Origin of the sequence: Streptomyces rubellomurinus, from assembly GCF_000961885.1 — a bacterium.
GTDB lineage: Bacteria > Actinomycetota > Actinomycetes > Streptomycetales > Streptomycetaceae > Kitasatospora > Kitasatospora rubellomurina.
Genome location: NZ_JZKH01000042.1, coordinates 1 through 55,259, shown reverse-complemented (window position 1 = coordinate 55,259; position 55,259 = coordinate 1). Strand labels below are relative to the sequence as shown.

The 55,259-nt window shown below is 75.3% G+C and carries 54 protein-coding genes and 1 pseudogene (1 of these 55 running past the window's edge); 31 read left to right on the top strand and 24 right to left on the bottom strand.

What is annotated here, in order from left to right; genetic code table 11:
* A protein-coding gene (locus tag VM95_RS20895; RefSeq protein ID WP_045699088.1) for an alpha/beta fold hydrolase crosses the window boundary here: on the top strand, nucleotides 1–534 show its 3' portion. Its footprint begins 288 nt before the window's first position; only the last 534 of its 822 coding nucleotides appear in the window; its start codon lies beyond the left edge, outside the window; the stop codon is at nucleotides 532–534.
* On the opposite strand, the gene VM95_RS20890 is transcribed toward VM95_RS20895, so the two are convergent.
* Nucleotides 518–1,354, bottom strand: a complete 837-nt coding sequence (locus VM95_RS20890; protein ID WP_045699087.1) for a hypothetical protein — start codon at nucleotides 1,352–1,354, stop codon at nucleotides 518–520. The two genes, VM95_RS20895 and VM95_RS20890, sit on opposite strands and share 17 nt — an antisense overlap.
* 290 nt (nucleotides 1,355–1,644) lie before the next feature.
* Here VM95_RS20890 and VM95_RS20885 point away from each other — a divergent pair, with 290 nt between their 5' ends.
* Together VM95_RS20885 and VM95_RS20880 are read left to right on the top strand one after the other, a co-directional pair.
* Nucleotides 1,645–2,337 (top strand): DUF4937 domain-containing protein, encoded by a 693-nt coding sequence (locus tag VM95_RS20885; RefSeq protein ID WP_045699086.1) that lies wholly within the window; start codon nucleotides 1,645–1,647, stop codon nucleotides 2,335–2,337.
* Nucleotides 2,338–2,355: 18 nt separating this feature from the next.
* Entirely contained in the window at nucleotides 2,356–2,724 is a 369-nt protein-coding gene (locus VM95_RS20880) for a hypothetical protein (protein WP_045699085.1), read from the top strand.
* A gap of 39 nt (nucleotides 2,725–2,763) precedes the next feature.
* Here VM95_RS20880 and VM95_RS20875 read toward each other — a convergent pair whose 3' ends face one another.
* A complete protein-coding gene (locus tag VM95_RS20875) occupies nucleotides 2,764–3,072 on the bottom strand; it encodes a hypothetical protein (protein WP_045699083.1) in 309 nt (102 codons plus the stop codon).
* Nucleotides 3,073–3,147: 75 nt separating this feature from the next.
* On the opposite strand from VM95_RS20875, the gene VM95_RS20870 reads away from it, so the two are divergent.
* Entirely contained in the window at nucleotides 3,148–4,053 is a 906-nt protein-coding gene (locus tag VM95_RS20870) for a SecDF P1 head subdomain-containing protein (protein ID WP_157882157.1), read from the top strand.
* A gap of 64 nt (nucleotides 4,054–4,117) precedes the next feature.
* Here VM95_RS20870 and VM95_RS20865 read toward each other — a convergent pair whose 3' ends face one another.
* The 4 genes from VM95_RS20865 to VM95_RS20850 all read right to left on the bottom strand — a co-directional run bounded on the left by VM95_RS20865 (nucleotide 4,118) and on the right by VM95_RS20850 (nucleotide 5,880).
* Nucleotides 4,118–4,399, bottom strand: coding sequence for a hypothetical protein (locus VM95_RS20865; RefSeq protein WP_045699080.1), 282 nt, complete (start codon nucleotides 4,397–4,399; stop codon nucleotides 4,118–4,120).
* Between the two features lie 157 nt (nucleotides 4,400–4,556).
* Nucleotides 4,557–4,748: a DUF397 domain-containing protein gene (locus VM95_RS20860; RefSeq protein WP_045699078.1), complete on the bottom strand. Its 192-nt coding sequence runs from the start codon at nucleotides 4,746–4,748 to the stop codon at nucleotides 4,557–4,559.
* A 65-nt stretch (nucleotides 4,749–4,813) separates the two neighbouring features.
* Nucleotides 4,814–4,999, bottom strand: coding sequence for a DUF397 domain-containing protein (locus tag VM95_RS20855; RefSeq protein WP_045699076.1), 186 nt, complete (start codon nucleotides 4,997–4,999; stop codon nucleotides 4,814–4,816).
* Nucleotides 5,000–5,001: 2 nt separating this feature from the next.
* On the bottom strand, nucleotides 5,002–5,880 hold the full coding sequence (locus VM95_RS20850; protein WP_045699074.1) for a helix-turn-helix domain-containing protein: 879 nt from the start codon (nucleotides 5,878–5,880) through the stop codon (nucleotides 5,002–5,004).
* Nucleotides 5,881–6,005: 125 nt separating this feature from the next.
* Between VM95_RS20850 and VM95_RS20845 the strand changes: the two genes are divergently transcribed.
* From VM95_RS20845 to VM95_RS20830, 4 genes are all read left to right on the top strand, one after another.
* Complete coding sequence (locus tag VM95_RS20845; protein WP_045699072.1) at nucleotides 6,006–6,476, top strand: ATP-binding protein; 471 nt, start codon at nucleotides 6,006–6,008, stop codon at nucleotides 6,474–6,476.
* A gap of 236 nt (nucleotides 6,477–6,712) precedes the next feature.
* Nucleotides 6,713–7,180 (top strand): hypothetical protein, encoded by a 468-nt coding sequence (locus VM95_RS20840; RefSeq protein WP_045699070.1) that lies wholly within the window; start codon nucleotides 6,713–6,715, stop codon nucleotides 7,178–7,180.
* Between the two features lie 119 nt (nucleotides 7,181–7,299).
* A complete protein-coding gene (locus VM95_RS20835) occupies nucleotides 7,300–8,295 on the top strand; it encodes a hypothetical protein (RefSeq protein ID WP_045699067.1) in 996 nt (331 codons plus the stop codon).
* Between the two features lie 38 nt (nucleotides 8,296–8,333).
* Nucleotides 8,334–9,422 (top strand): ABC transporter substrate-binding protein, encoded by a 1,089-nt coding sequence (locus VM95_RS20830; RefSeq protein WP_045699065.1) that lies wholly within the window; start codon nucleotides 8,334–8,336, stop codon nucleotides 9,420–9,422.
* Between the two features lie 80 nt (nucleotides 9,423–9,502).
* On the opposite strand, the gene VM95_RS20825 is transcribed toward VM95_RS20830, so the two are convergent.
* Complete coding sequence (locus VM95_RS20825) at nucleotides 9,503–10,702, bottom strand: lipase family protein (protein WP_052707473.1); 1,200 nt, start codon at nucleotides 10,700–10,702, stop codon at nucleotides 9,503–9,505.
* A gap of 326 nt (nucleotides 10,703–11,028) precedes the next feature.
* On the opposite strand from VM95_RS20825, the gene VM95_RS20820 reads away from it, so the two are divergent.
* From VM95_RS20820 to VM95_RS20805, 4 genes are all read left to right on the top strand, one after another.
* Complete coding sequence (locus VM95_RS20820; RefSeq protein WP_045699063.1) at nucleotides 11,029–11,481, top strand: hypothetical protein; 453 nt, start codon at nucleotides 11,029–11,031, stop codon at nucleotides 11,479–11,481.
* Nucleotides 11,478–15,566 (top strand): WD40 repeat domain-containing protein, encoded by a 4,089-nt coding sequence (locus VM95_RS20815; RefSeq protein ID WP_045699061.1) that lies wholly within the window; start codon nucleotides 11,478–11,480, stop codon nucleotides 15,564–15,566. Before VM95_RS20820 ends, VM95_RS20815 begins: the two co-directional genes overlap by 4 nt.
* A 147-nt stretch (nucleotides 15,567–15,713) precedes the next feature.
* Nucleotides 15,714–16,940: a glycosyltransferase gene (locus VM95_RS20810; protein ID WP_045699059.1), complete on the top strand. Its 1,227-nt coding sequence runs from the start codon at nucleotides 15,714–15,716 to the stop codon at nucleotides 16,938–16,940.
* A gap of 189 nt (nucleotides 16,941–17,129) precedes the next feature.
* Nucleotides 17,130–17,477, top strand: coding sequence for a hypothetical protein (locus tag VM95_RS20805; protein WP_052706915.1), 348 nt, complete (start codon nucleotides 17,130–17,132; stop codon nucleotides 17,475–17,477).
* A 63-nt stretch (nucleotides 17,478–17,540) separates the two neighbouring features.
* On the opposite strand, the gene VM95_RS20800 is transcribed toward VM95_RS20805, so the two are convergent.
* Nucleotides 17,541–18,422, bottom strand: coding sequence for a hypothetical protein (locus VM95_RS20800; RefSeq protein ID WP_045699057.1), 882 nt, complete (start codon nucleotides 18,420–18,422; stop codon nucleotides 17,541–17,543).
* Nucleotides 18,419–18,952 carry a SigE family RNA polymerase sigma factor gene (locus VM95_RS20795; protein ID WP_045699055.1) on the bottom strand — a complete coding sequence of 178 codons (534 nt, stop codon included), beginning with the start codon at nucleotides 18,950–18,952 and terminating at the stop codon, nucleotides 18,419–18,421. The genes VM95_RS20800 and VM95_RS20795 overlap by 4 nt, the downstream gene beginning before the upstream one ends.
* 185 nt (nucleotides 18,953–19,137) lie before the next feature.
* Here VM95_RS20795 and VM95_RS20790 point away from each other — a divergent pair, with 185 nt between their 5' ends.
* From VM95_RS20790 to VM95_RS41695, 4 genes are all read left to right on the top strand, one after another.
* On the top strand, nucleotides 19,138–19,494 hold the full coding sequence (locus tag VM95_RS20790; protein WP_045699053.1) for a hypothetical protein: 357 nt from the start codon (nucleotides 19,138–19,140) through the stop codon (nucleotides 19,492–19,494).
* Nucleotides 19,495–19,702: 208 nt separating this feature from the next.
* Entirely contained in the window at nucleotides 19,703–20,443 is a 741-nt protein-coding gene (locus tag VM95_RS20785; protein WP_045699051.1) for a dienelactone hydrolase family protein, read from the top strand.
* Nucleotides 20,444–20,535: 92 nt separating this feature from the next.
* Nucleotides 20,536–21,594, top strand: coding sequence for an urea transporter (locus tag VM95_RS20780; protein WP_045699049.1), 1,059 nt, complete (start codon nucleotides 20,536–20,538; stop codon nucleotides 21,592–21,594).
* Between the two features lie 374 nt (nucleotides 21,595–21,968).
* Nucleotides 21,969–24,869, top strand: a complete 2,901-nt coding sequence (locus VM95_RS41695; RefSeq protein WP_045699047.1) for a hypothetical protein — start codon at nucleotides 21,969–21,971, stop codon at nucleotides 24,867–24,869.
* 19 nt (nucleotides 24,870–24,888) lie between these two features.
* Here the strand turns inward: VM95_RS41695 and VM95_RS20770 are convergent, their stop codons facing one another.
* The 4 genes from VM95_RS20770 to VM95_RS45250 form a co-directional block, all read right to left on the bottom strand.
* Nucleotides 24,889–25,680, bottom strand: a complete 792-nt coding sequence (locus tag VM95_RS20770) for a class I SAM-dependent methyltransferase (RefSeq protein WP_107073030.1) — start codon at nucleotides 25,678–25,680, stop codon at nucleotides 24,889–24,891.
* Nucleotides 25,681–25,774: 94 nt separating this feature from the next.
* Nucleotides 25,775–26,152, bottom strand: coding sequence for a hypothetical protein (locus VM95_RS20765; RefSeq protein ID WP_045699045.1), 378 nt, complete (start codon nucleotides 26,150–26,152; stop codon nucleotides 25,775–25,777).
* A gap of 74 nt (nucleotides 26,153–26,226) precedes the next feature.
* Nucleotides 26,227–26,685, bottom strand: a complete 459-nt coding sequence (locus VM95_RS20760) for a protein-tyrosine phosphatase family protein (RefSeq protein WP_045699044.1) — start codon at nucleotides 26,683–26,685, stop codon at nucleotides 26,227–26,229.
* Nucleotides 26,686–27,101: 416 nt separating this feature from the next.
* On the bottom strand, nucleotides 27,102–28,487 hold the full coding sequence (locus VM95_RS45250; RefSeq protein WP_279616839.1) for a LuxR C-terminal-related transcriptional regulator: 1,386 nt from the start codon (nucleotides 28,485–28,487) through the stop codon (nucleotides 27,102–27,104).
* 174 nt (nucleotides 28,488–28,661) lie between these two features.
* Between VM95_RS45250 and VM95_RS20750 the strand changes: the two genes are divergently transcribed.
* The 3 genes from VM95_RS20750 (at nucleotide 28,662) to VM95_RS20740 (ending at nucleotide 31,346) form a co-directional block, all read left to right on the top strand.
* Nucleotides 28,662–29,630, top strand: coding sequence for a quinone oxidoreductase family protein (locus tag VM95_RS20750; RefSeq protein WP_045699042.1), 969 nt, complete (start codon nucleotides 28,662–28,664; stop codon nucleotides 29,628–29,630).
* Between the two features lie 76 nt (nucleotides 29,631–29,706).
* Nucleotides 29,707–30,489: an SDR family NAD(P)-dependent oxidoreductase gene (locus VM95_RS20745; protein ID WP_045699040.1), complete on the top strand. Its 783-nt coding sequence runs from the start codon at nucleotides 29,707–29,709 to the stop codon at nucleotides 30,487–30,489.
* Nucleotides 30,490–30,566: 77 nt separating this feature from the next.
* Entirely contained in the window at nucleotides 30,567–31,346 is a 780-nt protein-coding gene (locus tag VM95_RS20740) for a GNAT family N-acetyltransferase (RefSeq protein WP_045699038.1), read from the top strand.
* 283 nt (nucleotides 31,347–31,629) lie between these two features.
* On the opposite strand, the gene VM95_RS20735 is transcribed toward VM95_RS20740, so the two are convergent.
* The 5 genes from VM95_RS20735 to VM95_RS20720 form a co-directional block, all read right to left on the bottom strand.
* On the bottom strand, nucleotides 31,630–32,094 hold the full coding sequence (locus VM95_RS20735; protein WP_045699036.1) for a hypothetical protein: 465 nt from the start codon (nucleotides 32,092–32,094) through the stop codon (nucleotides 31,630–31,632).
* Nucleotides 32,095–32,250: 156 nt separating this feature from the next.
* Nucleotides 32,251–32,985: an ABC transporter ATP-binding protein gene (locus VM95_RS20730; protein ID WP_063773536.1), complete on the bottom strand. Its 735-nt coding sequence runs from the start codon at nucleotides 32,983–32,985 to the stop codon at nucleotides 32,251–32,253.
* Between the two features lie 84 nt (nucleotides 32,986–33,069).
* A complete protein-coding gene (locus VM95_RS45525) occupies nucleotides 33,070–33,792 on the bottom strand; it encodes an ATP-binding cassette domain-containing protein (RefSeq protein ID WP_167352941.1) in 723 nt (240 codons plus the stop codon).
* 181 nt (nucleotides 33,793–33,973) lie between these two features.
* Nucleotides 33,974–36,022, bottom strand: a complete 2,049-nt coding sequence (locus VM95_RS20725) for a branched-chain amino acid ABC transporter permease (protein WP_341846025.1) — start codon at nucleotides 36,020–36,022, stop codon at nucleotides 33,974–33,976.
* 12 nt (nucleotides 36,023–36,034) lie between these two features.
* Nucleotides 36,035–36,739: a hypothetical protein gene (locus tag VM95_RS20720; protein WP_341846024.1), complete on the bottom strand. Its 705-nt coding sequence runs from the start codon at nucleotides 36,737–36,739 to the stop codon at nucleotides 36,035–36,037.
* 147 nt (nucleotides 36,740–36,886) lie between these two features.
* Between VM95_RS20720 and VM95_RS42680 the strand changes: the two genes are divergently transcribed.
* Together VM95_RS42680 and VM95_RS20710 are read left to right on the top strand one after the other, a co-directional pair.
* Nucleotides 36,887–37,498: an MTB12 C-terminal domain-containing protein gene (locus VM95_RS42680; RefSeq protein ID WP_045699033.1), complete on the top strand. Its 612-nt coding sequence runs from the start codon at nucleotides 36,887–36,889 to the stop codon at nucleotides 37,496–37,498.
* A complete protein-coding gene (locus VM95_RS20710) occupies nucleotides 37,489–38,973 on the top strand; it encodes an ABC transporter substrate-binding protein (RefSeq protein ID WP_078860264.1) in 1,485 nt (494 codons plus the stop codon). The genes VM95_RS42680 and VM95_RS20710 overlap by 10 nt, the downstream gene beginning before the upstream one ends.
* Before the next feature lie 99 nt (nucleotides 38,974–39,072).
* On the opposite strand, the gene VM95_RS20705 is transcribed toward VM95_RS20710, so the two are convergent.
* From VM95_RS20705 to VM95_RS20695, 3 genes are all read right to left on the bottom strand, one after another.
* A complete protein-coding gene (locus VM95_RS20705; RefSeq protein WP_063773535.1) occupies nucleotides 39,073–40,332 on the bottom strand; it encodes a PP2C family protein-serine/threonine phosphatase in 1,260 nt (419 codons plus the stop codon).
* Between the two features lie 161 nt (nucleotides 40,333–40,493).
* Nucleotides 40,494–40,916: a MarR family winged helix-turn-helix transcriptional regulator gene (locus VM95_RS20700; RefSeq protein ID WP_045699031.1), complete on the bottom strand. Its 423-nt coding sequence runs from the start codon at nucleotides 40,914–40,916 to the stop codon at nucleotides 40,494–40,496.
* 30 nt (nucleotides 40,917–40,946) lie between these two features.
* Entirely contained in the window at nucleotides 40,947–42,224 is a 1,278-nt protein-coding gene (locus VM95_RS20695; RefSeq protein WP_078860260.1) for a M48 family metalloprotease, read from the bottom strand.
* Nucleotides 42,225–42,478: 254 nt separating this feature from the next.
* Here VM95_RS20695 and VM95_RS20690 point away from each other — a divergent pair, with 254 nt between their 5' ends.
* Nucleotides 42,479–43,270: a glycerophosphodiester phosphodiesterase family protein gene (locus tag VM95_RS20690; RefSeq protein WP_045699029.1), complete on the top strand. Its 792-nt coding sequence runs from the start codon at nucleotides 42,479–42,481 to the stop codon at nucleotides 43,268–43,270.
* A gap of 14 nt (nucleotides 43,271–43,284) precedes the next feature.
* A complete protein-coding gene (locus VM95_RS20685; protein ID WP_078860258.1) occupies nucleotides 43,285–44,703 on the top strand; it encodes an MFS transporter in 1,419 nt (472 codons plus the stop codon).
* 132 nt (nucleotides 44,704–44,835) lie between these two features.
* On the opposite strand, the gene VM95_RS45665 is transcribed toward VM95_RS20685, so the two are convergent.
* Both VM95_RS45665 and VM95_RS45660 read right to left on the bottom strand, forming a co-directional pair.
* The gene (locus VM95_RS45665) at nucleotides 44,836–45,192 is read right to left on the bottom strand and encodes a dsRBD fold-containing protein (protein WP_279616840.1); all 357 of its coding nucleotides are present in this window, start codon (nucleotides 45,190–45,192) and stop codon (nucleotides 44,836–44,838) included.
* A pseudogene (locus tag VM95_RS45660) lies at nucleotides 45,178–45,618 on the bottom strand (universal stress protein); the annotation flags it as partial. The pseudogene VM95_RS45660 and the gene VM95_RS45665, both read right to left, overlap by 15 nt.
* A 306-nt stretch (nucleotides 45,619–45,924) precedes the next feature.
* Here VM95_RS45660 and VM95_RS20675 point away from each other — a divergent pair.
* From VM95_RS20675 to VM95_RS20645, 7 genes are all read left to right on the top strand, one after another.
* Nucleotides 45,925–47,088, top strand: a complete 1,164-nt coding sequence (locus VM95_RS20675) for a CapA family protein (protein WP_045699028.1) — start codon at nucleotides 45,925–45,927, stop codon at nucleotides 47,086–47,088.
* A 260-nt stretch (nucleotides 47,089–47,348) separates the two neighbouring features.
* Nucleotides 47,349–48,128, top strand: coding sequence for a 2,3-dihydro-2,3-dihydroxybenzoate dehydrogenase (locus tag VM95_RS20670; RefSeq protein WP_107073027.1), 780 nt, complete (start codon nucleotides 47,349–47,351; stop codon nucleotides 48,126–48,128).
* A gap of 146 nt (nucleotides 48,129–48,274) precedes the next feature.
* The gene (locus tag VM95_RS20665) at nucleotides 48,275–49,558 is read left to right on the top strand and encodes an isochorismate synthase (protein WP_425265335.1); all 1,284 of its coding nucleotides are present in this window, start codon (nucleotides 48,275–48,277) and stop codon (nucleotides 49,556–49,558) included.
* 101 nt (nucleotides 49,559–49,659) lie between these two features.
* A complete protein-coding gene (locus VM95_RS20660) occupies nucleotides 49,660–51,345 on the top strand; it encodes a (2,3-dihydroxybenzoyl)adenylate synthase (protein ID WP_045699104.1) in 1,686 nt (561 codons plus the stop codon).
* A 29-nt stretch (nucleotides 51,346–51,374) separates the two neighbouring features.
* Entirely contained in the window at nucleotides 51,375–52,040 is a 666-nt protein-coding gene (locus VM95_RS20655) for an isochorismatase family protein (protein WP_045699022.1), read from the top strand.
* Nucleotides 52,037–52,270: a phosphopantetheine-binding protein gene (locus tag VM95_RS20650; protein ID WP_045699020.1), complete on the top strand. Its 234-nt coding sequence runs from the start codon at nucleotides 52,037–52,039 to the stop codon at nucleotides 52,268–52,270. Before VM95_RS20655 ends, VM95_RS20650 begins: the two co-directional genes overlap by 4 nt.
* Nucleotides 52,270–53,103 (top strand): AMP-binding protein, encoded by an 834-nt coding sequence (locus VM95_RS20645; RefSeq protein ID WP_045699019.1) that lies wholly within the window; start codon nucleotides 52,270–52,272, stop codon nucleotides 53,101–53,103. Before VM95_RS20650 ends, VM95_RS20645 begins: the two co-directional genes overlap by 1 nt.
* A 151-nt stretch (nucleotides 53,104–53,254) precedes the next feature.
* Here the strand turns inward: VM95_RS20645 and VM95_RS20640 are convergent, their stop codons facing one another.
* Nucleotides 53,255–54,445, bottom strand: coding sequence for an amidohydrolase (locus VM95_RS20640; RefSeq protein ID WP_045699017.1), 1,191 nt, complete (start codon nucleotides 54,443–54,445; stop codon nucleotides 53,255–53,257).
* Nucleotides 54,446–54,597: 152 nt separating this feature from the next.
* Between VM95_RS20640 and VM95_RS20635 the strand changes: the two genes are divergently transcribed.
* On the top strand, nucleotides 54,598–55,259 hold a 662-nt coding region (locus tag VM95_RS20635; protein WP_045699015.1), incomplete at its 3' end, for a condensation domain-containing protein.

Sequence of the window (55,259 nt, the reverse complement as noted above, 5' to 3'; positions counted from 1 at the left end):
CAGTCGCTGGGCGGCCACACCGCCATGCTCACCGCCGCCGCCCACCCCGGCCTGGCGCGCGCACTCGTCCTCGTCGAGGCGGGCGCGGGCCGCGCCGCGCCCGGCCTGCCGGCCGAGATCGGCGCCGCGCTCGACGCGTGGCCGACGCCGTTCCCCTCCCGCCCGGCCGCCGTCGAGTTCTTCGGCGGCGGCGAGGTCGGCGAGGCCTGGGCGGCCGGCCTGGAGGAACGCGACGGCGGCTGGCGGCCGCGCTTCGACCGGGACGTGATGGTCGACGCGCTGGCCGAGAACACCCGGCGCTCCTACTGGGACGAGTGGACGGGCATCGCCTGCCCGACGCTGCTCGTCCTCGGCCGCTCGGGCATCATCCCCGCCGCCGACACGGCGGCCATGCTCGACCGGCGCCCGGAGACCGTGGCCGCCAGCGTCCTCGCGGCCGGCCACGACGTCCACCTCGAACAGCCGGACGCCCTGCGGCAGTTGCTCCGCGCCTTCCTCGACGGGCCCGCCGCTGACCTCACGCCGGGGGGATGAGGGACCCCAGCGGCGGGCACGGGCCGGGAACGGTGCTGACGCCCGGCCGCTCCACGAACGCCCGGGCGGCGGCGGCCTGTTGGCGGTGGGAATCGAGCTCGTCGGCACGCCAGGCGTCGCGGCGGGCGCGGGCGAAGTCCCAGTCGTCGGAGACGAGGTCGAGGGCGACGTTGCCGGAGGCGCGGCTGGTGTCCGCCTTGATCGCGGCCCGCTGCAGGGCGGTCTGGACGGCCGAGAGTTCGAGCCGGGTGACCAGGACGCCGGGGGTGTTCGGCACCCGGGTCGGCAGCGGCGCCTGGGGGAGCGCCGAGATCCCGGTGTCCAGGCGGCCGATGTTGTCGACGGACGCCCGCGTGGCGTCCCGGGACATCAGCAGGATCTCCCGGTGCGCCCAGGTGACCTCGTCGAGGTCGGCGGGGGAGATGACCATCCGCTGGTAGGCGTTGCGGAACGCCGGGTCGGCGTGGAACGGGCGCAGCGCCTCCCCGTGCAGGGCGAGGCAGTCGTTGAACCCGTAGGAGACCGCGGCGTTGAGGTGGTACAGGCCCTGGTCGGACTGCCCGCGCTCGAACGCCATGCCGGCCAGGCCGCTGTGCCCGGCGGCGACGAGCCACGCCGAGTCCGGGCCGAGCCCGGCGGCGCGGGCGATGACGTCGTGGAAGCCCGCCGCGGGGTCGACGCCCTGCGGAGCGCCCAGGAACGCCCGCGCGAGCGAGGCGAACACGCCCTGCCCGGGAACGGCCGCGGCGGCCGGGCTGGTCAGGTTCGCCACCAGCAGCTCGTGGACGCGCGCGGCGAGGGCGCTGACGGTGTCGGCCACGGGGCTCCTCGGACGTCTTTTCCTGGACGCGGTGGGCGCGGTAGGCCCTGACGGTACGGCACCGGCCCGCCGCGCGGAAGCGGCGGTCCCTGCCGCTGCCGGGAGTTGCGCGGAGCGCGCGGCGCGGGGTCGTACGTCGGGTTCGTACGTCGGGTTCGTACGTCGCCGGTCCCGGATCCGCTGCGCCCGACGCCCGATTGACGGCCGTCCGGGTGCGCGGCCGATGATGCAGAACCGGTGCCGGTCGTGCCGGATCGTCGGGTGCCGTACGGCTGGGAGGACGCCTGCGCATGTGGGGCAAGTGGATCGGTTGCGAGGTGCCGGACGCCGCGCGCGGGCGGTTCTGGGCGGCCCAGCGGGCGTGGGAGGCGATCGGCGACCAGCCGGGCCTGGTCGGGCAGGTGGGCGGCTGGGACCATGCGGCCGGGCGCGCGCACGTGCTGGGCCTGTGGCGCGACGCGGACGCCCACGGGCGCTTCCTGCGCGAGCGGCACGACCAGGTGCTCGCCGGCTCCGGGCAGCGCGGCGCCTACACGGCCATCGAGACCGCCACCGGCGAGGTCGTCCTCACGATGGAGGGGGAGGAGCCCGACCTGCCCGGGGCGCTCGCCCGCGCGGCCCTGCTCCGCGTCGCCGACTGCCGCCTGCTGCCCGGCCGCGAGGAGCACTTCCTGGACGTCCAGCGCCAGGTGTGGGCCCCCGGCATGGCGGCGGCCGGCGGCCTGCTCGGCGGCGTCGTCACCCGCCTCGACGAGGCCCGCCACCTGGTCGCCACCCTCTGGTCCGACGCCGCCGCCCACCGCCACTACACCGCCGAGTACCTGCCCGGCCTGCGCTCCCGCGCCGGGCTCGCGGGCGACGTCCGGTCGCTGACCGGCCACGTGCTCACCCTCGAACCGGCCTGGCGCGTCCTGCCGGAAGCCCGACCGGGCGGAAAACCACCGGCGCCGGGCACCGGATCCGTGGCACCATGCACCGCATGACGACCAACCGAAGGGCCCATGCCGCGTAGCCGGCCGGACCAGGTCCGGGCCCGGCTCCCCCGCCACCGGACGCACGGCGCACAACCGGTGATCGACGGCGTCTCCGCCCGCACGCTGTCCGCGATCGCCCACCTCGAACGCACCCGCACCCACCTGCAACCGGGGGCCGTCGCCCGCGCCCTGCGCCTGTGGCAGGAGTACGTCCACCGCCCCGAGCGCGACCTGTGGGACGACTACGAGGACGGCAGCGCCGAATGCCACTGCTGCGGCGACCCCCTCGAAGCCCGCGCCCTCCTCGACACCGTGCAGAACGCCCTGCCCCCGCGGGCCGCCCGCGAGCTGCGGAGGATCATCGACAGGTCCGACGCCCTGTGGGGCTCCTGGTGATCACGGCCGCTGCGCCACCGTGTGATGCTGTGGTTCAGGTCAGGGGTCGCGCCGCTCCTGGATCGCCGAGGTGGTGAAGGCGGCCGCCAGGACGACCGCGAGGGCCAGCACGACGGCTCCGATGCCGATGGCCGTCCAGCCGCCGCTGGTCAGGCTGTCCAACTGCTCCGCGTAGGTGGAGTCCTGGGGCTTCGGCATGCCCTCGGTGACCTCGACCGGGCGGGCGTGGCAGACGTCGCCGGGGGACATCGGCTTGCCGAAGCAGGTCGGCACGGCGGTGTGCAGCTTGTCGTAGCCCATCAGCAGCAGGCCGGTGCCCGCGACGAGCAGGACGAGGACGATGAACACGGACGGCTCCGCTCCGAGATCACATGTCGGTCAATCCGATTTATGGCAGGGGTAGCGGCCGGGAGGATGGTCGGTATGAGAATCAGGTACGGCGTTTTCCTGTCCGGTGCGGCGATGCTGCTGGCGGCCTGTTCGGGCTCGGACGGCGGTGGCGCACGTCCGGCCCCTTCCACGCCGGCGGTGGCGTCGACGGTTCCCGGCGGTCCCACGACCACGGCCACCTACACGCCCCGGCGGGTCGTCACCTCGGTCGAACTGGACCAGACCGCCGCGAAGTTGAAGCACCGGGCGGCGGCGCTGGGCCTGGGCGACCCGAAGGTCGAGGTCGGTGGCGACGGCACGCTCACGGTGACGGCGGTCGGCGGGACCAAGGAGAAGTTCACGGCGCTGGCGGCCCAGGGCCAGCTCGGCTTCCGCCCGGTGGTCGCGCTCGCCCCGAGCGGAGTCACCCTGCCGACCGGGCCCGGGGCGGCGGAGGCGGTGACCCAGGGCGCGGTGCCGGCCGCGCTGGCCGGCCAGTTCAACGCGCTCGACTGCGCCGATGCGGCGCAGCGCGGCGCGCTGACGGCCGACCCCGGGGCCGAGGTCCTCGCCTGCTCACCTCAGAAGCCGAGCTTGTGGGAGAAGCTGGTGCTCGCCCCGGTCGTGGTCGACGGGCAGAACCTGACGTCGGCGAAGGCCGTGAACGACGAGCAGAACGGCGCCGGCTGGCAGATCCAGCTGACCTTCGACCCCACCGGCACGGCGGCGTTCGCCGACATCACCGGCAAGTTGGCGCCCCAGCCCACGCCGACCAACGAGTTCGCGATCGTGCTGGACGGCCGGGTCCTGTCGCACCCGGCCGTGCGCAGCTCCATCCCCGGCGGCACCGCGGTGATCAGCGGCTCGTTCACGAAGGACGAGGCCCAGCAGCTCGCCGCCCAGATGTCCGACCGGCTTGCGGTCGGCCTCACCCTGGCCGGAACCACGGCCCCGAGCTGAGCGGTTCGCGGCAGCGCGGGAAGTCGGCCGGTCCGACGTCCCGCGCGGCAGCGGTTCTGGCGGACTACTCCTGGGGGGCCTGGCGGCACCCGTTGGCCGCGATGACGGCGGGGACGTAGTCGTCCCGCAGGATCCGGTAGCAGGCCCGGAAGGCCTCCTCGCCGCCGGCCGCCCCGACCTCGCAGGCGTCCTGCACGAGCAGCTTGTCGGCGTCGGGCTTGTTATCCAGGACGTAGGAGAAGCACGCGTGCGGGGTGGCGCTCGCGGCCGGGGCGAGGGCGATGACACCGCCGAGGGCGAGGGCGAGGGTGCAACCGGCGGCGGCGACCCGTCGTGCCAGCTTCATCGTGGGTGGATCCTTTCGGTCAGCGTGGAGTTGACGGCCGGCGCGGGCGTCCTTCGCCCACGAATCCCAGCCGTGCCCATGCCTACCGGAAGGCTCGAACCGCCCGGCCCGATGCCGCGCCGCGCCCGATCGAGATCACCCTCAAGGGCGCACCTGCCTAGTCCGGAACGGCGGCGGTGGCGGCGGCGTAGGTGAGGAAGGACTGCCAGGCGGCGGGGGAGAAGGCGAGGTGGGGGCCGGTCAGGTCCTTGGAGTCGCGGACGAGGACGGCCTCGGCGGTCTCGGCGATCTCGACGCAGTTGGCGCCTTCGTTGCCGCTGTAACTGCTCTTGAACCAGAGGAGTTCCATACCGGTTGACGGTACGCCAACGGCCCGCCGCTCGGAAGCGGTGGGCCGTTGAGGGGAGGTCCGGATCAGACCTCGTGGATGGCGGCGAACTTCACGAACGCCTCCCACGCGGCCGGCTCGAAGGCCAGCTGGGGGCCGCTCTTGTCCTTGGAGTCACGCACGTGGACGACGCCGGGGGTGTCGGCGACCTCGACGCACTGCGCTTCCTCGTTGGTGCTGTAGCTGCTTTTGAACCACGTCAGCTCGGACATGCTCACCGCTCTCCCAGGATCTTCTCGATCAAGGCAAGGGACTCCGCCAGGCTGAGAGCCTGCGCCCTGATGCTGCTGTACCGTGCGGCCATATTACGGACTTCCACCGGGTCCGTGATCAGCCGGTTCACGTGCTGTGCGGCCGCGTAGCAGACCTGCGGTCGGTTCGGAGGCGTCAGGAGCGTGAACGAGCCTCCCATGCCGGCGTGGCTCATTCGGTCGAGCGGCATCACCTGCAGCTCGGGGCCTCTCATCTGCCCCACGTCGAGCAGGTGCCGGAGCTGGTCGGCGTGCACATCCCACCCGCCAAGAGGGCGCCGAAGAACGCTCTCGTCCAGCACCCACGTAACCACCGGCAGGGGCCAGCGGTTCAGGATCTCCTGCCGAGCCAGTCGTGCCGCCAGCCACTTGTCGATCTGTTCGGGAGAGAGGAGCGGGCGCCGCATCTCGTACAGCGCGCGGATGTACGCCTCGGTCTGCAAGAGCCCAGGAATAACCATCGTGCTGTACTCGTGGATCTCCAGGGCCTTCGCCTCCTCAGAGGTGAAGGCCCTGTTGAAGGCCGGGTGGCGCTCGCTCATCCGGACCTTCGCCCTCATCACGTCGTCCGCGACGACCTTCAGCGCACCCTGCGCGTTGAACAGGTCGTCGACCACCGTCAGGTACTCGACCCTGGCGGTTCGGACACCTCGCTCCATCGAGCCGATCTGGTCCTCGCTGTAGCCGGTCAGCTTGGCCACCTGCTTCTGCGTGTAGCCGGCCCGCTCCCGGAAGAACTTGATCAGCTTTCCGACCGCGCTGTAGAGCTCCGCCACCCCGTCCGACAGGACCTCCTTCTCGCCGTCCTCGAAGACCGTCCCCGTGACACCGTCAGCCGCCATCTCCCGTCCTTTCGATCGATTGATCTGCGCCCGCCCGTCGGGCGAACCGTGAGCACCCGTACAGCCACTCTCCGTGCACGCCGGATGCATGGTCAGAGTACGTTCGCGCCACCACGCTTTTCCCCATGACGACGGAAATCCCCCTCGACAGCCCCGACAGCCACACCAGCCTCCTCGACGCCACGCCCAAGGGCGCCGCCATCTGCCGGCGCATCGCCAGACGTCAACTCGCTACCTGGGGGCTGGACTCCACGCACACCGAGCCGTTCCACTGCGCGCTCCTCATCGTCACCGAGCTCGCCGCGAACGCGATCACGCACGGACGCATCGCGGGGCGCGGCTTCGAACTTCACCTCTCCCTCACCACCTCCGCGCGCCGGGGCGGCGCCACCCTCCGCATCGAGATCAGCGACCCCCGGGGCGACCGCCTGCCCGCCCTGCCGACCGTCCACGTCGCCGACGCCCAGTCCGGGCGCGGCCTCACCCTCGTCGACGCCCTCTGCGACCGCTGGGGCACCATCCCGCGCTTCCCCAACTCCAAGACGGTCTGGGCCGAACTCGACCTCACCGCCCCCGACGCCACCGATGCGTCCTGAACCCCGCGATACCCCCGGCCAGGCGACTCTCTGCACGATCCTCCCCTTCGCCCTGCTCCTCGCCCTCCTGGCCTGGATCCACCCCCTCACCGAGCCCCGTCACCCTCGACCCGCCCCCGCCGCCACGGCCTCACCCTCCCCAACTCCCTGACAAGAACCCAGGAGTGGGAAGTCGACCCCACCGACTTCCCACTCCTGGCAGAATGTCCCCGTGACCACCACCTGCCGAAAGGCCCATGCCGCGTAGACGGCCGCGCGCACTGCGCGCCCAGGAGCCCGCGCCCCGCGTCTGGGCGCCCACCCCGCCCCAGCCGATCCCGGGGCTCTCCCTCCGCGCGAGCCGGGACGTCCGCCGCGTCGAGCGGCTGTACCCGGACTTCCACATCGGCCTCGGCGCCACCAGCCAAGCCCTGCACGGCTACCGCGCGTTCCTGCACCCACCAGGCCGCCGCCCGCTCTACCCCCGGGAATCGCCGTGCCCCTCCTGCCCCGGCTGCGCCTTCGACGACGTCCGGCACTGCCGCGACGTCCTGGACTCCGTCCTGGAACGGCTGCCGCCGCGCTCCCGCGCCGAACTCGCCCGCCTCCTCCCCTTGGACGCGGAGTACCGGCGCCGCACCCTCCCCGACCCCTTCGCGGACCGGCGCACGTGGACGGCCCACCTCTGGTGGCACCGCCGCCTGGCCGAGCCCGCAGGCGGATGAGCCCTCACACGGATGAGCTTGCTGGGGGATGGGCCGCCGCGATTCCGGGACCGCCGTTGTCGGCGGCGGCGGATAAGGTCCGTTCGTCAGCGAATTCCGCCGCCCTCGAAGGGAATCCGATGTCCCGCACGACCCCATCGCGCCGGGTGGACATAGCCGCGGTCTTCCCGGAACTGGCGCCCCTGGCGCGCCGGACGGTGCGCCTGCACCCGCGCCTGGGCGCGCCGGGCGTCCGGGACAGTTCGGTCGGCGGCCCGCTGCTGTGGCCCGCCGACGAGCCGTGGCCGGTGTGCGAGGGCCCGCACCCCGAGGAAGGGGACGACGAGCTGCCGGTGTCGCCGGCCTGCGTCCGGCTGCGCCGCGGCCTCTACGCGCGGATGTCGGCCGGCCACCAGCTCGACGACCAGGAACGGGCGGCGCTGGACGCGACGTACGAGGGGCACGCGTGGGGCCGGGAGCCGAACGCGCTCCTCCCGGTGGCGCAGCTCTACGCGCGCGACATCCCGGGCCTGCCCTGCCCGGACGGGGCGGACCTGCTCCAGGTGCTGTGGTGCCCGCTGGAGCACGAACCGGAGGAGCTGCCGGCCGCCCGCCTGGTGTGGCGTTCCGCCGCCGAGGTCGGCGCGGTGCTGCCGGTGCCGCCCGAGCCCGCCCACCTGTCGAACCACGGCGACTACGTGCCCGAGCCCTGCGTCCTGCACCCCGAGGTGGTGACGGAGTACCCGGCACCGGGGGAACTGGAGCCGGGGCTGGCCGAGCGGATCGAGGACTGGTGCGTGCGGGAGCTCACCGGAGCCGACCCGAGGTACCAGCAGGAGTACCAGTTCCGCGCCTACTACAGCTTCGAACTGTCGGTCGCCCCCGGCTGGAAGGCCGGCGGATGGGGGCCGTGGGGCTTCCGCGATCCGTGGGTCATGCGCTGCGGCGCGTGCGAGTCGGTCATGAGCCCGCTCCTGACGATCAGCTCCGGCCAACTGGACGGCAGCGGCTGGGATCCCGTGGAAGACCGGGACGCGGAGGAGGACCTCGGCGTCAAGATCGGCCGCAGCTACTCGATGCAGCTCTACCACTGCCCGCAATCCTTCGAGCACCCGCACCTGGAAGTCATGCAGTAGGCGCCCGGCCGTGCGGCCGGTGGTGGAGACTCGCCCGCATGACCACTCCACCACCACCGCTGCACAGTGACGGGCCGTCCGTCCGGATCGGCGCCCTCGCCCCGCTCACCCGGCCCGGCTGGGCCGAGGCCGGGCGGCACCTGCTCGCCGGGCTCGAACTGGGCGTCCGCGACGTCAACGCCGTCGGCGGCATCGCCGGGCGCCCGCTGGAACTGCTCGTCCGGGACACGGCGGCCGATCCGCGGCGGGCCGAGGCGGCCGTCGACGAACTGGCCGCGCTGGGCGTGGTCGCGCTCGCGGGGGAGTACCACAGCGTCGTCGCCCGCGCCGTCGCCGCCCGGGCCGCAGGGCTCGGCCTGCCGTACCTCTGCTCGTCGGCGGTCCTCGACGCGCTCACCGACGAGCCGGCCGACCGGGTCGCGCGGCTGTGCCCCGCGCAGTCCCACGGCTGGCGGATCTACGCCGACCACCTCCTCGCCGCCGGCCACCGCGACATCGCCGTGGCGACCCAGCCGAGCGTGTACTGGGCCGCCGGAACCCGCATCCTGCGCGAGCACCTCGCCGCGCGCGGCGGCACCGTCGCCGAACTCGACCTGACCGCGCTCGACCCGGCCGCCGTCTGCGACGAACTCGCCCGACGCGGCGCCACCGCCGTCCTCCTGCTGGCCGGACACCCGGAGCCGGCCGCGTCGCTGGTCAGGGCCGTACGGGCCGACCAGCGGCTCGCCGAGGTCCTGATCGGCGCGCCGGCCGGGCAGCCGGAGTTCGCCGAGTGGGCGGCGCTGCTGGGCGCGGACGGCTCGGGGATCCCGTTCCTGCGCTACCGGCCGGAGGAGCTCGACCCGCTCGGCGCGCGCGTCGAGGCGGAGCTGCGCGAAGGGTTGGGCGGCGCGCCGTCGTTCGTCGCCTTCGAGGGGTACGACACGGTTGCCGTCCTCGCGGACGTGCTGCGCTCGGGCGGCAGCTCCGGGGCCTGGTCGGGCGTCGACGTCGAGGGCACGCGCGGGCGGATCCGGTTCTCGCGCGTGCCGGGCGTGAGCGTGTGGCAGTGGGCCTGGCCGCCGGTCCAGGTCGTCGACCGGGACCCGGCGGACACCGGGCGCTTCCGGGTCCTGCACTCCGGCTGACCCGGCACCGGCCGACGCGGCCGGGTCCGGCCCCCACCACGTGCGGTGGTGGGAGCCGGACCGGGCGCGGACTCGCGGGGTCAGTTGGGCAGGCGGTCCAGGATCCACTCACCCAGCTCCGCCGTCATGGCGGTGTGCCGGGTGTTGGTCGAGGAACAGACGAAGTCGTCGAAGTCGCTCTCCTCCGGCGGCAGCTGCTCGATGTCGGTGTAGACGTCCGCCTGCGTGTCCAGCTTGCGGACGGAGACGGCGCTGACCGAGGGGACGAAGCAGATCGACTCGGTGCCGGGCTCGATCTCGACCTTGCCGGTGACCTTCAGCTTCTGGCCGGCGATGCCGAAGCTCTCCAGGGTGCCGCCGGGGGCGCCGTCCAGCTCGGGCAGGTCGTTGGTGACCACGCGCTTCTCGGACAGCAGGCCCTTGAGGCGGGCTACCTCCTGGTCCTTGCCCGTCGACTGGGTGCGCAGCGTGGTGCCGTTGAACCAGCCGGAGGTGACCTTGATCGCGTCGATGCCGGGCTTCACGCCGTTGCCGCCGCCGTTCCCGGTGCCGTTGGCGACCGCGAGCTTGAGCGGGCGCATGGGCCAGCTGCCCATCTGCTCCAGTTCGGCCAGGAAGTCGGTGCGCAGCGGGTCCTCGCGGGGCGTGTCCTCGGGGGTCTCGATGTGCCGCCAGAGCAGCTGGCGGGCGGCCGGGCTGTTGATCTGCTTCGACAGCGCCGGGGTGGCCTTGAGGAAGTGGGCGAAGGCCTGGAGGGCGATCGGGATCCAGGCACCGCGCTGCGGGCTGTCGTAGGAGAGGTACACGGCGACCTGGTGGTCCATGCGCATCCGCTCCATCTTGAGCAGCGCGTAGCGGGTGACCAGACCGCCCATGCTGAAGCCGCCGACCACCAGCGGCGTGTCGCTGACGCGCTCGGCGATGGTCTGCATGATGCACGCCATCGCCGTCTGGGCGTTCTCCTGGATGAGGGCGCTGCGCTCGTCGTAGCCGAGGATGATCAGGTCGCGGCCGCGCCTGCGCAGCTCGCTGATGAACGGGAACTCGCCGCGCTCCAGGCCGTGGTAGAGCTCGTCGAGCTTGCTCGGGCCGGTGTTGAAGCCGTCCGAGAGGATGACCGGCCTTTCGATCTGGCCCTCGGGGTTCGCGAGGTACACCCAGGCCTTGCCGCCGGGCAGCTGCCAGGTCCGGTCGGGAGTGGGCGCGGCCGGGATCTCCGGCGGCGCGGGCGGCGCGAGGAAGCCGAAGGGCTCGATGACGGGCTCGTTCTCGGTGGTCAAGGCAAGTCCCTTTCAAGGGTGGGTAGGTCCCCGCAGCGATGTGGCGGGGGAGGACGGCCGAACCGGGGCCCCGGCCGTCCGGACCCGACCTACCCAGGCCATTCCGTGCATCATGCACGCGTCACTCCAACGAGTGAACTTCTGATGGTTCGTCGGACAATTGCGCGAAATCCCGTGCGTTGTTCGGCAATTCCTTCTCCTGCAGCCCCATCCGGTCCCGGCACCGGCCCCTGGCCAGGCAGGTTGTCAGCGGCGCCGACCACGTCCGAGAATGTCGCCGACCGCACGTCCACCCACCGCCCCACCGCACGCGCAGGGAGCCCGACATGGATCCGGAACTGGCGGCACTGGCCTCATCGGCCGCGACCGCCCTCGTCGGCCGGCTGGCCGCGGACGGCTGGGACCAGGCCCGGCAGGCCGTCGTGGCGCTCTGGCGTCGGCGCCACCCCGAGCGGCCCGAGGAGGCCGAGGTCGTCGAGGCACAACTGGTCGAGGCGCGCGAGGAGTTGCTGGCCGCAGGGGCGGCCGGGGAGGCCGGCGACGGCCGGGTCGGGCAGGAGCTGACCGTCGAGTGGCGCACCCGCCTGCGCGACCTGCTCCGCGCCGACCCCGCGCTCGCGGTCGAGCTGCGCCGCGTCCTGGCCGAACTCGAAGGCCGCGACGGCGAGTCCGGGGCCGGCGCCGCACCCGGCGGGAACCGGGTGACGATGCGGGCCACGGCCGCCGACCGGGCCAAGGTCTACATGGCCGGGAACGACCTGCACATCCACGGCCAGTGAGCCTGCCGGAGCCCGGCCCGGACGGGCTCCGCCAGGAGGCCTACGCCTCGGGCGACGCCACCGTCTACATGGCCGGCCGCGACCAGTTCATCGCCACGGGCGTCGTGCACGTCCACTACGGCGGCGACGGCCTGCGCCGCATCGAGCCCGCCGAGGAGGGCGGCGACGACTGCCCGTACCCCGGCATGGCGGCCTTCGAGGCCGCCCAGGCGAAGTGGTTCTTCGGCCGCGAGGCCGTCCTCGCCAAGCTGACCAGCCGCCTCGACGAGTGCCTGCGCGGCGGCGGCGCGGTGGGGGTGGTCGGCGCCTCCGGCTCCGGCAAGTCCTCGCTGCTGCGCGCCGGCCTCGTCCCCGCCCTGGGTGCCGGCGCCCTCCCCGGCTCGCGGCGCTGGCCCTGCCTGCTGTTCACCCCCGGCGAGCACCCGGTGGCCGCCCTCGCCGGACACCTCGCTGCTCTCACCGACAGCGAACCCGCCGCTGTCGAAGCCGAGTTGGCGGACGACCCGCCCGCCCTCGCCGCGCGCCTGCGGGCCGCGCTCGACCGGTACGGCGCCGACCGGCTGGTGCTCGTCGTCGACCAGGCCGAGGAACTGTTCACCCAGGTGGAGGCGACGGCGGAACGGGACCGCTTCGTCGACGCGCTCACGCAATTGGCGAACGGCGCCGGCGCGCCCGCCCTGGTCGTGTACGGCGTGCGCGCCGACTTCTACGGCCGCTTCGCCGAACACCCCGCCCTGCAGGCCGCGCTGGAACGCCGCCAGGTCTTCGTCGGCCCCATGTCGGACACCGAGCTCGCGGAGGCCGTCACCGCCCCCGCCGCGAGCGTGGGACTGACCGTCGAGCCCCGGCTCGTCGACGTCCTGCTGCGCGACCTCGGCGTCGACGCACTCGCCGCCGATCAGCCGGAGGAGGAAGAGGAGGCGGACGACGCCGAGCCCACCCGGCCCTGGCGCGGGTACGACGCCGGACGCCTCCCCCTGCTCGCCCACGCCCTGCGCGCCACCTGGCGGGCCCGCAGCGGCACGACCCTCACCCTCGCCGGCTACCGGGCCTCCGGCGGGATCCACGGCGCCATCGAGGCCACCGCCGAGGACGTCTACCGGGGGCTCGACGAGGAAGGGCGCCGCGCCGCCGAAACGATCCTCCGCAACCTCGTCCGGATCAACGAGGACGCGGAGGACACCCGCCGGGCCCTGCCCGCCGACCGGGCCACCGAAGGCGTCGCGCCGGACGTGGCCGAGGCCGTGCTGGCCGCCTTCACCGAGGGCCGACTGCTCACCCGCAACCGCACCACCGTCCAGATCACCCACGAGGCCCTGCTGAAGGCCTGGCCCCGTCTCCGTGGCTGGCTGGAGACGGACCGCACCGACCACCTCGTCCGCCAGCAGCTCAAGGACGCGGCCGCCGAGTGGGAGGACAAGCGCCACGACCGCTCGCTGCTGTACCGGGGCAACCGGCTGCAAGCCGCCCGCGACGCGACCGACCGGACCGGGGGCGACCCCGGCTCCACCGTCGCGGCCTTCCTGGACGCCGCGATCCGGCTGAAGCGACGCACTGCCGCGCTCCGCCGAGGCGCCGTCGCGCTGCTGGTGGTGCTCGCGGTGATCGCCCTGGCGTCCGCGAAGCTGGCCGGCGACCAGAAGGACCGGGCGGACCAGCAGCGCCGGGTGGCCGTCGAACAGGCGGACCTCGCCACGGAACGGCTGATCCAGGCCAAGGCCGACACGCTGCGCGAGTCCGACCCCCAGCTCTCCCTGCGGCTCAGCCTGGCCGCGCTGCGCCTGCACCCGACCCCGGAGGCCCGGTCGGGGATGCTCAGGACCCTGGAGGAGACCCACCTGGAGGGCAGTTCGGCCCGGGGCGCGGTCGGGTCGGGCGTGAACCTGGCCGCGTTCACCGGGGACGGCGGCATGCTGGCCGTCGTCCCGGACCACGAGCGCGGTACGGTCAACCTCTGGGACACCGCCGAACTCGGGCAGCCACTCCAACTCGCCTCCTTGAGAAGCGAGTCCACCTCGATCGAGGCGGTGGCCTTCAGCTCCGACCAGCGCCGCCTGGTCACCGTCGGCCGACAGGTCGAGAAGCGGTCGCCCTCCGATGTCGACGTCGCCCTCTGGGACCTGACGGATCGCCACCGTCCGCGCCGCCTGCCCTTCCACGCCGACCCGGGCGTGCGGGTGCGAGGCGCGGCCATCAGCCCGGACGGCCGGACCCTGGCCCTCGTGGCGGACGAACCGACGACCACGCTGGCCCTGTGGGACATCGCGAACGGTGACACTCCCCGGCGGCTGGGAAGCCCGGTGCCGGCGGTGCAGGCGGAGCACGTGATCTTCAGCTCGGACGGCCGCCTCCTGATCACCGGCGCCGGGTCGATCGAGTACCAGGGCGACGCGCTCACCTCGTCGTCGATCGTCCGCGGCACGGGCTGGCAGGTCTGGGACGTCGCGGATCCGGCCGCGCCGAAGGCGACGGCGGCCCACGGGCCGTGGAGCGGGCAGTTCGCGCTCAGCCCGACCGCACCGCTGCTGGCCGAGAACCGGGACCGGACGGTCACCCTCTGGGACCTCGCCGACCCGCGCACCCCCAGCAAGCGATCCACTCTGACCACCGCCGCCGACGTTTCGGCGTTCGCGTTCGGCCCGGACGGCCGGTCCCTCGTCACCTCCACCTCGAACGGAGGCTCCGTCCTCTGGGACATCACGGACCCGGCGAACCCGCGCTCCCGGGCCGAACTGGTCGGCTCGCACGGTGCCGCGCCCGGCTCCGGCGGCAAGGACCTCGGGACGACGTACGCCAGATCGTTCGACCGGATCCAGTCCGTCGCGTACAACGGGACCGGCGGCCGGATCGTCCTCGCGGCCGCGGACGGGACGCTCTCCCAGTGGTCGATCGACGGCCGCCCGCTACCGGCGAGGACCGCGACGCTGCCACGCACGAACCTGGCCGCTGCCGCGTACAGCGTGGACGGCAACCGGCTGCTGACCGGGGAGTGGTCCGGCGACGCCCGGATCTGGGACACCTCCGACCCGGCCCGGCCCAGGGAGTCGACGGTGCTGCCGGGCAAGGCCGACTGGCCCGCCGTGGCGGTGGCCTTCAACCGGGATGCCACCGTCGTGGCGGTGGGCACCCGGTACGGTGAGTCCGCCAGGCAGGGCGAGGTCGTGCTCTGGGACGTCTCCACGCCGGCCGCCCCCAGGCGGACGGCCACCCTGCAACTGCCGTCCGGCGTCGGGTCGATGGCCTTCAGCCCCACCTCCGACCTCCTCGTCGTCACCGGCGGCAGGTTCTTCGAGGACACCTGGGTGGGCTTCTGGAACACTCGCGCCCCCGACCCGCCCCGTCAGCTCAAGCTGATCGACCGACTCGGCGTGGCGGTGTCCGACGCCACGAAGAAGGCGCACCCCGACCGCACGCCACCCGCGTTCGACTTCGATCCCCAGCTGCTGATGGTCCACGAGCCGACCGTGTTCGGCCCGGACGGGCGGCGGCTGGTCCTCCCGTCCTCGCTGTGGGACGTCTCGGACCCGGCCGCACCGGTCCTGGTGCCCGTGGTCCAACCGGCCGGCCCGGCGCCTGCCGCAGCCCGCCCGTTCAGCGGACCGGGCGGGGCCGCGTTCAGCCCGGACGGACGGCTCCTGGCCGAAGGCTCCGGAGACGGCGTCAAGCTCTGGCCGCTGGGAGCGGGCATCGGGCCGTCCGCGACGGGCCTGCTGCCCGTCACCCCGAGCACCCACGAGGCCCACATCGACTACCACCCCGGCGGAAACCTGGTCGCGGTCGGCCAGGACAACGGCCTCGTCCGCCTCTACGAGGTCGCCGACCCGGCCCTGCCGGGCCTGGCCGTCGACCTGCCCGACTCCGCCGCCGACGTGCAGGCCGTCCGCTTCAGCCCCGACAAGAAGACGCTGCTCGTGCTCCGCACCGACGGCACAGCCCAGATCTGGGACCTAGGCGCGCTGCCCGCCATCGCCGCCGACCCGGTCGGCCTGGCCTGCCGGATCGCCGCGGGCGGACTGTCCAGGAAGGACTGGGAGGGCGGCTACGCCGCCGGCCTGCCCTACCAGGACACCTGCGCGCGGAGTTGACGGAGCCGGGCGGTACGGCACAGGAGGCAAACCCACTCCCCGCCACTCTCAACGTATAGCGCACCCGGGGCCTTGCCGCAAGACCCCCGGTGCGTCCCAGAATGTCCCACTCAAGGCCGGAGCAGGGCGAGTTGGGAGATTCACGAGATGCGAGTGGTGCTGTCCACGTACGGGTCGCGCGGGGACGTGCAGCCGTTGGCCGCACTGGCGGTGCGGCTGCGGGAGGCCGGGGTGCGGGCGACGGTGTGCGCGCCGCCCGACGAGGAGTTCGCGCGGCGGCTGGCGGCCGCTGGGGTGGAGATGGTGCCGGTGGGGGAGTCGGTGCGCTCGCTGGTGACCGGGCCGCCGCCGCAGCCCGGCGACTTCCCCAAGCGGGTGGCCGCGCTGGTGGAGCAGTTCCACGCGGCGGTCGGCGCGCTGGCGGGGCCGGGCGACACGGTGGTGGGCACCGGGCTGTTCCCGGCCATCGCCGGCGCACAGGCGGCGGCCGAGCGGGTCGGCGCGCGCTTCGTCTACGCCGCGCTGCAGCCCAACGCGCTGCCCTCGCCGCACCACCCGCCGCTGGAGTACCCGATGCACCCCTTCCCGCCGGGCGTGACCGACCCCCGGGAGCTGTGGGAGCTGAACGTCGGCGTGATGAACGCGCTGTTCGCCGAGCCCGTCAACGGCTTCCGGACCTCGGTCGGCCTGGCGGCGGTGGACAACGTCCGCGACCACGTGTTCACCGAGCGGCCGTGGCTCGCCACCGACGCCGTCCTCGGCCCCTGGGTGCAGCCCGCCGAACTCGCCGTCGTCCAGACCGGCGCCTGGCTGCTCGCGGACGAACGCCCGCTGCCCGCCGAGCTGTCGGCGTTCCTGGACGCCGGGCAGGCGCCGGTGTACGTCGGCTTCGGCAGCATGCCGCTGCGCGGCGCGCCCGACGCCGCCGAGGCCTGCGCCCGGGCCGGCGTCGCGGCCGCCCGCGCGCACGGGCGCCGGGTCGTCCTCGCGCGGGGCTGGGCCGGGCTGGACCGCGTCGACGACCGGGGCGACTGCCTCGTCGTCGGGGAGGTCAACCAGCAGGCGCTGTTCGCCCGTTGCGCCGCCGTCGTGCACCACGGCGGCGCGGGCACCACGACCGCCGCCGCGGCCGCCGGCGCGCCGCAGGTCGTGGTGCCGCAGATCGCCGACCAGCCGTACTGGGCGCGGCGGGTGGCCGAACTCGGCATCGGCGCCGCCCACGACGGGCCGGCGCCGAGCACCGACACCCTCACGGCCGCGCTCGCCCGGGCCCTCGACGGCGCCGTGCGCGAGCGGGCGGCCGACGTCCGGGGGCGGATCCGGACGGACGGGGCGGCGGTCGCGGCCCGGCTGCTGATCGACGGTCAGGGATGACGGGCGGGTGGTGAAGCCTGACGGGTGGTGAAGCCTGACGGGTGGTGGCCGGTGGCCGGTGGCCGGTGGCCGGGAGTCGGGAGTCGGGAGTCGGGAGTCGGGCGGTGGCCGGAAAGCCGGGGCCCGGCGACCTGGCGACCCGGCGAAATGTGCTGGTGCGCCGAGGCTCCCGGCGGCGAGACTGGGCGGATGGAGACCTCACTGCCCTCGACCACCCCCGCGGACGCCGAACTCGCCGAACTCTGGCGCCAGCACGGGGAGGCGCCGTTCCCGGACAGCGTCAAGCGCAACGAGATCGACGGCATCGACCTGGTGTACCTCGACTCCGCCACGGCCGGCCTGGTCACCAGCGAGGTCAACCACCGCGGCCTCGACCGGCAGGGCGTCGCCATGCTCCACCAGTGCTGCGCCGAACTCGACACCGTCGTCCCGCGGATCACCGACCCGGACGCCCGCGCCTACTACGAGCGGCTGCGCGTCATCGCCCGCCTCGTCGCGGCGCGGTACGTTCCCGAGCCGGAGCCCGAGGCGGTGTGACACCGCCGGGCGGCGGCGGTCCTTGAGGGCCGCCGGCGCCCGGTCGGCTCGGTGGCCTGGGCGTCAACGGAACAGCGTAGTGCCCTCGTTGGGCATCTTCTGGCCGTCCTGGTCGAAGAACTCCCACAGCGTCGACCGCTTGTCCTGCGGCTGCGCCAGCGCGACCACCCGGATCGGGGAGAAGGGCACGACGACGATCGGCACCTCCGTCCTGGTGCCGTCCGACCAGGTCACGAACACCTTGCCGACCCGGGGCCCGAGGTCGACCAGCCCGATCTCCGCCGGGAAGAACGGGCCCGGTTCGTCCTTGCCGTAGTGGCCGAGCATGCCGGCGCCGAAGGTGGTCTGGCGCGAGGCCTGCTCCGAGATGTGCCCGTCCGCGACGATGCTGCCGCCGCTGTCGTGGCCCTGCCGGACGCCGTCCACCTCGACGTAGTCGTTCACCAGGTCCGAGTCGGGCTGCCAGTACTGCCGGACGAACTCCTCGGTCGGCCTGGTCAGCCGCGGATCGTAGGCGCTGCGCTCCTGCCACAACGCGACCGCCTGCTCGTACGCGCGCTCCTTCGGCGCGAGCGGCCAGATCGCCCGCCACACCTTCCACGCGTGGCCGTTGGTGGTGCCCTCGGCGAGCAGCGTCCGGGCCGGCCTGAGCGGATCGCGCTTCGCCAGGGCGGCCGCCGGATCCGGCGCCGCCGCCGGCACCAGCGACGTCGCACTGCCGCTCCCCGTCGGCGCCGGACGCAGCTGCGCCAGCGCGCCGCCGCCCAGCGCCACCACCGAGGCCAGCGCCACCGCGCCGACCACCGTGCGGCGACGGCGCCGGATCCGGCGGCCGCCCTGCACGATGTCCGCCAGCGGCGCCGGGACGATCCTCGTCCCGGCCGCCGCCTGGGCCATGCCCAGGCCGATCCACACGTCCGCGTCGTGGTCACCGTTCGAGCTCATACCGCACCTCCGATGTGGGTCCTGTCCTTGAGTTCCACCAGCGCCGACACCTGGCGGAGCTTGGCGATGCCCTTCGCCGCGTGACTGCGCACGGCGCCGACCGAGCAGCCCATGGCCGTCGCCGTCTGGCTGTCGCTCAGGTCCTCCCAGTGCCGCAGCACCACCGCCTGGCGCTGGCGCGGCGGCAGGGTGGCCAGCGCGGCCAGCAGCGCCCCGCGCTGGTCGGAGCGGGCGTAGCCGTCCTCCGTGCCGGCCGCGTCCGGCACCGCCTCCACGAGCAGCTCCGGCGGCCGGCGCCGGGTGCGGCGGGCGTGCTGGTTCACCAGGATCCGCCGCACGTAGGCGTACGGGTCGTCGGCGCGGCGCACCTTCGACCACGACGCGCAGGCCCGCTCCGCGGCGGACTGCACCAGGTCCTCCGCCGCGTACTGCTCGCCGGCCAGCAGGTACGCCGTCCGCAGCAGCCGCGGCCAGACCGCGATGACGAACGCCTGGAACTCCTCGTCCCGGTCGCCCTTCGGTTCTCCCATCGAGCACCTCCTCACCCACCTAGAGCCCGGGGGCGGGGGAAAGCGCTTACCCGCCGCCCCGCCGCTCCGCCGCCCGCCCCTCTGCCCGGTGCCACGGCCCGGGGGGTGCGGCGGGCTCAGCGGGGTGCGGCGGGGCCGGCGGTGTGGGGGTGTGGGGTGTGTGGGGGCACCGTAGGGTGTCGGCCATGCACAGTACGCTGACGGAGTACGCCCGGTGCCTCTACGGGGACGAGTACGGGCCCGTGCCCGACTGCCCGGAGGAGCACTCGCGGGACTTCTTCGTCGAGCGGCTCACCTTCGCCGACGCGGACGCGATCCTGGCCATGCTGCGCGAACTGTGCCCGTACCTGGTCGACGGGCAACTGCCGGTGTGGGTGCGGAACCTGGCCTACCGGCTCGCGCTGCTGCAACGCCCCGACGACCCGGAGCTGATGCGCGAGGCCGCGCGGAGCCTGTGGTCGCACGGCCCGGACTGGGACGACATCGCGGCGGACCTGGAGCGGCGCGCCGACGCCCTGGAAGCGTCGAGTCCGGAGCGCTGAACCCCGCCGGACCCGTCGAGCCTGAGGCCCTCCGTACCTGAGGCTCCCGTACCTGAGGTCCCCCGTACCTGCGCCGCGTCCGGCCGACGCGCGCGACACCGGCCCGCCCCCGGCGTGAACGCCCGCACACGATACGTTGCTGGAGCGCCTGTTCGAGCGGCCCGGTCGGCCGGGTCCGGCAGGCGAACGGGACGGAGGGGGATCCATCGTGCGGATCGGTACGCGGACGTTCTCGGACGGTGTCGTCGAGTACCGCTTCACCCACGGCGACGTGCCCGGCGTGCTCTGGCGGCCCACCGGCCCGATGCGGTACGGCCGGCCGCTGGTGCTGCTCGGGCACGGCGGCGGCCAGCACAAGCTGGCACCGGGACTGGTCGAGCGGGCCCGCCGGTTCGTCGCGGACGCGGGCTTCACGGCGGTGGCGCTCGACGCGCCCGGCCACGGGGAACGGCCGCGCACGGCGGCGGACGAGCGGTTCGTCGGCGAGATCGCCGAACTGCAGGCCGCCGGCCGGCCGATCAGCGCCTGGGTCGCCCGGCACACCGCGGCCGTCGCCGAGCGGGCCGTGCCCGAGTGGATCGCCGTCCTGGACACCCTGGCGGAGGAACTCGAAGGCCGGGGCCCGATCGGGTACTGGGGACTGTCGCTGGGCAGCGTGATCGGCATCCCGCTCGCCGCCGCCGAACCGCGCATCGGCGCCGCCGTGTTCGGGCTGACCGGCCACGAGTCGCAGACCGAGCCGGCCGCCCGGGTCACCGCGCCGCTCGACTTCCTGGTGCAGTGGGACGACGCCCTCGTCCCGCGCGCCTGGGCACTCGGCGTCTACGACGCCTTCGGCTCCCCGGACCGCACCCTGCACGCCAACCCGGGCGGCCACGGCGACGTGCCCGAGCGGCAGCTGGCCGCCGCCGAGGGCTCGCTGCGGCGGCGGTTGCTCGGGGAGGAGTGAGCGCCGGTGCCGTGCGCCGGTGCTTCTGGGCGGGTGTCCGGGTGGTGACATCCGGGTGACCGCCGGGGCCGGGCGCCACTAGGGTGCGCGGCATGAGTGAGCACCAGGGGGCGGAGGGCCCCGCCGCGGCCGGCCGTGCGCTGCCTGCCTCGGCGCTGCCTGCCTCGGCGGTGTCCGCCTGGGCGGTCGCCGTCCTGCGCGGGTTCGGCCAGGTCGCGTTCCTGCGCTCCGCCGCCTGCGGACTCCTCTTCGCCGCCGCCCTGTTCGCCGCCGACTGGCACTACGGCGCCTACGGCCTGCTCGGCTGCGCCGCCGCCACCGCCGTCGCCCACGCCCTGGGCCTCGGCGGCGGGGCTGCCGCCGGAGTCGCCGATGCCGTCGATGCCGTCGATGCCGTCGAATCCGGGCTGTACGGGTACAACGGCTGCCTGGCGGCCCTGGCCTGCGCCGTCCTGCTGGACCCGGACCGCCCCGCCACGGTGGCCGTCGCCGTCCTCGGCGCCGCCGTCACCGTGGTGCTCTCGGCAGCCCTCGGCGCGCTGCTCGGCCCCCGGCGCCTGCCCGTCCTGACCGCGCCGTTCTGCCTGGTCGCCACCGCCGTGACCGTCGCCGCGCCCGGCTTCCGGCGCCTGTGGCCCGACCCCGCCGCCCCGGCCGCCGCCCTGCCGGCCCCGGCCGCCGGGCCGGGCGCACTGACCTGGGACCAGCTCTGGCACGGCTTCCTCGCCGACTTCGGGCAGGTCTTCCTGCTCCCGCAGTGGTACTGCGGCCTGCTGGTCCTGGCCGGCCTGCTCGCGGCGAGCCGGACCGCCGCGCTGACGGCTTGCGCGGGCAGCGCCATCGCCCTGCTCACCGCCTGGGCGCTCGGTGCGCCGGGGGAGCAGGTCGGCCAGGGCCTGTACGGTTACAACGGCGTGCTGACGGCCCTCGCGCTCTGCGGGGCCTGCCTCCCGCCCGGCGCGCGCAGCGGGGCGTACGCGTTGCTCGGCGCGGCGGCCGCCACCGTCCTCACCCCGGCGCTCGGCGCGATCGCCGCGCCCTCCGGCGGCCACGCCTTCACCTGGCCGTTCGTCCTGACCACCCTGCCGTTCCTGGCAGCCGTCCCGGCGATCCCGCGCCTGCGGCCGGCTCAGGAACCGGCACGCTCGTAGCCGCCCGCAACCGGCTCCCCGCCGTCGACGGACGTGCGTCCCGTACCGGCGCCCTCAGGGGTGTGGACGCCGGTACGGGAAGCCCCGGGCGCACGCCGGCCCCTCAGCACGCCGACGCCCGCGAACCCGCTCCACCCCTGTCCACGGACGCCGCGGCCCAACGGGTTCAGCACACCGACAGATTTTCTTCCACGGAGTCAAACCGCAGGTCAGCACGGGTAGTTATGGCCGCCCTCGATCACCTGCCCGGAGCGGACAGGCCCCTTCCGTTCCTCGATCGAGTCTGACAGCATCGTCCGCTATCCGGCGAACCGCCGCCGGTGATCCGTGCGCAGACGGGTCCCCAGCATTCGCCGAAAGCACCCGGAGGAGACGTGACCAGCACCGCGGCAGAGGACCGACGCCGCCGCGTGCGGTGGGTCCGCACCAGGCTGCGCGCCGACGTCCCGGCCGCGCTGCTCACGGCGGCCCTCGCCCTCGTCACCGTGTTCCTCGCGGCCGCCTTCCCGCGGATCCAGGACCGCGGCGCCGACGCCGCGCTGCGGGACTACGTGGGCCACCGCAGTCTCCACACGACCAGCCTGCAGTACACCTCCCGGACCCGCCCGGCCGACACCGCCGCCGACCTCGCCGCCCTGCACGACACCCTCGCCGCCCGCCTCGGCACCGCACTGACCCTGTCCCCGCCCGGCGAGGCCCACGGCGCCCGGGCCCTCGGCCAGGCCCCGCTGAACAACCCGGGCTACACCCGGATCGTCCAGAGCACCGCCCCGACGATGGACCTGCTCTACCTGCACGGCCTCGCCGACCGGGTGACCCTCACCGACGGCACCTGGCCCGGACCGGCCGCCGCGGACGGCCCGCTGCCGATCGTGCTGAACCGCCGCGCCGCCGAGACCATCGGCATCAGGATCGGCGACACCATCGACAACGGCACCGACAAGTCCGGTGCGCCGCGCAGCACTTCGGTGGTCGGCTTCTACCGGGTCAACGATCCGCAGGACCCGTTCTGGGACGACCTCGGCTGCCCGGACCGCGCCTGCCTGCGCCTCGACGGCCTGGGCAACAACTGGTGGCAGACCACCGCCTTCACCGGCGCCGACAGCCTCCCCGCCCTCGCCCGCTGGGGCGCGGGCGCCGAGGACTTCTGGCGGCTGCCCGTCGACCCCGCCGCCCTGCGCGCCGACCGGCTCGACCACACCCGCGCCGCCGTCCGCTCCTTCCTGACCGGGCGCGACGCCAAGACGCTCGTCGCCGCGACCGGCCGCACCGACCTGCGCACCGCCTCCTTCCTGCCGGACACCCTCGACCGCGCGGACGCCCGCTACCGCGCCGCCATGCCGCTGGGCACGATCGGACCGGCCGCCGTCGCGGGCACCGCCGCCGTGGTGCTGTGCCTGGCCGCCGCGCTCACCACCGACCGGCGCCGCGCCGAGATCCACCTGCTGCGGGCCCGCGGCGGCTCGCGCGGCGGCGTGCTGCTGCGGCTGCTCGGCGAGGGAGCGGTCACCGTCCTGCCCGCCGCCGCGCTCGGCACCGCGCTGGCCCTGGTGCTGCTGCCCACCCCGCGCTGGGGCCACGCGGTGACGGCCGCGCTCGCCGCGACCCTGCTCGCCCTGCTGGCCTTCCCCGCCCGGGCCGCGCTGCTGTGGTCCGGGCCGCGGGTGCGGGCGGGGGCGGGGGTGCGGGTGCCGTCGCGGGCGCGGTTGAGGACGAGGACGAGGACGAGGACGAGGACGAGGACGAGGACGAGGCCGAGGTCCCGGTCGGGGGCGGCCGGTGGACCGCGCCGGCTGGTCGGCGAACTCACCGTCCTGGCCGTGACCGTCGCCGCCGTGGCCGAAGCCCGCCGACGCGGCCTCGGCCACCCCGGCGCCGCCTCCGACCCCCTGCTGATCGCCGCGCCCCTGCTGATCGCCGTCACCGCCGGGCTCCTGCTGGCCCGCCTCCAACCGCTGCTGATCGGCCGACTGGCCGCGCTCGCCCGCCGGGGCCGCGGCCTGATCGGCTTCCTCGGCCTCGCCCGTGCCGCGCGCGGCACCACCGGCCGCCGCCGGGCCTCCGCGCTCCCGCTGCTCGCCCTGCTGATCGCCGTCACCGCCACCGGCTTCGGTGCCACCGTCCTCGACACCGTCGACCACAGCCGGCTCCGCGCCGCCCGCCTCGCCACCGGAGGCGACATCGCCGTCACCGTCCCCGACTTCGCCACCCTGCCCGCCTCGTTCACCGACGCCGCCGCCGACCTGCCCGGCGTCCGCGGCGCCACCGCCGTCCGGGTCGAACCCCGGGCCCTGTTCGTCGGCGCGGGCGCCGACTACACCAAGGTCATCGCCGTGGTCGCCGAACCGCAGGCGTACGCCGAACTCGCCCGCGCCGCCGGAACCGACACCTTCGACCCGGCCGCGCTCACCGGCACCCCCGGCGGCCCCGACACCCCGGTGCCCGCGCTCTTCAGCCGCGACCTGGCCGCCCGCCTCGCCGCCGGCCCGCCCACCCTGCACCTGCCCAGCGGCAGCGTCCTGCGCACCACCGTCGCCGGGACCGTCACCACCACCCCCGCCCTGCCGGACCCGGGCCTGCCGTTCGTTGTCGTCCCCGCCGGCCCCGCCGCCCACCGCCTGCCCGAACTCGCACCGCCCACCGCCTGGCTCGCCGCCGGCGACCCCGACCCCGAACAGGTCAGGACCCTGCTGCGCGAACGCGGCCTCACCCGGACCACCGGCATCATCGACCTCATCCAGGCCGACGCCACCGCCGCCGGCCGCGCCACCCACGGCCTCCCGCCCGGCTACGCCGTCCGCAGCAGCCGCGAGATCGCCGCCGACCTCGCCGACGACCCCCTCCAGCAGGCCGCCGGCCGCCTCTTCCGCCTCGCGGCCGTGGCCGCCGCCGGATTCGCCCTGCTCGCCGTCCTCCTGACGCTGCTGCGCGCCGCACCCGACCGCGCCGCCGTCCTCGCCCGGCTGCGCACCATGGGTCTGCGACCCCGGCAGGGCCTCGCCCTGATCGTCGCCGAAGCCCTGCCCGAGACCCTCACCGCCACCGCGGGCGGCGGCCTCGCCGCCCTCGCGGCCGTCGCCCTGCTCGGCCCCGCCCTCGACCTGTCCAGCCTGGTCGGCGCCCGCGTCGGCCACGCCCTGGCCCCCGAGCCGCTGCCCGTCCTGCTGCCCGCCGGCGGCCTGGCCCTGCTGGTCGGTCTCGCCGTCGTCCTGGAGACCCTGGTCGCCGGGCGGCGCCGACTCACCACCGAACTGCGCGCGGGTGAGCATCCGTGACGGCCGCCGCCGGAGGATCCTAGGCGGCCGGAGCGGTCGGCGGGCTCTCGACCGGGGCCTCGGACGGAGCCTCGATCGGGGCCCCGGACGGAGCCTCGACCGAAGCCTCGATCGGGACCTCGACGACGAAGAACAGGAAGCTCATCTTCGTCGACAGCGCCCGGAAGTCCTTGGGGAACAACTCGCGGGCGGCCGGGTCCGGTTGGGGCTCGCTGAGGACGGCGAGGCGGAAGCCGGCCGCCGTGAAGGCGTCGGTCATCGCGTGCAGCGGCCGACGCCAGAACGTCACCGGGAAGGAGCGCCCGTCGAACGTCCACTCGTCGGTGTAACTGGTGGTGGCGAAGTAGTCCGGGCGGGGGTCCTGGATCGCGTAGTCCACGAAGGGGTGCTGCACCGAGGCGATCAGCCGGCCGCCGGGCCGCAGCACGCGCCGCAGCTCGGCCAGGGCCGGCCCCCAGTCCTCCAGGTAGTGCAGCACCAGCGAGGACACGACGTCGTCGAACTCGCCGTCCTCGAAGGGCAGTCGGCCATTCAGGTCGGCCAGGTGAAGGTCCGCGTCCTCGCCCAGCCGCCGCCGCGCCAGCTCCAGCATCCCGGCGCTGGCGTCGACCCCGGTGACGACGGCGCCGCGCTCGCGCAGCGCGGCGGCCAGCGGCCCGGAACCGCAGCCGGCGTCCAGGATCCGGCGGCCGGTCACATCACCGGCGAGGGCGACGATCGCGGGCCGCGCGTGGTACGCGTTGAGGATGTTGTTCTCGGTCTCCGCCGAGTACGCCTCGGCGAAGGCGTCGTAGTCGTTCGCGGCATTCAACTCGTTCGCGTCGTTCGCGTCGTTCGCCCGGGCGGGAGTTGAGGGCTGGGCGCCGCCCTTGAGCGCGTCGATCAGGCTGTCCACCCGTCGCAGCCTAGCCCGCCGGCGCGGCCGGCGCGTCCGCAGGCCACGATCCCGTACGCACGACGTGCTCCACGATCCTGAACGCCTCCCCGACCGGCACGGTGTCCTCGTCCGGGTACGTGTCGTGCTGCCCGTTCGAGAGGACGAACCCCCCGCTCACCCCCTCGGCCCCCGGATCCACGGCCTGCCCACCGACGTCGCCCTCCCCGTCCACCAGCACCACCATCGCGCGCTCGCCGTTCGTGACGAACCCCAGCGAGCGCCCGCACGAACTCGCCAACCAGGTCTCCGGCCGCCCCGCCGCCGCCCTCGCCCGCAGCACCTCCACCGCCGCCCCGGAGGGGAGGGGTGCGGCACCGTCGTCATCGACCACCCACGTCTCGCTCATGGGCAGCACGATCCCACGGCCGGGTCCGGCGCGAGCCGTCCGGGCGCGGAGTCCCGGTGGGGGGCGTCCAGGCTTCAGCCCTCTGACGCCGGGCGCTGGCGTTCCACGAACTTCCGCTGCCAGGGCGTTTCGACGGCGTGCCGGTCGTAGTGCGTCCGCACATACGCCACCGCCTCGGCGGGCGGGACGCCGTCGAGGACGGCGATGCAGGCCAGGGCCGTCCCGGTGCGGCCCCGCCCGCCGGCGCAGGCGAGTTCGACGCGCTCGCCCGCACAGCGCTCCCAGACCTCGCGGAACACCTCGGCCGCGACGGCGCGGTCCGCCGGCAGCCGGAAGTCCGGCCAGCGCACCCACGTGCTCGGCCAGTCCATCGGGGCCGGCGGCCGCCCCAACAGGTAGTAGCCGACGTCGGGCCGGGGCCCGGGCGGCAGCGGGCGCAGCAGTCCCCGGCCGCGCAGCAGCCGGCCGGAGGGCAGCCGCAGCACGCCGGGAGCGGACGGGTCCCAGGTGCTGGGGGCGGAGGGCTCGGTCATGGTCTCGCTTTCCACGGTGTCGCCGGACGCCCACCCTCTCACTCCCGCCCGCGACGGAGGGCCCGGCCGCCGACGTTCGCTCGTGGCCGCCGGAGGGCTGTCCCCGGTCGCCACGGGGCGACGCGTGGTGCTGCCGCCGCCGGGCGAGCGCGGTCAGTGCCACCCGGATGATGACGGCGGATCCGGCGACGGCGACGGCGCCGAGGACTCGGGAACGACGGAACATGGTGGGGCTCCTCTCCCGGGGATCCGGACGGCCCCCGTGCAGTGCCCCAACGATGACCCCCGCCGCCTCCGTCGCACATGTACCGATCGGCACAACCTCAGCACCGGCAAACGCCGTGCCCCCTGCCGATCGGCAGGGGGCACGGCGCGAGCACGGGCACCGACCGGCACCAACGGGCGCGTCGGAGCCCTCAGGACGCCACGTGCAGCGCCGTCGCGCCCGGCAGGCCGGCGCGGTGGGCTAGGGCGGCCGCCTCGCCGCGGGTGGCGACGCCCAACTTGCCGAGGATGTTGGCGACATGGAACTTCACCGTCGACTCGCTGATGTGCAGCGCCTGGGCGATGTCGCGGTTGCGGCGCCCCTGGGCGAGCTCCAGCAGGACCTCCCGTTCGCGCGGCTGCAGGCCGTCCAACGGGTCGGCGGCGAGGGCCGGTTCGGGGGCGGTGAGCGGCAGGTCGACGGTGACGGTGGTGCCCCAGCCGGGGACGGCCTCGACGGCGCAGCTGCCGCCGAGCGCGGTGATCCGGTCGGCGGTGCGGTGGACGGCGAGGGCGTCGGCGGGCAGCAGGCCTGGGCCGTCGTCGCGGACGATCGCGCGCAGGGTGTCGCCGGTGAGCTGCCAGCTGACGTGCAGTCGGCTCAGCCGGTCCTGCTCCAGCATGACGAGCACGGCCGCCCGGACGGCGTCGCGGGCGGTGTGCGCGGTGTCGGCGGGGACGGTCCGGGCGCCGGTCCCGGCCGGGGGAGCCACGTCGAGCCGGACCCGGGTGTGCCGCAGCAGCGGCCGCAACTCCCGGTCGAGCCGGGCGAACGCGGCGTCGGCGGGCTCCTCGCTGAGCGCGCGGTCGAGGTCGGCGGCGCGGCGCAGGTCGAGCAGGGCGGTGACGGCCAGGTCGGTGGCGGCCCGCCGGGCGGTGGCGTCGTCGAGGGCGGCCGAGCGCAGCGGGGCGAGGACGGCGGTGAGCGCGGCGTTGTGCGCGCCGGTCAACTCGGCGATGGTGCGGGCGCGGGCGTTGGCGGCCGCGCGGGAGATCGCCGCGTGGGTGGGGGCGGCGTCGGTGGCGCGGTGCTCGGAGTGGGCGATGACGAGGTCCCACAGCTGCTGCAGGACGGCGAGCGCGCCGGGCCCGACCGGTTCGGCGTCGGCCCGGACAAGGACCAGCACCGCGCCGGGGGCGCCGCCCGGCGTCGTCGCGGCGACGACCACCGTCCGGGTGCGGCCGGCCAGTTCGGCCTCGCCCTGCCACGGCCGGCCCTGCGCGGTGGCGTCGGCGGCGAGGTCGGCCAGCCGGGACAGGTCGAGGCCGCTGATCGCGTCGGCGAGCTCGGCCGGGCCGTGGGTCCGGGCGGGGGAGAAGGTGCAGACGCCGTTCAACTGCGCGATCGCCTGGTGCGGGACGAGCGTGCCGAGCACCTCGGACAGCCGCGGCAGCACGTCCGGCCGGGGCGTGCGCAGGATCCGGACGGCCTGCGCGAGCGCGTCCTCGGGGCGGCTCCAGGGGCCCCGCCGGCTGCTGCCGTCCGTGCTGTCGCCCATCACGTCCTCGTTCGCTGCGTCGTCCCGCGTGTCGGCCATGGTGCCGAGCCTAGCCCGCCGGCCGCCCGGCGCGACCTGTCCTTCCGGCCAGGTGCAACCGTCCGAAAGGCCAGCCCGAGGCCCGCCGCCGAGGCCACAGGATGGAAGACGTCGGAGGAACACCAGCCACCGGCCGCAACCCGCCACAACCCGTTACGACCCAAGGGGATTCCCATGACCGAGACCACCTCCGCCACCCCGGCCGGCACGCCCACCAAGGCCATCGCGTTCGACCGGTTCGGCGACGCGGACGTGCTGGGCCCCGTCGAGATCGAGCTGCCCGCCCCCGGCCCCGGCCAGGTGCGGATCGCGGTCCGCGCGGTGGGCGTCAACCCGCTGGACCACAAGCTGCGCAGCGGCGCCATGGCCGGTTTCTTCCCGGTCGTCTTCCCCGCCGTCCCCGGCTACGAACTGGCCGGCGTGGTGGAGGCGGTCGGTGCGGAGGTGGCCGGATTCGCCCCCGGCGACGAGGTGTTCGGCGCGCCGATGGGCGGCGGCTACGCCGAGCACGCCCTGGTGGACGCCGCGACGCTGGCCCACAAGCCCGCCACCCTCGGCTGGGCGGAGGCCGCGGCGATCCCGGTGGCGGCCGAGACCGCCGAGCGGGCCCTGGACGTCCTCGGCGTGCGGTCCGGCGAGACGCTGCTGGTGCACGGCGCGGCCGGTGGCGTCGGCACCGTGCTGCTGCAGTTCGCCCGGGCGCGCGGCATCACCGTCGTCGGCACCGCGAGCGAGGCCAACCACGCCCACCTGCGCGACCTGGGCGCGATCCCGGTCACCTACGGCGAGGGCCTGGCCGAGCGGGTGCGCGCGGCCGCCCCGGGCGGCCGGGTCGACCGGGTGCTGGACGCCGCCGGGCAGGGCGGAGTGCTGCCGCTGTCGATCGAACTGGCCGGCGACGCGCAGCGCGTGCTGACCATCGCCGACCCGATGGGCGCGCCCGAGCACGGCGTGCGCTTCACCGGCGGCATGGAGGGCGGCGAGCCGTACCACCAGCGCGCCTACGCCGCCGCGCTCGCCCTGCACGAGGCGGGCACCCTGCGGCTGCCGCTGCACCGGGTGCTCCCGCTGGCGGAGGCGGTCGAGGCGCACCGGCTCAGCGAGCACGGGCACCTGCGCGGCAAGATCGTCCTGACGGTGTGACCGGTCGATCGGCCGTCCGCACCTCAACCGCCTGTCGTGACACGTCACCTGACGGCCGGTCGATAGAGTCCGCCGCATGACGATTGCGAGCGCGACGGACGGCGGACGGCTGGCGGGGCGGACGGCCGTGGTCACGGGCGCGGCCAGCGGGATCGGCCGCGCCGTCGCGGAACGGTTCGTCCGCGAGGGCGCGTCGGTGGTCGCGACCGACATCGACGAGGCCGGGTTGGACCGGCTCGTCCGCCAACTCCCCGGCGCCGTCAGCACGGTGGTCGGCGACGTGGCCCGGGACGAGGACGCCCGCCGGATGGTCGAGGCGGCCGTCGAGCGGCACGGGCGGCTCGACGTGCTGGTGGCCAACGCCGGGGTCATCCCGCTGATGGAGATCACCGAGGCCACCGCCGAGGACTGGGACCGGGTGATGGCCGTCGACGGCCGCGGCATGTTCCTCACCTGCAAGTACGCCATCCGGGCGATGACCGCCCAGGACCGGCCGGGCGGCTCGATCGTCTGCCTGTCCTCCATCTCCGGCGAGGCCGGCCAGCGCGGCCAGGCGGTGTACGGGCCGGCCAAGTTCGTCGCCTCCGGGCTGACCAAGCACCTGGCCGTCGAGTGGGCGGACCGCGGCATCCGGGTCAACGCCGTCGCCCCCGGCACCACCGCCACCGAGCGGGTCGCCCGGCTGCGCGACGAACCCGGCGGGCCCGAGTACCTGGCGGCGATCGAGCGGCTGCACCCGATGCGGCGCCTCGGCGACCCGGCCGAGGTCGCGGCCGCCGTGCTGTTCCTCGCCTCGGACGAGGCGTCCTTCGTCACCGGCGTCGTCCTGCCGGTCGACGGCGGGTACCTCGCGCAGTAGGCGGGTGCCCGGCACACGCCGTGCGACCTGCGGAAATTCGCTGGCGCGGGGGCGCCCGGCCGTGCTGGAGTGAGCGGATGGATCACGACGACGTACTCGCCCTGTTCGACCGCCGGCTCCGACGCGACGCGCGGCCGGACAGCGGCAGCACCCGCATCGAGCGCGACGGTGCCGTCCTGCGCCAGGTCGGCGCCGCGCACGACTGGAACGGCGTCCTCTGGTCGGACCTGGACGAGGCGGGGGCGGACGAGGTGATCGCCGCGCAGGTGCGGTACTTCGCCGGGCTGGGCCTCGAGTTCGAGTGGAAGACCTACGGCCACGACCGGCCCGCCGACCTGGGCGAGCGGCTGCTGGCCGCCGGGTTCATCCCCGAGGACGAGCAGTCGGTGATGGTGGCGGACATCCGCGACCTGCCCACCGAGGTCGTGCTGCCCGAGGGCGTCCGGCTGGTCCCCGTCACCGACGCGGCCGGCGTCGACCTGATGGCCGAGGCCGCCGAGCAGGCCTTCGGCAAGCCCAACCCGGCCCAGCGGCAGCGGCTGCTCGACCAGCTCGCCCAGGGCTCCGAGACCGTCACCATGACCGTCGCGATGGCCGGCGACCGGCCGGTGTCCGCGGCGCGGATGGAGCTCGTCCCCGGCACCGAGTTCGCCGGCCTCTGGGGCGGCGGCACCGCGCCCGACTGGCGCGGGCGGGGCATCTACCGCGCCCTGGTCGCCCACCGCGCGCGGCTCGCCGCCGAGCTGGGCTACCGCTACCTCCAGGTCGACGCGAGCGACCAGAGCCGCCCCATCCTGCAGCGCCTCGGCTTCGCCCGGCTGACCACGACCACGCCGTACGTGCGGGGCGTGTCCTGACGGTTCCGGTGTGACCGCCCGCGCACCGTGCCCCCTGCCGATCGGCAGGGGGCACGGCGTTTTCGGCGCCGGGGTTGTGCCGATCGGTACATGTGCGGCGGGGGTGGCGGGGGTCATGGTGGGGGCACTGCACGGGGGCCGTCCGGGCTCCCGGGGGAGGAGACCTACCGTGTTCCGTACGTTCCGCTTGTTCCGCTGCGCCCGTTCCCGTGTCGTCGGCGTCGCTGTCGTCGGCTCCGCCGCCACCGGGGTCGCGCTGGCCGCGCTCGCCCGGTGGCGGGGGTCACACCGTGAGCGAGGCCCGAGCGTCCCCTGCCGTGGCCCTGACCGGGTCGGCCGTCCCCGTGAGCCGGCCGAGCCCGAAGCAGGTGCTGTGCCGCGTCCCGGTGTCGTGCGCGGCGGTCCGCACGAGCGCGTACTGGACGGGCACGGCGAGGGCCGCCACCGGCAGCACCAGGCAAAGCAGGGCGCGCCCCAGGCCGGACCGGCGCTTCGCCCGGTGCCGCAGGCCGGTGGCGAGCTGCCAGCCGCCCCAGCAGACCGCGCCGACGCCCAGCGCCACGCCCGCCCAGGCGAGCGGCAGCACGTACACGGCGGCGCCGGGGCTGTCGTGGCAGGTGCTCACCAGCGCGCGGACGTCGTCGTCCGCGACGAGCGTCGGCACCGCGCAGGCCCAGCCGAGGCAGGCGAGCAGCAGTGGGCCACCGGCCCCGCGGAACGCGCCGGTGGGTGCGTGGACGTGGTTCATGACTCCCCCTGGCCCAAGCGTTCCGGCCATGGCCGTTCCGACCATGATCGACATGGGCTCGGCCATGGTACCGGCGGTACCGGCACCGGCACTGCCTGCGTCGGCGTCGGCGTCGGCAGGAGGAGGTCGGCGGGCCGTGGGGAGCCGGCTGCCGGGTCATCCGGCCGCTCGCGCCCCGGTCCGCCCGGCGGAGCCGCCGGCCCCGGTGAGGTCCGAGAACGCCGCGAGGTCCGCGAGAGCGGCCGCCTCCCCGGGTTCCCCGGCGAAGGCCACCCCACCCCGGTGCAGCACGTACACGGCCGCCGCCCCGGCGAGGGTGCGGGGCAGCCCCTGCGCGGCCACCACGACCGTCCGCCCGGCGGCCGCACCGGCCAGCAGGTGCGCGTGCAGCCGGGCCGCGACAGCGGGGGCCAGGCCGCGCTCGGGCTCGTCGAGCAGCAGCAGGGTCGGCCGCGCCGCCAACGCCCCTCCGATCGCCACGAGTTGCTGCTGACCGCCGGAGAGCTCGCCGGCCCGGCGGGTCAGCAGCGGTGCCAGCTCGGGGAAGAGCTCCAGCACCTCCTCCCGGCCGCGCCCGGACCTGGCCAGCTCCAGGTTCTCGGCCACGGTCAGCGAACCGAACACCCCGCGCTCGGCCGGCACCAGGGCCAGCCCCCTGCGCACCCGCTGATGCACCGACAGCCCGCTCACGTCCCGGCCCTGCCACAGCACCCGGCCACCCGACAGCCGCACCACCCCCGCCAGCGCGTTCAGCGCGCTCGTCCGCCCGGCGCCGTTGCGGCCGAGCAGGACGGTCACCGCGCCGGCGGGGAAGGCGAGGTCGATCCCGTGGAGGGCCTCGAGGGGGCCGTAGCGGACGCGGACGGAGAGGAGGGCTGCTGCGGGTGGCACGGGGTGGTCACCTCCGGGGCTGGCGGCGGGAGTCAGGGGTGTCGTTCGCTGGGGCGGCCGGCCCGGCGTGCGCAGCGGAGGAGGTCATGTCCGGGCTCCCCAGGCACCGGCGACCCGGGGGTCGGTGAGGACGGCCGCGGTCGGGCCGGCGGCGACCAGCCGCCCCTGGGCCATGGCGTAGACGGTGTCGGCGAGTTCGGCGACCAGGCCGGCGTCGTGCTCGACCAGCAGCAGCGCCAGGCCGCGCTCGGCGAGGCCCCGGAGGACGGCGACCAGGCGGGAGGTCTGCGCCGCGTCGAGTCCGGCGGCCGGTTCGTCGAGGAGCAGGACGCAGGGGTCGGCGGCGAGGGCACGGGCGAGTTCGACCAGGCGCAGGGTGCCGGTGGGCTGGGAGCCGGCGGGCTCGGCGGCGACGTCCCGCAGGCCGAGCAGGTCCAGCGCCCGGGCGGTTTGTGCGGCAACCGCGCGCGGGTCGGTACGGCCCTGCCGGTGCTCGGCACCGACGCGCACGTTGTCGCCCACCGAGAGGGTGGGGAAGACGGCGATCTGCTGGAAGGTCCGCGCCAGCCCGAGCCGGACGCGCCGGTGGGCGGGCAGCCGGGTGACGTCCCGTCCGTTGAGCAGCACCCGTCCGGCGTCGGGGCGGGCGGTCCCGGCGAGGCAGTCGAAGAGGGTGCTCTTCCCGGCGCCGTTGGGCCCGATCAGCGCGGTGATCCGTCCGGCCCGGGCGGTCAGGTCCACTCCGGCGACGGCCTCGATGCCGCCGTACCGTCGTACGATCCCGCGCGCGGTGAGCCGGCCGTTCACCGCGCTGCTCCGGCAGGGCTCCCGGCTGCCGCCGTGCGGGCGGGGCGTTGCGCGGGCTGCCCGCGCTCCGCCCGCCCGGACGGGGTGGGTTCTGCGCCTGCCGGTGTCGCTCGGGGCGGGCCGTGCAGGTCGCCGCCGTGCGGGGTTCCCCCGGGCGGGAAGGCGTCGGCCGGGGCCGGGTTCATGGCTGACGCTCCCGCGCGAGCCGGGCGGTGATCGCGGCGCGGGCGCGCAGCCCGGCGGGGGAGAGTCGACCGGGTGGCAGGGGTGCGGCGGAAGCGGGGCCGCCGGCGCCGCCGGGCCGACGACTGGTCGGGAGGGCGGCGAGCCCCCCGGGCAGGCGCCCGATGGCCGTGGCGAGGACGCCGATGGCGACGGCCGAGACGCCCGCGACGGTGCCGGCGTCCAGGCCGATCAGCAGCGCGGCGGCGAGGACGGCGCCGAGCGCGCTGTCGGCCCCGACGACGACCACGGCCGCGAACCACAGCAGCCCCCGCACGGGGTCGAAGGAGGCCGCGTCGAAGGCCCGCCCGGCGAGCCCCGTCAGCCCGCCGCCGAGCGCGGCCAGCGCCGCGCCGACGACGAAGGCGAACAACTTCAGCCCGGGCACGTCGACGCCGGCCGCGACCGCGCCCGGCTCGTGGTCGCGCATCGCGGTCAGCGCCCGGCCGAGTCGCCCTCGGTGCAGGGCCCGGACGGCGAGCAGGCCGGCGCCGAGCAGCAGCAGTTCGGCGAGGTAGAAGGCGCGGTCTCCGGAGAGGAAGGACGGTCGTTCGAGGAGGAGCCCGGTGGTGGCGTACGGCTGCTCGAAGACGAACCGGCTCATCGCCGTCCCGACCGCGAAGGTGACCAGGGCGAGCGCCAGCCCGCGCCGCCGGATCGCGGGCCACCCGGTGAGCAGGCCGAGCGGCGCGGTGGCGAGGACGGCGAGCAGCAGTGCGGGCCCGGCGGGCAGCGCCGGCAGGCCGGGGACGCGGCCGGACATCAGCAGCGCGGTGCCGAGCGAGCCGAGGCCCGCGTACCCGGCCTGCCCGAGCGAGATCTGCCCGCCGTAGCCGGTCACCACGACGACGGACAGCAGCACCAGCGCGAGCGCGGGCACCAGCAGGGCGCTGCGCAGGTCGTTGCCCCGGAAGCCGAACGGCAGCAGGAGCAGCACCAGGCAGACCGTCCCGGCGAGCCGCCCCCGACCGCCATCCCCGGCCCCGTCTCTGCCCCCGCTCCCAATCCCGACGCCGAGCGGCCGGACGGCCAGCGGTGCGCTCACCGTCCGCTCCTCGCCGGTGATGCGCGGCCCGGCCAGCAGCGCGGTGGCGAGCAGCGCCACCACGAACAGGTTGGACTGCACGGCCTCGACGAGCGGCAGCAGCTGCCCGGCCGGGCGCAGCCGGGTCAGTTCGGCCTGGGCGATGCCGAGCCCGAGCCCGGTGGCGACGGCGACCGGGATGCTGCGCAGCCGGGCGGCGACGGCGACGGCCATCGTCTCCATCACCAGCAACGGCAGCCCGTACGGGTCGAGCAGCAGGTAGGGCGCGAGGGCGATGCCGACCAGCCCGGCGGTGAAGGTGCCGAACGCCCAGCCGGCGGCGGAGACCCGGTCGGCGTCGACGCCGGAGAGGGCGGCGAGGCGCCGGTCGTCGACGACGGCGCGCAACCGCAGGCCGAACCCGGTCCAGCGGGTGGTGGCGGCGACGGCCAGGCCGAGCACCAGGATGGCAACCAACTGGGCGACGGTGTCGGGCCGCAGGCCGTGCCGGCCGGGCAGCCGGATCGGCGCGCCGCCGAACGGTGAGGGGGCACCGGCCAGCGGCGCCGCGCCCCACAGCAGGACGGCGGCGCCGATGAGCAGCACGAACACTCCGAGCCCGGCGACCATGGTCTCGGCCGGTCCGGCCCCGCGCCGTTGCAGCGGCCGGTAGACCAGGACGTCCAGCAGCACGCCGAGGGCCGGGGCGACCACCAGCAGGCAGAGTGCGACGGCCGGCCACATCGGCCAGTGCCGCACCACCACGAGGTCCCGCAGCAGGTAGGCGACGGCCATGGCCTGGGCGCCCTGGGCGATGTTGAGCACGCCGGTGGCGCGGTGGCAGACGACCAGGCCGATGCCGCTGAGCGCGGCGGCGCTGCCCACGGTGAGCCCGGCGAGCGCGAGGTCGACGGTGAGCGGGTCGGGGGCGGCGGCGAGCACCGCGAGCGGGGCGGTGCCCGGGCCGGGAAGGACGGTCAGCACGGGAATCGCCGTTCAGCCGGTCGGCGGGGCGGGTTCGCCCGGACGGGTGGGCCGGCCCGGTCCGGTGGGCGGGTCGGACGGCGACGGCGTGCCGGACGCGCCGGGCGTACCGGGCGGGCCCTGCGCGGCGGGTTCGCAGAGCGGGCAGGGCGTCAGCTCCCGGGCCCGGACGGCTTCCTCGTCCACCGCGGCCGCCCGGGCCTTGCCGGCGACCAGTGGGCACTGCGGCCGGTGGTAGTGGGCGCCCTCGGGCACGGCGAGCCAGCCCTCCTCACCGGCCTCACCGGTCGCCCCTCTCGCACCGCCCGCACCTCCGGCATCGGCCGTACCGGCGTCGTCGTCGGCCGTGCCGTCCGCCGGTTCGACCAGCAGCTCGTAAAGCCGCGCCACCCGCCGGTCGGTCAGATCGCCTTCGGAGAAACCGCCCCCCGAGCGGCCGCCGCCCGGCCGCAGCGCGACGAGCACCGCGCCGGCCACGATCAGTGCCGCGCCCGGCACCGTGGACGAGGCCAGGTAGGGGATCTGCTGCTCGGCGTAACGCTCGCCGGAGACCCCGTACCAGCCGAGCACGGACAGCACGGCGCCGACCGCGAGCACGACCCAGCCGGCCCACTCCCGCCCGCCCCGAGCCGTCCGCAGGAACCGGGCGGCGCGCCGGGCGGGCGGCATCCGCGCGGCATTGCGGGCGGTTTCGCCGCCGGATTGCGATTCGTCCATGGATCCGCCTTCATGGTGTCACTTGAGACGTTTCCAGGATCGGCCTGGAACAGCATCCGGGACACCGCGCACGGGCCCCGCGCACATCGACCCCGCGCACACCGCCCGCGCACACCCGGGCGGCGCAGCCGAGAGGGAGCACAGACCATGCACGTGACGCGAAGCGGAACCCCCGCGGGCGGCGGCCCGGCCCTGCGGACGGTGAGCGCACTGCTCGCCCTGATGCTGGCGGGCTCGGCGGCCGCGTGCAGCAGCAGCAAGTCCAGCTCCTCGGCGAGTTCGAGCGCCAGCGCCAGCGCCAGTGCGAGCGCGAGTGCCAGTGCGAGTGCCAGTGCCAGCGCGAGTGCCAGCTCCGCGAGCGCGTCGGCGGGCGCCGCCAACTCCGTGCCCGCCGACCCGGCCGCCGCCAAGACGGAGATCACCACCAACTGGGAGAAGTTCTTCGACCCCAACACCCCCATCCCCGACAAGGCCAAGCTGCTCCAGGGCGGCGACGTGCTGCTCCCGGCGCTGCAGGGCTTCTCGCAGGACCCGCGGGTCGGCCAGGTGCAGGCGAAGGTCAGCGACGTCGGGTTCATCGACGCCGCTTCCGCGACGGTCACCTACTCGCTCTCCCTCCAGGGCAACGTGGTCGAGCCGAGCGCGACCGGCCAGGCCGTCCTCGACAACGGGACCTGGAAGGTCTCCCGCTCGACGCTGTGCGGCCTGCTCACCCAGGCGGCCGGCGCCAGCGGCACCCCGATCCCCGGATGCAGCTGACCACCGCCCGGCCCATCGTCAGACTCGTTCCCCGGTCGGTCGCCCGCGCTGCCGCCGGCCGGCCGGGGGCTCCGGCGGCGGCGCGCCCGGCAGTCGTCCCGGCAGTCGTCCCGGCAGTCCTCCCGGCCGTGCTCCTGGCCGTCCTGCTGGTCCTCACCGGCTGCGGCACCCGGCTGCCGGACGGCGCCTTCACCGTCCGGCCCCGCCCCACCCCCGGCGCCCCCACCAGCGCTCCCACCGGCTCCGCCTCCACCGGCAACCCGGCCTCCGACACCGGCGTCACCGCCGACGAGATCCGGATCGGCGTCGTCACCTCGCTCACCAGCCCGGTCGGCAGCGAGGTGTTCAGCGGGCCCCGCTACGGAGCGCAGGCGTTCTTCCAGGCCCTCAACGACCGCGGCGGCCTGCACGGGCGCACCGTCCGGCTGGTCACCTGCGACGACGGCGGCAGCGGCATCGGCAACCAGGACTGCGTCCACCGGCTGATCGACCAGGCGCACGTGTTCGCCTTCGTCAGCGGCAGCGTCCTCGACTACGCGGGCGCCGCCTACGTGAGCGGCAAGGCGGTGCCGGACGTCGGCGGCCAGCCGATCGGCACCGCGTACGACCGCTGGCCGCACCTGTACGGGATCTACGGCAGCGCCGCGCCGCGCGACGGCCGCTCGGTCGGCTGGAACGGCACGCTCTACCAGAGCACCGAGGTGTTCCGGTTCTTCAAGCAGCGCCTGGGCGCGGCCAGCGCCGCCGTGGTGGCTTACAACCAGGCCGACTCGGCCCGGTACGCCGCGCAGCTGAAGGCCGGGCTGGAGGCCGAGGGGTACCGGGTGCTGCTCCAGACGGTGGACTTCGCGCTGCCGAACTTCCAGGCGGTGGCCGCGGCCGTCCGGGCGGACGGCTCGCAGCTGCTCTTCGACGCCATGGACACCCGGGGCAACGCGGCGCTGTGCCGGGCGCTGGACGAGGCGGGGGTGCAGGTGGCCGCGAAGGTCACCAACGTGCAGAACTGGTCCGAGTCGGTGCGCACCGACTACGCCTCCTCGCCGAACTGCCGCAACGCGCTGTGGGCGACGTCGTCGAGCCTGAACTACGAGGACGAGCAGTACCGGGCGGTGCACGACTTCCGCGCCGCGATGGCCCGTTACCTCCCGGACCGCGCCGGCCGGCTGTCCGCCTGGGAGCTGGAGGGCTGGGCCGGGGCGCAGTGGCTGGCCGACGCGATGGGCTCCTGCGGCGCCGCGCTGACCCGGGCCTGCGTGGAGGCGTTCATGAACCGCGCCGAGCCGTACGACGCGCACGGCCTGATCCTGCCCGCCTCCTTCGTCCCGCAGCCGCCGCCCACCGGCCCGGTCCACGCCTGCCTGAACGCGGCCCGCTGGCAGGACTCCGCCCGGGGCGGCCAGGGCGGCTGGGTGACCCAGGTGCCGTCGATGACCACCACCTGCTTCGACGTCCCGCAGCTGCCGTACCGGCCGTGAGCGGCACTGGAAGGCCCTGAGCGGCCGTGAGCGGCCCTGACCGGCCCTGGGAGGCCCCGAGCCGCGCTGACCGGCGCTGACCGGTCGGCACCCGGCAGGTCAGCCGGTATCGGCCGGAGGCCGGGGCTGGGCCTGGGTCTGGGGCTGGGGCTGGGTTCGGGTCCTGAGCGGGAGACGGAAGCGGGACGCGCCGTCGTCCGGGAGCCGTTCCACCAGGACGATCGCGGCGTCGTCGTCCAGATGCCCGCCGACGTACCCGAGCAGGTCGCGGCGCAGGTGCTGCAGCAGGGCGGCCGGGCGGTCCCCGAGCCAGGCGGTGACGCGCTCCTCGAGCGGATAGAAGCGGCGCTGCGCGTTCCGGGCTTCGATCACGCCGTCGGTGTAGATCAGCAGGCGGTCGCCGGGGACGAACGGGAACACCTCCACCTCGTAGCGGGTCGGGGCGAGTTCGCCGAGCCCGAGCGGCGGGGCCGGCCGGCGGGCGGCGACGGTGGTGACGCCGTCCGGGCGCAGCAGCAGCGGGGGAGGGTGGCCGCAGTCGATCAGGCTCACCTCGGTGCCGTCGTCGGGGATGTCCAGCAGGACGGCGGTGATGAAGGACTCGCCGGTGTCCTCGCTGCTCGCCCCGACCACCTCGGGCGAGGGCGAGGGGAGCAGCCGGGCCTGGCGGGACTGCTCGGCGAGCTGGGCGAGGTCCCAGCTGACGCTGCCGTCCAGGTAGGCGGCCAGTTCGGGCAGCTCGGCGTGCAGGTGGGCGGCGGCCCGGAAGGCGCCGAGCAGCAGCGCGGCGTCGCCGAGCGAGGACAGGCCCTTGCCGCGGACGTCACCGACCAGCAGCCGGGTGCCGGTGGCGGTGCGCGCGGCCGCGTACAGGTCGCCGCCGACCTGCGCCTCGGCCTCGGCGGCCAGGTAGACCGAGGCGAGGTGCAACGGCCCGATCTGCTCCGGCAGCGGGCGCAGCAGCACCCGCTGGGCGGCCTCGGAGACGGTGCGGACCCGGGCCAGTTCGCGCTCGTGCCGGTCGCGCAGCACCCGCAGGCCGACGATCAGCACCGAGACGACGAGCTGCGCGCCCAGCTGGGTCTGGTGGTTGGCGGTGGTGAGGCCGTCCCGGGCCACCCCGATCACGGTGAGCGCGGCGATGGCGAGCAGCGCGACGGCCGCGGTGCCGCGGGCGCCGGCGAAGGAGGCGGTCAGGGCGGGGGCCACGATCAGCAGCGGGCCGAGGTGGATGTGCGGCGGGGAGAGGATGTCCACGACGGTGATCAGCACGATCAGCACGAGGACCAGGGCCGTCAGGACGCGGCGGTCGGGGAGCCAGGTGCGTCGGTGGTCGCGGGGGCGCTGCCGGAGGGGCACTCCTCCTCTGTACACCGTCCGGACGGTGGGGCGCATTCCGGGCGGCCCGCGCGGGCGGGTGCCGGGCGCGCCCGGGCATTCGGGGCATTCGGGGCGGCCGAGGCATCCCGGGGGCGGGCGTCGGGCGGGCGGCCGGGCGGTGCGCCGGGGTCAGCGCGGGGTCAGCCCTCGGCGCCGTACCGCGCCAGGTAGGCGGCGAAGCGGGCGACGTCCTCGTCGGACCAGTCGGTGAACCGGGCGGTGAAGGCCTGACGGCGCTGCTCGTTGGCGTCCCGCAGCAGGGTCAGCCCGGCGTCGGTGGCGCGCAGGATCTGGCCGCGCTGGTCGTCCGGGTCGGCCTCGCGGGCCAGCAGGCCGAGCTTCTCCAGGGCGCCGACCTGCCGGCTGACGGTCGACTTGTCGAGCATGAAGTACGCCGCGACGTCGGCGGCCCGGCTGCCGCCGCGCTCGGTGATCAGGTCGAGGATGCTGTAGGTGACCAGCGAGAGGTCGGGGTGCAGCTGGGAGGCCTTGTGCCGGGCACGGCGGGCGAAGGCGGTCAGCTCGCGCTGGATGGTGTCGATGGACGACTCGCGGCCGGGCACGGCGTTCCTACCTCCTCGGAATTTGTTGCACTATACAACAGATCCGCCCGGTGTGGCGCCCGGCCCCCGAGGCCCCGGTCCTGGTTCCGGTCCCGGTCCCGGTCCCGGTCTCGGTCCCGGTCCTGGATCCGTTTCCGGTCCCGTGGCCCGCCAGGCCCGGGCGGCGGCGATCCGGCGCGCCGTACTCGGGTGAGTGGCGAACAGTAGCTCAAGCAGCCTCGGCGGGTCGACATCGGCGACGTTCGCCACCGCCAGTCTGCGCTGCATCGCGACGAACTGCTCGACGTCCCCGGTCAGTTCGAGGGCGTGCCGGTCCGCCCGCGCCTCGATCCGGCGGCTCACCGCGCACTGGGCCGGCCCCGACAGTGTCCCCAGCAGCACCGCCAGCGCGGCCAGCAGCGGCAGCGCCCGCGGATCCGCCGCGTCCGCGGCGCCGGCCGCGTCCAGCAGCGGCCGCCAGGCCGACAGCAGCCCGAGCAGGGCCACGGCGGCGGCCGCGCCCACCGCCCCCAGCGCCGTGCCGGTCGGCACGTCCCGGTGCTTGACGTGCCCCAGCTCGTGCGCCACCACCAGCTCCACCTCGCGCGGCTCCGCCGTCGACAGCAGCGTGTCGTACGCGACGATCCGGCGGGTCGAGCCGAAGCCGGAGACGTACGCGTTGAGCGCACTGGTCCGCCGGGAGGCGTCCGCCACCAGGACCTCCGCCACCCGCACCCCGTCCCGCTCGGCGAGCCCCAGCAGCGCGCCGCGCAGCTCGCCCGGCGGCATCGGGGTGAAGCGGTTGAACACCGGCTCGATCAGCAGGGGGTGCAGGAAGGACAGCGCCACGGTCAGCAGAGCCGCCGCGCCCGCCGCCGGCACCCACCACCGCGAGGGCGACCACCCGGTCAGCGCGAACAGCCCCAGCGCCAGCGGCAGGAACAGTCCGAGGGCGAGCGCCAGCCCGCGCAGCTCGTCCACCGCCCAGCCGCCCCACCCCTGCGTCACCAGGCCGAACCGGGCCCGCACCGCCCGCACCCGCGCACCGAACGGCAGCTGCAGCGCCTGCCCGAGCAGCACCAGCGCGGCCGCGCCCGCCAGCACCTCGGCGGCCCAGGAGCCGCCGAACCACCCGCCGGCCGCCGACACCAGGCCGGCCCCGGCCGACGTCAGGCCCAGGACGAGGCTGAGCGCCAGCCCCGCGGCCCGGCCGGCGAGCACCCACGGCACCTGTGCCCGGCGCAGTGCCCGCCCCCGGGCGCGCTCGGCGGGCGTGAAGTCGGGAGCGGGGGGCGGGGCTGCTCCGTCGCTTCCGTCGCTGGCATCCATGCTCGGCGCGCGCCTCCTCCTGGCGATCCGGTGCGTCGAGCCCCATCATCGCGCTCCCGGACTCGCGCCCGCCCCCTCGTTACTGCTTGACAGGGTGCGTAATACTGTAACGCGCGCGGCCCGGCACCCGTCGTGGCGTGGTCGGACGCGGCCGTGGGCACGGCCGGACGCGACCCTGACGCGTCCGGCCGCACCAACGCCGGCGTCAGCGCTGGGTCCGGCGCGCGCCCCCTCCCAGCAGTTCGGAGCACGACATGCATCCCTTCCTCGACCACCCGGGGCCGCTCGCGTTCGCGCACCGGGGCGGCGACCTCGGGCACCCCGAGAACTCGCTCGCCGCGTTCGAGGCGGCCGTCGCGCTCGGGTACCGCTACCTGGAGACGGACGTGCACGCCACCCGCGACGGGGTGCTGGTCGCCTTCCACGACACCCGGCTCGACCGGGTCACCGACCGCGGCGGTGCCGTCGCCGAGCTGCCCTGGGAGAGCGTCCGGCAGGCCCGGATCGGCGGCACCGAGCCCGTGCCGTTGCTGGAGGACCTGCTGGGCGCGTTCCCCGCCGCCCGCTTCAACATCGACGTCAAGGCGGCGCCCGCCGTCGCGCCGCTGGTCGAGACGATCCGCCGGACGAACGCCTGGGACCGGGTCTGCGTCGGCGGCTTCTCCGACTCCCGGCTCGCCGCCGTCCGCGCCGCCGCCGGCCCCCGGCTGGCCACCTCGCTCGGCCCGCGGGAGGTCGCCCGGCTGCGGCTGCGCTCCCTGGCCGGGCCGCTGCTGCCCGCGCGCGGGCCGTCCATCGGCGGGGCGCCGTACGCCGGGGTGTGCGCCCAGGTGCCGGAGCGGCACAAGGGCGTGCGGGTCGTCGACCGGGCCTTCGTCCGGGCCGCGCACCGCCTCGGCCTGCAGGTTCACGTGTGGACTGTGGACGATGCCACACGGATCAGGACTCTCCTCGACCTGGGTGTGGATGGCATCATGGCCGATCGCATCGACGTCCTGCGGGACGTCCTCGGCGAGCGCGGCTGCTGGACCGACGGCAGCGCCTAGGAGCCAGGAGCCCCATGAGCACCACGGACCACCTGCCGGACCACGCGCCGGACCACGTCCCGGACCGTCCGGCGACCGCCACCGACGACGCCGCCCGCGCCCTGCGCCGGATGCAGTTCGGCTGGTACATCAACGACTGGGCCAACGCCGCCTTCTCGGCGACCGTCCTGACGGTGTTCCTCGGGCCGTACCTCACCGAGATCGCCAAGAACGCCGCCGACGCGGCCGGCGACGTCCACCCGCTGGGCCTGTCCATCCGCGCAGGATCGTTCTTCCCGTACACGGTCTCCTTCTCCGTGCTGATATCGGTCGCGGCGATGCTGCTGACCGGCACCGTCGCGGACCGCACCGGGCGGCACAAGGAGCTGATGTGCGGCTTCGCGTACGTCGGCGCGCTCGCCACCATGGGGATGTTCTTCCTCGACGGCGACCGCTACCTGCTCGGCGGCGCGCTGCTGGTCGTCGCCAACATCTCGTACGCGGTGTCGGTGGCACTCTCCTACGCCTACCTCCCCGGCCTCGCCGCCCCCGACGAGCGCGACGCCGTCTCCTCCAAGGGCTGGGCCTACGGCTACGCGGGCGGCGGGCTGCTGCTGATCGCCAACCTGGCGCTGTTCCAGGGGCACGAGGCGCTCGGCCTGTCCTCCGGCACCGCCGTGCGGATCTGCCTCGCCTCGGCCGGCCTGTGGTGGGCGCTGTTCACCCTCGTCCCGCTGTTCCGGCTGCCGTCCAGAGCCGGCGCGGCGCCCGCCCGCACCGAGGCCGCCGCCGCGTCCGACCGGCCCGCCGCCGGCAGCAGCCTGCGCGAACTCGGCCGCACCCTGCGCAGCATGCGCGAGCACCCGCTCACCCTGCTCTACCTGGGTGCTTTCCTCCTCTACAACGACGGCATCCAGACCGTCGTCTCGCAGGCCTCGCTCTACGGCAGCGAGGAGCTCGGCATGGACCAGACCTCCCTGGTCACCGCCGTCCTCCTGGTCCAGATCGTGGCGATCGGCGGCGCGCTGCTGCTCGGCCGGATCGCCCGCCGTCACGGCGCCAAGCGCACCATCCTCGGCTCGCTGGTCGGCTGGGTGATCACCCTCGCCCTCGGCTACTTCATGCCCGCCCACCAGCCCGCCTGGTTCTACGCCCTCGCCTGCATGATCGGCCTGGTGCTCGGCGGCAGCCAGGCGCTCTCCCGCTCGCTGTTCTCCCACCTCATCCCGGCCGGCCGGGAGGCGGAGTACTTCAGCCTCTACAAGATCAGTGACCGCGGCACCAGCTGGATGGGCCCGCTGGTCTTCGGCATGGCGTACGAGATCACCGGTAGCTACCGCTCGGCGATCATTTCGCTGCTGGTGTTCTTCGTGATCGGGTTCGCCGCGCTGGCGAAGGTCCCGGTGCGCCGCGCCATCGAGGCGGTCGGCAACCCCGTCCCCGAGCGGCTGTAGCCCCGTCGCCCGATCATCCGGCCCGGCCGCGGCTCACCCCGCCTCGGCCGGGCCGGCGGCGTTCCGGCAGGTCACTCGGTCTCGGCCGATCGCCGGTCACTCCGTCTGGGCCCGTCACTCCGTCTGGGCCGGTCACTCCGTCTCGGCCGGGCCGGTGGCGTCCCGGACGCCGGCGCGCAGCAGCTGGTGGCCGAGGTCGACCAGGGCGCGGCCGACCGCGAAGTCGTCGCCGACCGCCGGGGCCGGGGCGTCGTGCGGATTGCGGCGGGCCAGGGTGTCGCTGTGCAGGACGTCGCCGTCCGCGTCGAGGACGGCGTGCACCCGGGTGGTGTCCTCGTCCTCGACCACGTGCAGGCTCAGCTGCCAGTCCTTCGTGCGGGCGACGGCCCCGGCCGTTGCTCCTGCGGCCGTTGCTCCTGCGGCCGTCGCTTCTGCGACCGTCGTGGCCCCGGCAGTCGCGGCCGCCGTGCCGTCCGCGCGGACGATCACTACCGGGCAGGCGCCGTGCACCGCGCAGCGGGTGCTGACCGAGCCCAGCAGCGTCCGGGCGAAGGTGCCGCGGCCCCGGCTGCCCAGCACCAGCAGGTCGGCGTCCTCGGCCGCCTCCAGCAGCACCTCGGCGGCGTGGCCGAGCACCAGGCTCTCCCGGACCTCCACCGGCCGGTCCGGGCCCACCACCTCGTCCACCTCGGTGGTCAGCGTGCGCAGCGCGGTCCGCTCGAAGCCGTCGTCCACCATCGGCGCGAACCACCCGTACAGCGACGGGTACTCCCAGGCCGCCACCGCGTGCACCGTCGCGCCGGTCAGCGCGGCCTGGCCGACCGCCCAGCGCAGCGCCGCTTTCGAGGGCGCCGAGCCGTCGATCCCGACCACGATCCGGCGGGCCCGGCCGGGGGCGGGTCGCTCGCTGTCCATCACGCACCACCTCCGGTGCCGCCGTGCCGCCGTGGCGTTGTGCCGTCGTGGCCGCCGTGGCGTTCCGCCGTCGTGCCGCTGCCGTGTTCCGCGCCCTCCTCCACGCTGCGCGCGCCCGGGCCCGTCGCGCCAGGGACGCGGTGGCCGGGTCGGGCGGGCGGACCGGGACGCGTTGGCCCGTTTCTGCATCCATTCGCGGCGATTTGCGTTCGATTGTGAACGGACTGTTGCTGAGGTGGACCGAATCGGTGCGGAAGCGGTGGCGTAGGCTGACCGTTCTTGTGCCGAACCCGGGGGGAACCAGTCATGCGCCGTGCCGCGGCCGCCGTCGCGCTGTTCGTCGGACTGAGCGCCGTCGCCGCCTGCGGGCCCGACGACCCGGCCCCGGCCAAGCCCGCCGCCCAGGGCGCGGCGCCCGGCACCGGGAGCCCGGCCGCCGCCGCACCCACCGGTCCGGATGCGGCGCCCGGCTCGGCCCAGACCCCGCTCCCCGCCAAGACCGGCCGCCCGCCCCGGCCGGACGGCACCATCACCGTCGCCTTCGCCGGCGACGTCCACTTCGAGGGCCGCACCGAGCCCCGGCTCGCCGTCAAGGCGCCCGAGCCGGCGCTCGGCCCGATCGCGAGCACCCTCGCCGGCGCCGACCTCTCCGTGCTCAACCTGGAGACCGCGATCACCGGGCGCGGCGCGCCGGAACCCAAGACGTACACCTTCCGCACCTCACCCAAGGCGCTGTCCGTCCTCAAGGACTCCGGCGTCGACATCGTCTCGATGGCCAACAACCACGCCGTCGACTTCGGTCCGGACGGCCTCGCCGACACCCTCGCCGCCAAGGACTCCTCGCCCATCCCCGTGATCGGCGTCGGCCACAACGCCAAGGAGGCCTACGCCCCGTACGTCACCACCGTGCGCGGCGTGAAGGTCGCGGTGGTCGCCGCCAGCCAGGTCGAGGACATCACCAACCAGAAGTGGCGGGCCGGCGCCGACAAGCCCGGCATCGCCTCCGCGCTCGACGTCCCCGCACTGGTCAAGGCCGTCGAGACGGCCAAGCAGCAGGCGCCCGTCGTGCTCGTCTACCTGCACTGGGGCGAGGAGGGCAAGGCCTGCCCCACCAGCGCGCAGACCGCCGTCGCCAAGAAGCTCGCCGGCGTCGGCGCCACCGCGGTCGTCGGCACCCACGCGCACACCATGGTCGGCTCCGGCATGCTCGGCAACACCTACATCGGGTACGGCTTCGGCAACTTCCTCTGGTACGGCACCTCCAACTACGCCAACTCCAACGAGACCGGCGTCACCACGCTCACCATCACCCCGGACGGCAAGGTGAAGGGCGAGGCCTTCGCCCCGGCGACGATCGACGACAAGGGCATACCCCAGCCGGTCACCGGCGCCACGGCGGCCGCCGCGCTCAAGCGCCGCGACGGACTGCGCGGCTGCGCCGGGCTCACCCCGCCGCCGGCCGCGGGCTGAGGCCTCGCCGGGGCGGGGTATCAGGGGTTCCAGGGCAGGTTTCAGGGCGGGTTCAGGGCGGGTTTCAGGGCGGGTTTCAGGGCGGGGCCGCGGCAGCGTCGCGGCCCCGCCCTTTCGCATGTCCGGGTGGAGGCGGCGGCCGGTTCGTGGGCTCGGTCGGGGAGGGGAGGCCGAGTTGACGCTCGCACAGACTCTCGGCGTAGGCGAACGAATGTGTTAGGTTAGCCTTGCCTAATCTTGCTGGTCGGAGGGGATGTCCTGTGCAGCGATCCGAATTCGACGGTGCCGTCGCGATGGTCACCGGAGCGGGCCAGGGCATCGGCGCGGCCGTCGCCCGGGCGCTGGCCGCCGAGGGCGCCGTCGTCGCCGCCGTCGACCGCAACCCCGGCCCGCTCGCCGCCCTCGCGGCGGACTCCCCGGCCGTGCGGCCGTACGCCCTGGACGTCACCGACTCCCAAGCCGTCGACGAGACAGTCGACTTGATCGAACGTCAACTCGGGCCGCTGGCTGTTCTGGTGAACGTCGCGGGAATCCTGCGCACCGCACCCGTCGTCGAACTCGCCGACGAGGACTGGGCGGAGACCTTCGCGGTCAACGCCACCGGCGTCTTCCACGCCAGCCGAGCGGTCGGCCGCCGGATGGCCGCCCGAGGCGCCGGCGCGATGGTGACCGTCGGCTCCAACGCCGCCGGCGTGCCGCGCGCCGGAATGGCCGCCTACGCGGCGTCCAAGGCGGCGGCCACCATGTTCACCCGCTGCCTCGGCCTCGAACTCGCCCGCTCCGGCGTGCGCTGCAACATCGTCTCGCCCGGCTCCACCGACACCGAGATGCAACGCGCCCTGTGGGGAGCGGACCCCGAAGCCGCCGAACGCCGGGTGATCGACGGCGACCCGGGAGCCTGGCGGGTCGGCATCCCGCTCGGGCGGATCGCCGCACCCGCCGACATCGCCGACGCGGTCCTCTTCCTCGCCTCCGACCGGGCGCGGCACATCACCATGCACGACCTGTACGTCGACGGCGGCGCCACCCTGCGCGCCTGACGCCGTCCCACCCCGGCGCCGTCCCCCGGCGTCGATTCCCGGTGCCAACTCCCGGCCCCGGCCCCGGCATCACCCCCCCGGCATCACCCCAGGCATCACCCCCCCCGACGCCGCCCCCAGATCCGTCCCAGACTGGAGAATCCACCGTGACCACGGTGCACCACGCCCCGGCGGGGACGCCCGCCGCCGCCCCGGCAGGCCCGCCCGCCCACGCCCCCGACCAGGCCGTCATCGGCGCCGCCAGTGGCCTGCTCGGCCAGTACCGGGCCGCCACCGACGAAGCCTTCTTCGCCTCCCCGACCCGCACCCTGCTCACCAGCGGCGCGCACGCCCGGGTGCCGCAGGACGCCCGACCGCTCGCCCAGCGGGTCGCCCACGCCCTGGCCGAAGCCGAGGCCAATGCCGAGGCTCGTGCCGACGCCAAGGCCGAGGCCGGTACCCGCAGCGCCGACTCCCGGCGGCCGCTGGTCGTCGGTGCGGTCGCCTTCGACCACGACCGCCGCGCCGAACTCGTCGTCCCCGCCCTCGTCCGCACCGCCGGCGCCCTGCGCGACGACCCGCTGATCGCGCTCCCCGCGCCGCCCGCCGACCGGGTGGACTGGCAGCTGCGCCCCGTCCCCGCGCCGGAGGCGTACGGCGCGGGCGTCGCCGCCGCCGTCGAACGGCTGCGCGGCGGCGAGTTGAGCAAGGTCGTGCTCGCCCGCACGCTGGAACTCACCGCCGACCGCCCGCTCGACCTGCCCGCCGTCCTCCAGCGGCTCGCCCGCCGCGACCCGGGCGGCTACACCTTCGCCGTCCCCGCCGGCCCCGGCCGCACCCTGATCGGCGCCAGCCCCGAACTACTGCTCTCCCGCCGGGGAACAGCCGTCCTCGCCAACCCGTTGGCCGGCTCGGTGCCCCGCAGCGACGACCTCGGCGAAGACGTCCGCCGCGCCGCCGCCCTGCTGGAATCGCCCAAGGACCTGCACGAGCACGCCGTCGTCGTCGACGCCATCCGCACCGCGCTCGCGCCGCACTGCCGCACCCTGGACGTGCCCGAACGGCCCACCCTGGTCCGCACCGCCGCCATGTGGCACCTGGCCACCACGATCAGCGGCGAACTCGCCGACCCGGCCGTCACCGCCCTCGACCTCGCCACCGCCCTGCACCCCACCCCGGCGGTCTGCGGCACCCCCACCGACCTCGCCCGCCGGGTCATCGGCGAGGTGGAGCCCTTCGACCGGGGCCTGTACACCGGCATGGTCGGCTGGCAGGACGCCGCCGGCGACGGAGAGTGGGTCGTCACCATCCGCTGCGCCGAGGCCGAACAGCGCACGCTGCGGGTGTACGCGGGCGCCGGCGTCGTCGACCGCTCCCGACCCGAGGCCGAACTGGCCGAGACCAGCGCCAAGTTCCGCACCTTCCTGGACGCGGCGGGGGTGCCGCGATGACGCAGCCGTACACGACTACGCCGGACACGGGCACGCCGGACACGAACACGCCGCACATGGGCACGCCGTACACGGGCGCGCCGGACACGGAGGACGGGAGCATGCAGGACCGGGCCGTGCCGGACGGATTCACCCCCTACCCCGCCGAGTTCGCCGAACGCTACCGCGCCGCCGGGTACTGGCGCGGCGAGACCTTCGGGCGGATGCTGCGCGAACGCGCCGCCGCGCACGGCGAGCGGATCGCCGTCGTCGACCCCGGCGGCGCCTCCGGCCCGCCCGGCCGGGAACCGCGGGAACGGCGCTGGACGTACGCCGAACTCGACCGCCGCGCCGACCGGATGGCCGCCGGCCTGCTCGCCCGCGGCATCGGCCCCGGCGACCGCGTCGTCGTCCAACTGCCCAACACCGCCGAGTTCTTCGAGGTCGTCTTCGCCCTCTTCCGGATCGGCGCGCTCCCCGTCTTCGCCCTGCCCGCCCACCGCCACGCCGAGATCGGCCACTTCTGCGCCTTCACCGGCGCGGCCGGCTACATCGTCGCCGACCTCGCCGGCGGCTACGACTACCGCGAACTCGCCTCCCGCGTACGGGCCGAAAACCCGGCGCTGCGCCTGATCGCGGTGGCGGGAGACGACCCGGGGGAGCACGTCCGGCTCGCCGACATACCCTGCGACGGCCCGGGACCGGAGCGCGAACCCGAGCCCGGCGACGTCGCCTTCCTCCAACTCTCCGGCGGCAGCACCGGCGTGCCGAAGCTGATCCCGCGCACCCACGACGACTACATCTACTCGCTGCGCGGCTCGGTCGAGCTGTGCGCACTGGACGAGCACGCCGTCTACCTGTGCGTGCTGCCCGCCGCCCACAACTTCCCGCTCAGCTCCCCGGGTTCGCTCGGCACCCTGTACGCCGGCGGCCGCGTGGTGCTCTGCCCGCAGCCCGGGCCGGAGACGGCGTTCCCGCTGATCGGGCGCGAAGGCGTCACGGTCACCGGCCTCGTGCCGCCGCTCGCCCTGCTCTGGCTGGACGCCGCCGAACGCGGCCCGCACCGCCTCGACACCCTGCGCGTCCTGCTGGTCGGCGGCGCCAAGTTCAGCGCGGAAGCCGCCCGCAGGGTGCGCCCGGTGCTCGGCTGCACCCTGCAGCAGGTCTTCGGGATGGCTGAGGGCCTGGTCAACTACACCCGGCTGGACGACCCGGAGGAGCTGATCACCACCACCCAGGGCCGGCCGATCTCCCCCGACGACGAGGTCCGGGTCGTCGACGACCACGACCGGGACCTCCCGGACGGCACCACCGGGCACCTGCTCACCCGCGGCCCGTACACCATCCGCGGCTACTGGAACGCCCCCGCCCACAACGCCAACTCCTTCACCGCGGACGGGTTCTACCGCACCGGCGACCTCGTCCGCCGCCTGCCGAGCGGCCACCTGGTCGTGGAGGGGCGGGCCAAGGACCAGATCAACCGCGGCGGCGAGAAGGTCGCCGCAGAGGAGATCGAGAACCACCTGCTCGCCCATCCCGCCGTGCACGACGCCGCCGTGGTGTCGATGCCCGACCCGTACCTCGGCGAGCGCACCTGCGCCTACGTCGTGCTGCGCGCCGAACACCGAGAACAGCCGCCCAAGACCGTTGAGTTGAAGCGCTTCGTGCGCGGGCGCGGACTGGCCGAGTACAAGGTGCCGGACCGGGTCGAGTTCGTCGAGGCGTTCCCCGCCACCGGCATCGGCAAGGTCAGCAAGAAGGACCTGCGCGCCGCCATCGCGGCCGCCGTGCCCGCCACCACCCACTGAAGCACCCCGAAACCGAAGGAATCACCGCCGTGGGCCTGCCCCGCATCCCCTCCTATCCCATGCCCGCCGCCGACGAACTGCCCGCCAACCGGGTCCCCTGGACGGTCGACCCGGCGCGCGCCGTCCTGCTCGTGCACGACCTGCAGAACCACTTCCTGGACGCCTTCGCCGCCGAGGCCGCGCCCCTCACCGAACTCCTCGGCAACGTCGACCGGTTGGCGAAGGCCGCGCGCGCCGCCGGCATTCCGGTGGTGTACTCGGCGCAGCCCGGCGGGCAGAGTCCGGCCGAGCGCGGGCTCCAACAGGACTTCTGGGGGCCCGGCATCCCCGACGACCCGCGCGCCACCGCGATCGCGGACGCCGTCGCCCCCGAGGCCGGCGACACGCTGCTCACCAAGTGGAAGTACAGCGCCTTCGTGCGCACCGAGTTGGCGCGGCTGCTGGCCGAGCAGGGCCGGGACCAGCTGGTGATCACCGGCGTGTACGCGCACATCGGCGTCCAGGCCACCGCCTGCGACGCCTGGATGCGGGACGTCCCCGCCTTCGTGGTCGCCGACGCGGTCGCCGACTTCGGGCCGCAGGAGCACCGCGCCGCACTCGCCTGGGTGGCGGGCCGCTGCGGGGCCGTCGCCACGACGGCACAGGTGCTCGAAGCCCTCGGCGTGACGAACGCGGCTGCGGAGGTGGGGAAGTGACGGGCGCCGGCTTCACGGTGGAACGGATCCGGGCCGAGGTCGCCGACCTGCTCGGCGAGGACCCGGCGGACATCCCGGTGGACGAGAACCTGGCCGACTGGGGCCTGGACTCCATCAGGCTGATGACGCTCGCCGAGCGGTGGCGGGCGGAGGGCGCCGAGGTCGCGTTCATCCAGCTCGCCGAACGCCCGGCGGTCGAGGCCTGGGCCGAGCTGCTGGGCGCGGCCTGATGGCCGCCGTCGTGCGGGAGGACGTCCGGTGGGAGGCCCCGCCGGACGTCGAGCGGGAGAGTCGGCGGGACGGTCGGCGGGGTGGCCCACGGGACGTCCTGCTGGCGGTGCGCACAGCGGCCGGCCAGGTGCGCCCGAACCCGCCGACCACGGTGATCGGACCGATCGAGGCCCAGGCGGCCCGCACGCCCGACGCGCCCGCGCTGCTGCTCGCGGGCGGCGCCGTGGTCCGGTACCGGGAGCTGAACGCCTCAGCCAACCGGCTGGCGCGCGCCCTCACGGCGCGCGGGGCCCGGCCGGGCGCGGTGGTCGGCCTGGGCGAGCTGCGGCAGCCGGGATTGCTGCTGACAGCATTGCTAGCGGTCGTCAAGTCCGGCGCCGCGTACTTGCCGCTCGACCCGGCGGACGCGCCCGGACGCCGCGAGCGGCTGCTCGCGGAGAACGCGCCGGTGTGTGTGCTGGGGGAGGGCGTGCCCGGGGCGCTGGCCGACCTGGCGGCGGACGGCGAACTGGCCACCGACCCGCCCCGGGCGCTCACCCCGCAGCACCTGCTGTGCGTCGGGTACGGCCCGGGCGGACGCCCGGCGGCCGTGCGGCTCACCCACGGCGAGGCCGACCGCCGGGTGCGCGAGCTACAGGCCGCGCACCCGCTCGGCCCGGGCGACCGGGTGCTGCAACTGGGGCTGCCGCTCTGGGAGTTCCTGTGGCCGCTGCGCACCGGCGCGGCCGTGGTGCTGGCCGACCCGCAGCGGCCCGGCGATGTCGCCGGGCTGGTCCGGGAACGGGGCGTGACGGCGCTGCGGGTCGCACCGGGGGCGCTGCCCGGCGGGTGACGGCGGACGGCGGACGCCCGTGGCGCCGCCCGGCGCCCGGCGCCCGGCGAACAACGTTCAGCGAACAACTTTCAACCGACAACTTTCAGCGAACAGATTTCAGCTGACAGATGATGAAAGTTGAAAGCTGTTCGCTGAAAGTTGTCAGCTGTCAGCCGTCGCCCCGTCCCCTCCCCGCCCCCTTTCCGCCCGCCGCCAGGTCCACCGCCGTCCACGCCATCCCCACCGCGCCGTCCAGCAGCGCGCGTTCCGCCTCCGCCCCGATCGCCGCCGCGGCGAACGCCGCCTCGTGCGGCGCGCAGGCGCCTCCGCTGATGTCCAGCACCGGGTGGATGGCGGGCACCGCGTGCGAGACGTTCCCCATGTCCGTGCAGGCGAAGGGCGCCCGCTCGACCGGCTCCGGCCGTCCGAGCGCCGCCGCGTTGGCCTGCCACAGGGCCAGCAGGCCGGGGTCGGAGCGCATGTCGAGGTAGTCCGGTTCGGGCCGGTCGAGCGTCACCTCGCAGCCGGTGGCGAGCGCCCCGGCGCGGAAGCAGTCCTCGACCCGGGTCCGCAGCTCCGCCAGGTCCTCGGCGGCGCGGGCGCGGATCTCGTACTCGGCGCTCGCGCTGTCGGGGATCACGTTCGGCGCCGTCCCGGCGGCGGTGGTGATGCCGTGCACCCGCCAGTGCGGCGGGAGTTGCTGGCGCAGCAGCCCGAGCGCGACCTGGGCGACGGTGAGCGCGTCGGCCGCGTTGCGCCCTTCGTGCGGGTTGAGGCTGGGATGGGCCGCCCGCCCGGTGTACCGGACGGACAGGGTGCCGAGCGCGAAGGAGCGGAAGTCGGCGACCTCGACCGGGCAGGGGTGGACCATCATCGCCGCGTCCACCCCCTCGAACGCGCCCGCCTCGAGCAGCAGCGCCTTTCCGGCGCCGCGTTCCTCGGCGGGCGCGCCGATCACCCGGACGGTGAGCCCGAGCCGGTCCGCGTCCGGGGCGAGGCCGAGGGCGGCTCCGACGCCGGCGGCGGCGATCAGGTTGTGGCCGCAGGCGTGTCCGAGGCCGGGCAGCGCGTCGTACTCGCAGACCAGGGCGACGGTGCGCGGCCCGCTGCCGATCCGCGCGTCGAAGGAGGTGGCCAGGCCGTACGCGGGCGCGGTGACGGCGAAGCCGTGGGCGCGCAGGAGTTCGGCGCACCAGGCGGCCGCGCGGTGCTCCTCGAAGGCGGTCTCGGGGTGGGCGTGGATGCGGCGGCTGAGGGCGAGCAGGTCCTCGCGGTGCGCGTGGACGCGGGCGCGGACGGCCTGCTTGGTGGCCTGCTCGGATGCTGGCTCGGCGGTGTGGGGCTGCGGGGAGTCGGGCACGGGCGGGGTCCTCCCGGAGTGTCAGGGGCCTCTCGTCGAGGACCCGTTGACCGGATCATATGAAGTTAGATTAGGCTAACCTAAGTAAGACGTTCCGTTCACGGAGCGACCCTGCGGACCCCGCGTCGGACCCCCGAGGAGCACCCCGAACCATGCCCGCCGTCGACACCCAGGCCGCCGACGTCCCGCTGCTCTCCGCCCAGGCCGCCATCTGGTACGCCCAGGCGCTCGACCCCGCCAGCCCGGTCTACAACACCGGCGACGCCGTGGAGATCACCGGCCCGCTCGACGAGGAACTGTTCGAACAGGCCCTGCGGCAGGCCGTCGACGAGGCCGAGGCGCTGAACACCGTCGTCGTCACCGGCCCGGACGGCACCCCGCACCAGCGGCCCCGCCCCGCCGGGCACTGGCCGCTGCACCGCCTCGATCTGCGCACCGCCGCCGACCCGGACGCCGAGGCAGAGGCCTGGATGCGCGCCGACCTCGCCCGCCCGGCCGACCTCACCGCGGGCCCGCTGTTCACCCACGCGCTCGTCCGCCTCGCCGACGACCGCCGCCTCTGGTACCGCCGCATCCACCATCTCGCCGTCGACGCCTACGCGTTGACCCTCCTCGGCGAACGCGTCGCCGCCCTCTACACCGCCCACGCCACCGGCACCGAGCCCACCCCCCGACCCTTCGCCACCCTCGCCGAGGCCGCCGCCGAAGAGGCCGCCTACCGGGCCGGCGACGAGTACCGGGCCGACCGCGCCCACTGGTCCGCCCGCCTGGCCGGCGCCGACGCCCCCGCCCCCCTCCCCGGCACCCCCAGCAC

Excerpts from the sequence above, each read along its gene's own strand:
- VM95_RS20840 (WP_045699070.1), top strand. The coding sequence starts at position 6,713 with ATGCCGCGTAGACGGCCGCGCGCACTGCGCGCCCAGGAGCCCGCGCCC.
- VM95_RS20795 (WP_045699055.1), bottom strand. The coding sequence starts at position 18,952 with ATGGGAGAACCGAAGGGCGACCGGGACGAGGAGTTCCAGGCGTTCGTC.
- VM95_RS20805 (WP_052706915.1), top strand. The coding sequence starts at position 17,130 with ATGGAGACCTCACTGCCCTCGACCACCCCCGCGGACGCCGAACTCGCC.
- VM95_RS20740 (WP_045699038.1), top strand. The coding sequence starts at position 30,567 with ATGGATCACGACGACGTACTCGCCCTGTTCGACCGCCGGCTCCGACGC.
- VM95_RS20830 (WP_045699065.1), top strand. The coding sequence starts at position 8,334 with ATGACCACTCCACCACCACCGCTGCACAGTGACGGGCCGTCCGTCCGG.
- VM95_RS42680 (WP_045699033.1), top strand. The coding sequence starts at position 36,887 with ATGCACGTGACGCGAAGCGGAACCCCCGCGGGCGGCGGCCCGGCCCTG.
- VM95_RS20845 (WP_045699072.1), top strand. The coding sequence starts at position 6,006 with ATGACGACGGAAATCCCCCTCGACAGCCCCGACAGCCACACCAGCCTC.
- VM95_RS20860 (WP_045699078.1), bottom strand. The coding sequence starts at position 4,748 with ATGGAACTCCTCTGGTTCAAGAGCAGTTACAGCGGCAACGAAGGCGCC.
- VM95_RS20720 (WP_341846024.1), bottom strand. The coding sequence starts at position 36,739 with ATGGACGAATCGCAATCCGGCGGCGAAACCGCCCGCAATGCCGCGCGG.
- VM95_RS20675 (WP_045699028.1), top strand. The coding sequence starts at position 45,925 with ATGCGCCGTGCCGCGGCCGCCGTCGCGCTGTTCGTCGGACTGAGCGCC.
- VM95_RS20850 (WP_045699074.1), bottom strand. The coding sequence starts at position 5,880 with ATGGCGGCTGACGGTGTCACGGGGACGGTCTTCGAGGACGGCGAGAAG.
- VM95_RS20765 (WP_045699045.1), bottom strand. The coding sequence starts at position 26,152 with ATGAGCGAGACGTGGGTGGTCGATGACGACGGTGCCGCACCCCTCCCC.
- VM95_RS45250 (WP_279616839.1), bottom strand. The coding sequence starts at position 28,487 with ATGGCCGACACGCGGGACGACGCAGCGAACGAGGACGTGATGGGCGAC.
- VM95_RS20800 (WP_045699057.1), bottom strand. The coding sequence starts at position 18,422 with ATGAGCTCGAACGGTGACCACGACGCGGACGTGTGGATCGGCCTGGGC.
- VM95_RS20660 (WP_045699104.1), top strand. The coding sequence starts at position 49,660 with ATGCAGGACCGGGCCGTGCCGGACGGATTCACCCCCTACCCCGCCGAG.
- VM95_RS20820 (WP_045699063.1), top strand. The coding sequence starts at position 11,029 with ATGGATCCGGAACTGGCGGCACTGGCCTCATCGGCCGCGACCGCCCTC.
- VM95_RS20690 (WP_045699029.1), top strand. The coding sequence starts at position 42,479 with ATGCATCCCTTCCTCGACCACCCGGGGCCGCTCGCGTTCGCGCACCGG.
- VM95_RS20880 (WP_045699085.1), top strand. The coding sequence starts at position 2,356 with ATGCCGCGTAGCCGGCCGGACCAGGTCCGGGCCCGGCTCCCCCGCCAC.
- VM95_RS20735 (WP_045699036.1), bottom strand. The coding sequence starts at position 32,094 with ATGAACCACGTCCACGCACCCACCGGCGCGTTCCGCGGGGCCGGTGGC.
- VM95_RS20685 (WP_078860258.1), top strand. The coding sequence starts at position 43,285 with ATGAGCACCACGGACCACCTGCCGGACCACGCGCCGGACCACGTCCCG.
- VM95_RS20870 (WP_157882157.1), top strand. The coding sequence starts at position 3,148 with ATGAGAATCAGGTACGGCGTTTTCCTGTCCGGTGCGGCGATGCTGCTG.
- VM95_RS20750 (WP_045699042.1), top strand. The coding sequence starts at position 28,662 with ATGACCGAGACCACCTCCGCCACCCCGGCCGGCACGCCCACCAAGGCC.
- VM95_RS20695 (WP_078860260.1), bottom strand. The coding sequence starts at position 42,224 with ATGGATGCCAGCGACGGAAGCGACGGAGCAGCCCCGCCCCCCGCTCCC.
- VM95_RS20810 (WP_045699059.1), top strand. The coding sequence starts at position 15,714 with ATGCGAGTGGTGCTGTCCACGTACGGGTCGCGCGGGGACGTGCAGCCG.
- VM95_RS20885 (WP_045699086.1), top strand. The coding sequence starts at position 1,645 with ATGTGGGGCAAGTGGATCGGTTGCGAGGTGCCGGACGCCGCGCGCGGG.
- VM95_RS20780 (WP_045699049.1), top strand. The coding sequence starts at position 20,536 with ATGAGTGAGCACCAGGGGGCGGAGGGCCCCGCCGCGGCCGGCCGTGCG.
- VM95_RS20645 (WP_045699019.1), top strand. The coding sequence starts at position 52,270 with ATGGCCGCCGTCGTGCGGGAGGACGTCCGGTGGGAGGCCCCGCCGGAC.
- VM95_RS20710 (WP_078860264.1), top strand. The coding sequence starts at position 37,489 with ATGCAGCTGACCACCGCCCGGCCCATCGTCAGACTCGTTCCCCGGTCG.
- VM95_RS20745 (WP_045699040.1), top strand. The coding sequence starts at position 29,707 with ATGACGATTGCGAGCGCGACGGACGGCGGACGGCTGGCGGGGCGGACG.
- VM95_RS20760 (WP_045699044.1), bottom strand. The coding sequence starts at position 26,685 with ATGACCGAGCCCTCCGCCCCCAGCACCTGGGACCCGTCCGCTCCCGGC.
- VM95_RS20835 (WP_045699067.1), top strand. The coding sequence starts at position 7,300 with ATGTCCCGCACGACCCCATCGCGCCGGGTGGACATAGCCGCGGTCTTC.
- VM95_RS20855 (WP_045699076.1), bottom strand. The coding sequence starts at position 4,999 with ATGTCCGAGCTGACGTGGTTCAAAAGCAGCTACAGCACCAACGAGGAA.
- VM95_RS20865 (WP_045699080.1), bottom strand. The coding sequence starts at position 4,399 with ATGAAGCTGGCACGACGGGTCGCCGCCGCCGGTTGCACCCTCGCCCTC.
- VM95_RS20790 (WP_045699053.1), top strand. The coding sequence starts at position 19,138 with ATGCACAGTACGCTGACGGAGTACGCCCGGTGCCTCTACGGGGACGAG.